The following is a 57,671-nucleotide window of genomic DNA, read 5'->3' as shown; positions in this document are numbered from 1 at the left end:
GATTGTTGGGGGCGACTTCGCTTTTATTCATTTCACATATCCAGATTTCTCTTATGTTCAGTTATATCCAAATCAGGATGATGTTTCTTAATCAATACGATTACGTCATTAATTAATATTTCTAATTGGTATAAAGCCGTCTTGGGATCGCCTATCAAAATATTTGTCATTCTATCATATAGATTGTCCGGCTTAATCTGCATCTGCTCAATATTGTACTGCATCCACTTATAGACAGGATGTGAAACGTACATATGATTCAGGCCAAACAAAATACCAAATAGATTCTTTTGCACGCCGCAGATAACATCATATAGCATTAGCCAATCCTGTCGTTTTAATAGGGCCATACGATTATTCCATCGACTTCCCAGCGAAAGATTTTCTAAAATCATTTGATTGGAAAGACATATTGGATACGTCGCAACTCTATCTTTCAGTGTATTAATTTTTTCTTCCCCGAAGAGACTTATTCCATCATCAATAGACGCTGCAATACACTGTTTATCAACATCCGTTTCATATCCTTCCACCACCTCGGAGATAAAGTACTCAACCGTCACGGACAAGAAACTGCTTATTTCAAACTTGATGCCGTCTTGATCCAAAAAAGCTTCGGACCACTCTTTCTCTTCATATGGATGATACGATAAAATTGTACCGTTCACTTCATTGATGGGTTCCTGGCGATCATCATCTGTCGGAGCGGATGACCACAAAATATGTAATTCAATATCTGAAAACTCGTCCTGTAAATTCTTCGATACCGAACCAGCCAAAATAATAGCTTCTATCTTTGAATTTTTCCTGTAGATCCTGGACATATCAATTGCTTTTTGAAATAAATTCATTCTAACAAACTCCCAATTCCCTTTTGCATTCTTTTATCAGGGTATTTAATGCTCTGGTAAAAGCATTGGTTTTTTCTGTTCACCTGTTTTAAAATTTCCTGTGTAAACTTTACCAGCTGCTTCAAACCTCATTTTTATTCTACATGATTAAGTAAAAACTTTCCTCAATTTTCCTGCTGTTTCAAGGAATCATTTTACTGTTACAAGCAATGAATCTCCCACTTGCCACTATAAATCTATGGTGTTATTATGTATTGGTGACTAAAAAGTTACCATAAGTAAACATCAAGTCAAGCTTGGAGGAACATAATGGCACAACGACATGAGGAACTTTTGGATGCAGCTGTTCAATTGTTTCAGCGACACGGTTTTCATGCCACTTCGGTAGCGGATATTACCAAAGCTTGTGGTATATCGAAGGGAGCTTTTTATAAACATTTCAGTTCAAAAGAAAACATGATTTTGGAACTCCTGCAGCGTTATTACGATGACATGTTCAGGGAAGCGGACCGGTTTGCGGAAGGTGTACAGCAAACACCTTTGCTTGTACTGAAGCGGAAAATTTCGATTGAACTTGAAAAATCAATTGAATACAGGTCTTTTTTTATTGCTTTAGTGACGGACTTTCCACCGTATGAGAAAGGAGAAATATCAGAATTTCTGAACCGAATCCGGCAAACACATCATCAATGGCACAGGCAGGCGTTACTGGATGCTTTCGGCCCACAGAATAAGGCATATTTAAATGATCTAACGATAATCATGGAAGGAATTATTCACAGTTATTTAATGCGCATGGTCTGGAAAGGACCTCTGTTACCGCTTGACCGACTTGGAGATTTTATAGCCGAAAATCTGAAAGTAATCGTTGATCATGGTGATGCACTATCACCGATGCTGCCGGATTTCCGTGATAACAAATCCGGCGCTTCTGTTATCAAAAGTATGGAAGATGATTTAAAGTTACTGCTATCAGAACTAAAGACTGAGTCGGCAAAAACACCTTCCACTGAAAAAGATATACAATCAATTGAATTACTGGTGGAAGAACTCGAACAGGAAACACCGCGGGAATTTTTAGTGGATGCACTGCTTGCACAGTTGTATCGCCGCTCCTATTTAAAAAAAGAACTAACAAAAATAATGACAGCTTGGGAAATATGGAAAGGAGATTTAACATGAGTGATACAGCAACTTCCTGGGATTTACCAGGAAAACAAAAAGCACTGATGATAGCCGCATTATTGACAGGCGCGTTTATGGGGATCATCAATGAAACATTACTCGCTACTGCGCTTCCAACGATTCAGCAGGCATTTGAAATTTCTCGTGGCGAAGTGCAATGGATGACAACCGCCTTCCTCATGACGAACGGGATTATGATACCTGTTTCAGCATTCCTGATTGATCGGTTTTCAACGAGAGGATTGTTTTTGACCGCAATTGGACTTTTTGGTGTCGGAACTGCTATTGCAGCTGTAGCAACCGTTTATCCGGTATTGTTGTTGGGCCGTGTTGTACAGGCGTCCGGATGCGGCATTATGCTGCCGCTCTTAATGACGGTATTGCTGGCAATTATTTCTGTTGAACGGCGCGGCACCGCGATGGGAATGATCGGAATTGTTATTGCATTCGGTCCGGCAATCGGGCCGACACTGTCAGGATGGCTATTGGAGCACTATTCATGGCGTTCATTATTTATTACGGTACTGCCGATTGTTGCAGTTACCATGATTGTTGCAGCACTATTCTTACGGAATGTAACGGAATTGCGCAAACCAAAAATTGATGTGCTATCGATTATTCTGTCTTCCATTGGCTTCGGTTCGTTCCTGTATGGATTCAGTATTGCGTCTCAGAGCGGCTGGTTAAGCCCAGTAGTACTCATCTCAACAGGAACTGGAATCGTTGTTATTGGCTTATTCGTCTGGCGCCAGCTTGTCCTGAAAACACCGATGCTTGAATTCCGTGTTTTTCAATTCCGGATATTTACCCTGGCTATTATCATTACTATGACAGTATTGATATCACTGATCGGGGCCGAAACATTGCTGCCGCTGTTTATGCAGAATGTGCTGAATTTCTCACCACTTGAGTCCGGCTTGATGCTTTTACCGGGAGCAATTGTCATCGGTATTCTGTCACCAATAACCGGGCGTCTGTTTGATAAATTTGGTGCCAAATGGTTGGCATTAATCGGACTCAGCATTGTAACAGTAACAACATTTATGTTTACAAGATTATCACTCGAAACGTCGTTCACCTACTTGACCGTTATTTATGCGATTCGTATGTTCGGTCTGTCTTTTGCCCTGATGCCAGTAATGACGTCAGCCCTGAACCAGCTTCCGCCAAAATGGTATGCGCACGGTTCAGCCATGGCTAACACATTGCAGCAAATATCTGCATCAATTGGTACGGCTATCCTGGTAACACTGGTTGCAATGGGAACGAAAAGTTTTGTACCTGATACAGCTGCTTCACCTGAGCTGATCGGTAAGCAGGCACAAGTTGTCGGATTCGAGTGGGCATTTATGGGCAGCACCGCCCTTGCCTTTATTGCGTTTGTTTTGGCACTGTTTCTGCACCCGCCAAAAAAAGAAAAGCAAATTGTCCAGCAAATTCATGGAGAAGATGCCAGTATGAGATAAAACGGAAGCATGTTGTTTGATTACGAATTATCCTTTATATTGGATTGGCCTGGCAGCCACTTCCGATATAAAGGATTTTTTCTTAAGGGACTCATTTTTTGTTAGATAATATGTTGTGCCACCCACTAATGATCAGTAATCAGTTGGGTTGACAACCAATTAAATATACAAACAAGCCGGTTCCCCTGCTAAAGGACCGGCTTGAATTGAATGGACAACATGTTTTATATGGGCACTCGCTTATCTCCATTTCCTAACTAAATACTCGGCATTTTGTTTCAGAATACCGTATGCATACTCGGAAATAAATTCCTTCTCCCGCTTTTGTTCAAGTTTTTGCAGGAAATCATCCATATGCTTAACGGCTTTATCAGTTTTTCCCCGTTTTATAAAATGCGTGACGGAACTCAATTTGGCCTGCAATGATCTGGCAGCACCAAAATTCGCAAATTCCCCGTCCTGTTCAAAGTCTGCAATCAGTACGTCCATCTCATTCAAATTATAATCCATCATCTCCCAGTTGGCAGGCTTCACATTAAAATTCGGGTCAAAAACAAATGGTGCATCTTTTCCGACACCATTGTTATACTTTTCAGCACGGTCATCGAGCCATGTATGGTCATCTGCAATACCCTAGAACGTTACATTACTGATTTTATACGCATCAGCACCTCCCATTAAGTAATTAAAAAGACCACCTCAAAAAGTAATTCAATCTTGGTTGAATATTTCTGAGATAGCCTGTTTACATAAATTAATTCCGAAATTCCACAAGTTTTTCGTTCATCGCTTTCGTCTGTCCATATACTTCCTGATAGATTTCAAATAGCTTCTTATATCTTTCTGCACGATCCCTATCCGGCGTATACGTGCTTTCTATTTTCAAAAATTCATCCGCACATTCACTTAATGAATCAAACCATCCACATCCATATGCTGCCAGCATTGTTGCTCCCATTCCCGGGCCTTGCTCACTTGAAAGTTTAATAATTTTTGCGTTAAAAATATCTGCCTGAATTTGTAGCCACACCTCGTTCTTTGCGCCGCCGCCAATCGAAACAATGGAATCAATTACTTTTCCATTATTACGGAAAATATGAATCGATTCATTCAAGGAGAAAGTAATCCCTTCAAGAACTGCCCGAACAAAGTCTTGTCGCTGGTGTGATACATCCATACCGACAAAACTTGCCCGAATCGAAGCGTCTGCATGAGGCGTTCTTTCCCCTGCCAAATAAGGCGTGAACAATAATCCGTTTGCTCCAACAGGGACTGTTCCCGCTTCAGAAACCAAATCCTCAAATGACTCATCTGCGGCAAAGACATCTTTAAACCAGCTGAGGCTATTGCCTGCTGATAGGGTAACCCCCATCGTATAAAAGGCATCGGGAGCACCATGATTAAAGTAATGGACACGTCCCTGAAAATCTTTATCATCACTTTCCTCATAGGAAAGCACAACACCTGATGTGCCAACACTGCAAAGGGTTCTTCCATCTTCCAATATTCCTGAACCAATGGCACCACAAGCATTGTCCGCTCCACCGGCAAAAATCCGGGTTGTTTCCGACAGACCAGTCGATACCGCAGTTTCAAAGCTTATTTTCCCAATCTCAGCATGGGAATCTACTAATGGCGGGCAAATAGTCGAATCAATGTCCACCAACGCACAGATCTCTTTACTCCACTCTTTTTTTCGAATATCCAACAACAACGTTCCGGCAGCATCAGAATATTCCATGTGCAATTGACCTGTCAGTTTATACCGCAAGTAATCCTTTGGTAAAATAAATTTCTTTGCTTTCCGAAACAAAGCAAGCTCATGTTCTTTCACCCATAACAGCTTTGGTAACGTGAATCCTTCCAAAGCAGGGTTTTTCGCAATTTCCAGCAATCGTTCTTCGCCAACAGCATGGTAAATCTGACGGCATTGATTAGTTGTCCGTGTATCATTCCAAAGAATCGCATTCCGCAGCACCTCATTTTCTTCATCCAGAAGAACGAGTCCGTGCATTTGTCCGGAAAAACTGATTCCTTCAATATCCTTCGGGTCACCGTTGAAATCTTGAAGCAAGTCAGTCAATCCTGCAACTGTCTGGTCCACCCATACGTGAGGATCTTGTTCACTGTATCCGCTTCTTTCCTGAATTAACGGATATTCTTTGGAAATTTCCTGTATAACGTTGCCATGTTTATTAACCAGCAAAAGCTTAACCGCACTCGTTCCCAAATCGATCCCGATTACATATTTCATAGCATTACTCCCCAGCAAAAGCTTTCAGCAAATATTGATTGATAGTTGCCTTGATTTTCTCCAGTCGACCGGATTGATGTTTGATTTCCGAAAGTCCCAATGCATGGTCCTCCAACTTATGAAAATCGGTTTTGTTTTGTACGATATCCAGTCCGACCCCTTCTGTATAGCTGCTGTAACGGTCTTCTAAAATATTTTCCAGCACACGATCATCCGTAAGTTTCTGGGCAACCTTTAACCCTACTGCAAAACTGTCCATTCCAGCAATATGTGCATGGAATAAATCGTCTGGCTCGAATGAACCTCTTCTCACCTTTGCATCAAAGTTTAAACCGCCGAGGCCAAGACCACCGTTTTTAAGAATTTCATACATTGCCAGTGTTGTAGAATGTAAATCAGTTGGAAATTCATCTGTATCCCATCCGAGCAGTGGATGACCTTGATTTGCATCAACAGAACCTAGCATATTGTTAACTCGTGCATAGCGCAGTTCATGTTCAAATGTATGACCGGCAAGCGTCGCATGGTTTGCTTCGATATTAAATTTAAAGTTATCCTGCAGATCGTATCTTTGCAGAAAAGCATATCCACTTGCCACATCAAAGTCATACTGATGTGTTGTCGGTTCTTTCGGCTTTGGTTCAATCAGAAATTGTCCATCAAAACCAATTTCTTTAGCATAATCAACCGCCATATGGAAGAACCGCCCCAGATTATCCAATTCCAGTTTCATATCGGTGTTAAGAAGTGTTTCATAACCTTCACGTCCGCCCCAGAACACATAGTTTTGTGCACCCAGCTCTTTACCAATTTCCAGTCCTTTTTTTACCTTTGCTGCAGTATATGCAAAAATATCCGCATTGTTGGAAGATGCCGCCCCGTGAATAAAGCGAGGGTGCGTAAAGTTGTTCGCCGTATTCCACAGTAATTTGGTTTTGCTGTCCTTCATGTAATCCTTCATTAACCCAACAATTGTATCCAGGTTCTGATTTGTTTCCCGTAGATTACTTCCTTCAGGTGCAATGTCTACATCATGGAAACAGAAATATGGTACATTCAGTTTTTCAAAGAATTCAAAAGCAGCCTCTAACCGTGCTTTAGCCAAATCCATCCCTGTAAATTTATCCCACGGTCGAGCCATCGTACCGGCACCAAATGGATCTGAACCATCCATCGTAAATGTATGCCAATAAGCGACTGCGAACCGAAGATGCTCCGCCGCCGTTTTGTTTCCTATTTTTTCTTCCGGATTGTAAAATTTGAACGCAAAAGGGTTAGTAGATTGTGCCCCTTTGTATTTAATTTGACCAATATCTTTAAAATATGCCATCTTAATGACCTCCTATTTTGAAAAAATATATATCCAACAACCTTATGAAAATGGTGTGAATGTGCATGTAAACCGAAATGTAACTGCTTACATAAAGAGTATAGCAACACTAACTTAGTTTGTCTATCAGATAAACTAAGTTATAATAAACTTACACAATCGTCTCCACCTTTTGAAATGATTAAACATGTTGATTAACTTATAATAATCATGGAATCATACATAATCAGAATTCAAGGAGGATCCCATGAATAATACAAGCGGTTTTATTTATAGCATAATGGAATGGGTTACAAGATTTGCATACGTAAATTTGCTATGGATCACATTTACTGTCGCTGGCGGCGTAATCTTAGGTATATTCCCCGCTACAACAGCGATGTTCGCCGTGGTCCGAAAATGGTTAACAGGAAATGCAGAGATTCCAATCTTTAAAACGTTTTGGAACTTTTTCAAAAGTGACTTTCTGAAAAGTAATTTACTCGGATTGTTTATTACAGGACTTGGTGCAATAATCGTTGTCGATTTCCTGTTTATACAGGTAAATGTAGACGATTTACTGAGATTAACGTATTTGCCGCTATATGCCTTTATGATTTTGTTTTTACTGTTTCTTTTTTATATCTTTCCAGCGTTTGTTCATTACGACCTGAAACTGGGAAAAACCATCAAAAATGCGTTTCTGATAATGTTAATTTCCCCGCTCCACAGCTTTTTGATTGTTGTATGTCTTGTATCCGTCTACTTCATTATGGAAGCACTGCCGGCACTGCCATTTATTTTTGGTGCAAGCACGTATGCATTTATTACGATGTGGCTCTGCCTAAATACATTTACAAAGATTGAAAAAAAGGCAGAAACCACCAACAGTAATAACGCTGCCAAATAGTTATGACAGTGAAAATCCTCCCCACTCTTGTCCAAGAGCTGGGGTATATTTTTCCTTATTATTCCTTTTCTCTGTACAAGAAGTAATCAAAGTCGGCATGCTTATTCTGTCCTGACGTATCCTGGCACTGCATCCCAACAAATGCACCGGTAAAAAACCCGCCGCCTTGAATGTAATCATCCGAAAGCTTATAGGAATGGAAATGAATTGGAACCTTCATCCAGTCCGCACCGTCAAACGAATAGGAATACTCGTATATATTGGTCTGAACGTCAACACGCATATAAACATAATCCACACCCTCAGGTACAACGATTTCGCTGTCCTTTAGCGGATTTTCGAAAGTGAAATTATCACACGTCATCAGTTCGAGCACTCTGCCCTTTTCTTCATGCCAGGAGATCTGTAAAGATGTCCAGTTCTGTGTATTATAATAATTCACCAGCCCTGCAGACTGCTGAAAACTGTTCGGGGCAAATGCCACCTTTGTTTCTGCCGTAAAATTAAAGTGCTGCCAGCGACGTGCCACATATGCCTGCGTGAACTTCGATGTTAACGACTCTTTTCCGTATAACCGCAGATGACCGGGATTATCCGTTAATGAAAGTGCATCCCCACCGAGCGGAATACGTAATGTCTGCAAATGAGGGTTCAATTTAGGCGCGTCAAAATCATCTTTTTCGTCGTAATCTTTTCCCCATTTCACTTCTTCAATCGCAGGCCCTTCAATTGCTGCAGCTGGCTGATTTCCGCCAACTACATACGGCCAGTCGTCTTTCCACTCCAGTCGTTGAATAGCCGTTTCTCTTCCAAGCGGACAGAACCCACGTGGATTCAATAACGGCTGCCCCTCTTTCGGCAGCGGTCTCCCGGTTAAAAAGACCAAAAACCACTCATCTGTATGTGTTTGAATGATGGAAGAATGCCCGGCTTTCTGCATTGGATTTCTCGGATATGGCCACGATGTAATCAACGGATTTTCCGGATGCACCTCATATGACCCATGCAAGTCCTTTGAACGAGCAATGGTAGCTTGGTGCTCAAACTTCGTCCCACCCTCAGCAGTCAATAAGTAATAATATCCGTTCATTTTATATAGATGTGGTGCCTCGGTCAGCTTTACATCGGTCCCTTTAAAAATCACTTCTGCCTTTCCAACAAGCTTTTGCTCATTCGGACTGTACTCCTGAAGCACGATCCCGTAAAAATTGTGGTTACCTGAACGATGATCCCAAAGCATATTGGTTATATACTTTCTCCCGTCATCATCGTGGAATAATGACGGATCAAATCCGGAACTGTTTAAATAAACCGGTTCTGACCACTCGCCATCAATCGTATCGCACGTTACAAGATAGTTATGACAGTCTTTCCAGCTCCCTTCTGTAACCTTGACATCCGTATAAATCAGCCAGAACTTACCATCACTATAGGATAGCGCTGGTGCCCAAATACCTCCGGAGTCAGGATTTCCCATCATATTCAACTGGCTCAGCCTGTTAAGTGGTCTTGCAATCAGCCGCCAGTTTTTCAGATCCTTGGAATGATATATCCCGACCCCCGGAAACCACTCAAACGTAGAAACAGCGATATAATAATCTTCCCCCGCCCGGCAGATGCTCGGATCAGGGTTGAATCCTGTCAAAATTGGATTTTGAATAGTTGACATTTATACCAATCTCCTCTCACTAGGTTTATCCTTTTACGGCGCTTGCGGAAATACCTTCCACAACCTTGTTACTGAAAAACAGGAACGCTATCAGAATCGGCACAATACTAATAACAAGCGTCGCACCAATTGCTCCCCAGTCCGTCATATATTGTCCAACAAAGTTCTGTATGCCAACTGTCAGCGTTTTAAATTTGTCCGAACTGATAAACGTATTGACAAATACAAACTCATTCCAGTTATAGATCATGTTGATAATAACGGTCGTGGACATTACCGGTGTCGTCATCGGCAAAATAATCCGGAAAAACAGCCGGTTGATCGAGCAGCCATCAATAATCGCCGCTTCCTCAATCTCACGGGGTAATGTATAGTAAAATCCGAGTAAAATCATCATCGTTATTGGCAAATTATATGTCGTATATGTAATGATTATGGACAACGGATGATCAATCAGATTAACGCTTAAAAACATTTTAAAAAGCGGAATCAATGCTGAATGAATCGGTATCATCAGACCAACCATAAACAAACCAAGCACAAATGAGCTAAGCTTCCAGCGCATGCGGGTAATAGCGAAAGTAGCCATACTTGCTAACAGGACGGTTAGAATGATAGCCACTACCGTGTACCACACACTGTTAAAAAAATAGATTCCGATGTCACTCTGCCATACTTTAATATAGTTTTCCCATTGATACTCATCTGGAAGAGAAAGCGGCGGACTTCCGAAAATCTGCCTGGTATCTTTCAACGAAAACAAGACGAGCCACACCAGCGGGAAAATTTGAAACAACCCTACAATCCCAAGACATACATAAAGAAAAAAATATCCGATTCGATTCATGTGATTTACCTCCTTTTAGTACTGGATTTCATCATCAGTTGCGGTTAATTTTCGAATAAACACGGTAACGATGAGTGTGATGATTAACAAAAGGAATCCAACTGCACTGCCATATCCGAAGTCAGACATGGAGAATGCCAGTTTATACATATAGGAAGCCATTACCTCACTCGCTCCGCTTGGTCCGCCACCAGTCATAACATAGATCAGGTCAAAATATTTTAAGGACCCGACAATAGCCAGTACGATTGTAACTTTGAATACGCCCATAATCAGTGGCAGTTTTACCTTGAATGCAATCTGGATAGGAGAAGCCCCATCGATTTTAGCGGCCTCTATCAGTGATTCAGGGATATTCTTTAAGGCAGCATAGTAAATCAAAATATAAAACCCTGCATACTGCCATAAAATCGGAATGAAAATCGCATACAGTACTATATTAGGATCCCCAAGCCATACAGGCGTTTCTTCTATCCCGATATATCCGAGCAGACTGTTTAAAATACCATTGGCTGGATTGTAAATTTTGATCCAAAGTTGTGCGATTGCTACTGAGGACAACAGCATGGGAATTAAGTAGATTTTTCTAAGCAGACTGGCACCTTTTATTTTTGAAGCTAAAATAAGCGATATAGCCAGATAGATAAGTAGACTGAGTGCCGAGAAAAGTGCCAGCAAAAAGGAATGACCTGCACTCTCCCAAAACTTTGGATCCTGCATGGCAGTAATGTAATTTTCTAATCCAATAAACGTCATTTCCCCGATTCCATCCCATTCCATTAAGCCATAATAGCCGCTTAGAAATAACGGAATATAAATTAAGATTGCAACCAACAGCAATGCAGGAAGAATGTACAATGCTATCATAAGCTTGTTGGACATAACTTTATTCAATTCTTTCACCCCCAAGTAATAATCAATAAAGCACTGAACTCACTTTCAATAGCGGAGCACCCGATCAAGCGGAATACCCCCACATTGAAATCGCTTTCTTTTTAGCCGATTAAAAAAGCTTGTCCGGGACAAAATTACTTTCAATAATTTGAAAGTTTGTAAGTTCATTTTTAGAATATCAAAACCTTTTCCGTTTGTCTAGTGGATAAACAAAGTTAATTAGAATTATCCACCAATAGGTAAACAAAAGAAAAAAAGGCCACCGAATAATCCGGCAGCCCTCAAATATAATGGCCACTTCTAATAGTTGCCAAACAATTCTATTCTCCTTCTGCAAGTGCTTCTTCCTGCAGTTCCGCAAATTTCTCAGGTGTTATTTCCTCACCAAATAATGCCTGAATAGCATCCAAATGAACTTGCGCTGCATCAGGAGGCATTTGAACATCAGCGAATAAAGTGATATTACTAGCCTTATTCAACTCGTTCAAGACATCAATATACATCTGTGGAAGATCTACAGAACTAGTATCCACTTTTGTCGCCGGAATAACACCTGCATCTGCTACTGCTTGTTGTCCCCATCTCTTAACGAAGAAAGAAACAAAGTCTTTTGCCTCCGATTTCACATCTGAATTTTGGGCTACAAACAAGCCAACTCCGGGACCGCCCACCCAGCTGTTCATGTCGCCTTTCCCGTTTACAGTCGGGAAGTTAAAAAAGCCAACGGAATCCCTGAACTCCTGTGGTACTTCTTCATTTGTAGTGTAGTTTGGAAGATCCCATGAGCCAATTAGATACATTGCCGCCTGACCATTCATAAACAGACTTTTTGCTTCCTGATCAGATAAAGCGTTGTATCCTTCATTAAATGCACCCATCTCCACCAATTTTTGAATTTCTTCGGCTGCCTTGATAAGCGCCGGATCTTCGAATGATCCTTTACGGTTAATAGCCTTTGTTATGGTCTTCGATCCTCCAATGCGATCTGCAAGGTACATATACCATAATGATCCTGTCCATCGATCTTTATTTCCCAAAGCGATTGGAGCGACATCATTTTCACGTAATGTTTTAACTACATTTTTGAATTCTGCGTATGTTTTTGGAACTTCCAAACCGTACTTATCAAAAATTGCTTTGTTATAAAAAATAGGTGCTATGTTCAATTCCAATGGAAGTCCGTATGTTTTACCGTCAAAACTGTAGGCATCCGTTGTTCCAGGGACAAACTCGTCCTTTAATCCACTTTTCAGAACATCGTTTAATGGAGCAAACAAATCTCCTTCAACATAGGGCGTCATAAATCCAGCAGCCCACGTCATTCCAACATCAGGTAGCTGGTTTGAAGAGGACAGAACCTTCAATTTCTCCTTGTATTGTTCATTGCCAAGGATTTCAAGGTCTACTTTTACTCCAGGATTCTTTTCTTCATACTGACTGACGATTTTATTTACAATCTCGTAATGGTCTTTTGAACTACCTTCAGGCCATAAGTGCATAAATTCAATCGTCTTTTGATCAGCTGACGCTTCACCGTCACCACTTTCACCATCTCCTCCCCCGCTGCCTGAACATCCAGCAAGTACAAGCAATACAGACGACAATAAAACAAACAAAATTACCGCTTTACTCCTCAATATGCTTCTCCCCCTTTTTATTGAAAACGCTTACTAGAATCCACGCTTATAGAATAGCAAATAAATCATCGTTTGTCTACCGGATGAACAAAGTTTATAATAGAAATTAATTATTCTATAATAATAAAATTGAACCCGTTTGTTTACTATGGCGAATAAGTTATAATAATAGAAAAATAAACGCTTTTATAGAATAGTTTATTCGGTGGAAAAAGGAGAAAAGGATATTATGGGATTAAATCAAACATGGAATCAATTCGTTGTTAAAAAAGGAAACAAATCCTTAGTACTTCATACAATTAAGGCCCACTCCCCCATTTCCCGCGCAAATATAGCTCACTATACTGGATTAAACAAAGGAACAGTATCTTCCTTAGTAAGTGAATTGCTTGAGGAACAGCTGATCAGTGAGTCAGGGCCAGGGCAATCAAGTGGCGGACGAAGACCTGTGATGCTTCACTTTAATGAAGTAGCCGGATTTTCGATAGGAATTGATCTGGGAGTCAATTACCTGCTTGGAACGTTAACTGATCTTCAAGGAAACATTTGCTGCGAAAAAATGCTAAATCATAATGAATTAACGTATGAAGAAATTGAAGAGAGATTATTTGAAGTTATTGACTTTCTGACCTTCTCTGCCCCTAAAAGCCCGTATGGAATTATTGGAATTGGGATCGGTGTTCCCGGAACTGTAAGTACTAGTGGTGAAGTCCTTCTGGCACCAAATCTGGAATGGAAAAATGTTGACTTAAAAACAGTAATGGAAAAAAAATATGATGTTCCAGTAACTATCGAAAACGAAGCAAATGCCGGCGCTTATGGTGAGAAGAAATTTGGAGCAGGAAAAAACTTCGATAATATCATCTATATAAGTGCTGGCATTGGTATTGGGGTTGGTCTTATCCTAAATGGAAAATTATATAAAGGGAGTAAAGGTTTTTCAGGCGAATTAGGACATATGACAATTCAGACAAATGGCCTCAAATGCCGGTGCGGTAACGAAGGATGCTGGGAATTGTATGCTTCAGAACAGGCTCTGCTGAACGCAGCAAAACACTCAGATCTTGCTGCAACTGTGGGTAATGAACTTACACTTGAAGATCTGAACAAACTGGCTGAAGACAATCATCCTGAAGCCATACGATTATTCGGGCAAATAGGCGATTATTTAGGTATTGGTGTAAACAATATTATAAATATCTTTAATCCTGATCAAATAATAATTGGAAATCGAATTGCCGCCTCAGAGAGGTGGCTGAAGGATACGTTAGGACAACGCATGAAAACACACACACTATGGTATCAGCATGATAATATTAATCTTCACTTCTCAGAACAAAATACACATTCAACTGCGCTTGGAGTCGCGGCTATATCTTCAGAAAAATTTTTGAATGTGGATGTAGAAAAAAAGGTATCTGGGGTGTAAATATAAATCAGTTATACTCCGTTACATTTCCATAAACAATATTTGAAACAGACAAAATCAAAAAATGGAATTTTATCTGGTATCTTTATTTTAACGATATTTCTTTATATAAGGTCATCTTTATTGTTGGATGTTTATTGCTCCAAAAAAATCACCAACAATAAAGTTGACTCTCATAATTTTTACAGTACTCTATAACAACAGGCCATTTTAATAAACATCCATCAGAAGGAAGCGCCCCTGCATCAGCATCCGAATTAACTGGTTCTTAAGATAACATTACTAAGTCCATCTTTTTACGACTTTTGCCCACCGCGCTCCCTTCGATTAAAATGTTCTTTTTTCGGAACGTACGTATAAAGAAAAATACTGAGTAACAGCCAAGCTCCCCCAGCCAGAATCCCGCCGATGACATCCAATGGGTAGTGAACACCTAAATAGACGCGGCTAAGACTGATAAATGCAATTAAAACAACAGCACTCGTCCAAACCCAGCGAAAAGGCTTCCCGGATGCTTTTAATTTCAGGTACAGCAAATATGCCAGAAAACCGAAAAATGCTATTGAATTCATGGAATGTCCACTTGGAAAACTTTCTGAACTGACTTGCACAAGGTGTTCTAACTCTGGTCGGGGTCTCTCGAATATCGTTTTCAGCAGCCAATTCAACTGCCGCACACCAATAAGATTAAACACCAGCAACAGCATGGTCCAATATCTTTTTTGAAATAAAAAGACGCAGATGAGAATCCCCATAATTGGAAAGGACACATATGCTGAACCGATATATGTAATCACTACAAAAACGAAATCGCCAAATGACCCTAGAAAATTGTACAAATAAGATTGTACCCACTCACCAAAGTTCAACAGCATTGTTTCCTTAAAATTAACTGCAATCATTACAAATAATAACGCTGATATAAGCACCCAGGTCAATAAAGCGATCCGCTTTTGATGAACCGTCATTATACCCCTCCTCTTTCCCTTAGTTGTATTAATTTTTTCCCTGGACAACAAATTTTAATCGTTACCATCCAACAAGTACAATAGAAAAAGCGACAGTTGATGCCCTTTAAGCACCAACTGCCACATACAATTTAGGTAGTGAAAAATTCACCCGCTCTTCTCTGCTTCATCACCCTGCCTGGCTCCCAAAATCAAATATTCCAGCTCATCTTTAGGAATTTTCCTGAATTCCGGTCCCTTAATTAAATAGAAAACGACTCCAAGAGCAATCCAGATAAACAATGCGATCAACGAAGGCACTCCCATAAATGCTGGTGACGATGGAATAAGCAGGAGTCCCAGGAATACAGCTCCAGTTAGTGCCCCTACCATGCTGAAAGCTTTTTTAAATGGTGCGGTAACAGCTGAAAAACCCTGGATCGGATTGTATGATTCACGCGACCATTTGAACAATTTATAGGCAACAACACACGTATAAATATAGGCAATTGTTACGCCAACAGAAGACATGTTAACAACCCAAGTAAGAACCTGGCGGCCAAACCAAGGCGTTATTAAACACACCACACATGTAAATACAATACCTGCATATGGTGTTTTATATTGCGAGTGCAGCTTCCCAAAAACGCTTGGTATAATTTTCGCGCGGCCCATTGCAAACAATAAACGACTGCTTGATACAAAAAATCCGTTTAGCCCTGTAAATACGCCCATACAGAGTGCAATTGCCAGGATTAGAATGCCCCAGTTTCCGAAAAGCCCGGACATGGCATCACCCGTTCCCCATTTCGGCTGGCTATCAACAAGTTCCTGCCATGGCATTGCCAACGCTGTAGCAGTAATCATCAGCACATAAATAAGACCAGCACAGATCAGTGAGAAAATAATCAGCATAAACCCTTTTTTCGGAGAAAAGTTAAATTCCTCCGCGGCTTGCGGAACATTGTCAAACCCGACAAATGCCCATGGTGCTATGGCCACAATCAGAATAATACTTGACCAGGAAGAGATATCCGGATTATACAGCGGCTGCAAATTACTAAAAGAGGTGTCTGGGTGCAGGATCGCTCCCACAAATAAAAAGAGAACACCTATAATCATAAAAATAACGAATATAAATTGTATTTTTCCTGATAGATTTGCCCCGCGCATATTCATATAAGCAAAGACAATTAATGCAACGCTAGCAATGACAACTTCAACAAAATAAACATCCCAGCCAGCCACATTGTACATGAATCCTTGTTCCGCAACAGCGGGAAAAATATATTTAAGTACTAGAGCCAAAGCAGAAGCATTTAAAGCAACAATACATGTATAGCCTAATACCAGGAACCACCCTGCTATATATGCATGATTTCGCCCAAAACCAATAAATGCATAGGCAAACTCACCACCAGAAACTGGGAAATTTTCAATAAGAAAACCATAGCTGACGGCAATAATCATCATTAACGCTGCACCAATACTGAATCCGATGATCGCACCAAGCGGTCCGGATCCCCCCATCCATACAGAAGGTTGTACAAAAGCACCCCAGCCAATCGCTGATCCTAATGCAATTGCCCAGACCCATTGCGGTTTTAATGTCTTTGCCAATTGCTCTCTTTCTTTCATAATATAAACACCCTCCATTTTAGTAATATGAAAATCACAATCCGATCCCCTTCAAAATACCCTATATTTTTAATTTCCACCTCCCATCCATATGACATCGCTTACATTAATCATCTTCACTTTTCATTAATCGTATATCTGCACGTATAAACTTCCAATAATTCATTTAACTTTTAATAATAGAAACAAAAAATGACACTTATTTAAAAGTTTTATAGACAAATTCCTGAAAAAACTCTCTGCCCAACATAGACAGAGAGTTTATAAACTGATTACTTACCCCACGAACTGTAATCAAGATGCTTGTATTTGCTCAGAAAGCGTGTCGGCATCTTCAGTGCATCTTTACGGAATGGCGGCGCCAGCTGTGTACCGTCAACATAAATATTTAATACAGCTGGTTTACGTTTTTTCAACACTTCCTCAATCACCGGGGCAATCTCTTCAGGCTTTTCTATGGTATAACCAAGCGCACCCATCGATTTGGCCACCTCGGCAAACTCAGGCGCGCTGATGTTGGAACCGACATATCGGTCATCATAATAGTCAACCTGATTTTTCTTTTCCGCGGCCCACGAGCGGTTATTGAATACACATGCGACTACCGGGATATTCTGTTCCACCGCAGTGCTGACTTCATGCAGACTCATCCCCCATGCACCATCACCGATGATAGCAAAGACAGGTGCATCCGGTTCCGCAAGCTGGGCACCAAGTGCTGCAGGATAGGCAAAGCCGGTATTGCCAAATGTCAGTGCCGCAATATGTCTACGGGTTTGAGTGAATCTTAGATAAGCATTTGCGGTGGATGAAACATTACCGATATCAGACGAAACAATGGTATTTTCCGGCAGTGCCCGGGTCATTTCCAGTAATGCACGGCGAGGATTAATCGGGTTACCATCTTCCATCGCCAAATCGACCAATTCCTTCTCCCAATCTTCTTTCAGCTTGCCGACTTGCTGCAGTTTCGCTTCATCCTTTCTGCCAGTTGGCATTTCAGACTCAAGCCGACGGTAAATCTCATCACTTGCAGCCTTGGCATCGCCAATTATCCCGACTTCAATCGGGTGTGTACGGCCAATTTGCCGCGGGTTAATATCAACTTGAATAATTTTGGCGTTCTTCGGAAAATAGTCGATATCATAACTTGGCAGCGTTCCAAACTGGGATAACCGTGTTCCAACCGCAAGCACAACATCTGCATCTTTCAACGCATGCATGGCTGCCTTTGATCCCATATACCCAATCGGACCGACACCGAGCGGGTGATCTGCCGGGAATGCATCATTGTGCATATACGCGCACGCTGCGGGAGCAGTTAAATGTTCGGCGATTTTAACAACGGAGTCCACTCCATTCGCGTCAACCGAGCCGCGACCGGAAATGATTGCGGGGTTTTTTGCATGTTTCAGTAATTTAACAGCTTTTTCAATCGATCCCGGATCACCGTATCCTCGTTTGTCCGAACGGTACTGGTCGGGCTTTAGAATATAGTCTTCCATTTCGCCATAGAAAAGATCGCGCGGGATATCAAACAAAACCGGGCCGCGTTCAGCATAGGCAATCCGGAAAGCCGTCCGTAAATTGTCAGCTACCCTGTTCACATTGGTCACCGTGACTGTTTCTTTCGTAATATCTTCAAAAATCGATACCTGGTTTGCCTCCTGAAAGCCATCCAAGCCAATCGATGCAGTTCCGGCTGAAGGTGAAATCACGACCATCGGGCTATGCGCCTGATTGGCAGCCGCAACCGACGTCACCATGTTGGTAATTCCCGGACCATTTTGCCCGACGATAACCCCCGCCTTTCCGGAAACACGTTCATAGGCATCTGCCATATGCCCGGCACTTTGTTCATGACGTACCGGAATAAAGCGGATTCCGGCTGTCGGAAACAAATCCAGCATATCCATGAAGGCGGAACCTACGATACCATAAACCTGTGTGATTTCCTCCGCGACCAATGTTTCAACGATTGCTTCACTTGGTGTCATCTTCTGCTTTTGCTTTAACCCCTGCTTCACTTCTTCTGTCTGCTTAGCCATAAATGATTCCTCCTCTTTATAATTATCATCAACTTTCATCCTCTGAAAGCTGAACCAAACGATAATCTTCATTCTTGCCAGCAATACTTTTCAACGACTTCAAAAAGAGCTCTGTAGTGGATTTGAGAACATGTCTGTTGTGATACGCGATATAAAAGTTCCGTTTCAGTCTGATATCAGTAATCTTGTACGCTTTTAACAGCCCCAGCTTTTGCTCTTTTTTAATCGCATTCCAGGAAATAAATGAGACACCCAGACCCGATTCGACCGCTGCTTTAATAGCTTCCGTGCTGCCAAGCGTCATGGCAATATTTAAATCATTATATGTGAGTCCGGCTTTTTCCATATAATAATTGACAACTGACCTTGTTCCAGAACCTTCTTCCCGGAAAATAAGCGGCGACTCTTTTATTTGATCGAGTGTAATCACCTCTATCATGCTGTTAAAATAATCCGGTGCGGCAACCAGAATCAGCTCATCTTCCAAAAAAGATTCGATCGTAATATTTGCGTCTTCTATTGGTGTCTCAATCAAACCCACATCAATAGCTTGATCCTTGATTCTGTTAACTGTCTGCCGTGAATTGGAAATGTCGACCTGTATTTGAATAAGCGGATACATTTCCTTGAATTCTTTTAAAAATTCCGGCATAACATACTCACCAATTGTTAAACTGCAGCCCATCGCCAATTCTCCGTAGATTGTATTCTCCATCTCCATGATTTCTTTTCGGGCAGAATCGTTCATCCGGACAATTTCCCTGGCGTATTTTAATAAAACTTCTGCAGTGCGGGTCATCTCCACTTTTTTAGTTGTACGCTCGAATAGCGTTGTATTTAACTCATCTTCCAGCGCCTTGATCTGGGATGTAATCGTCGGCTGGGTCACATACAGTATTTTCGCAGCTTCGGAAAAACTGTTTTTCTCAGCAACTGCAATGAATGTTTTTAAACGTTCATAATTCACATACATAACCTTCCTATCCGCCTCAATGGGCTTTCATTTATATACCGTGAATGACCGAACTGACTGTGTCGATAATAAAGTCCAAATCTTCCTCTGAGCTCGTAAGCGGCGGCGCAATAATCAGAATGTTATTCCCGCCCGGTACTGTTTGACCGTTCCTGCCTATAATTAATCCACGCTGTTTGCATTCCGCTGTAATCTGATCCAATGTCCCGTCATCCATCGGTTCTTTGGAATTTTTGTCCTTAACCATTTCCATACCCAATAAAAAGCCAACCTGCCTGATTTCACCTACATTGTTATGGTTTTTCAGGTCGTGTAATTCAATCAACTTGGAGTTGCCCAAGTCATTCACCCTGCTCACGATGGCTTCTTTTTCAATGATTTCAATGTTCTTCAGAGCAACCGCACATGCTGCAGGGTGACCGCCGTATGTCGATACATGCCGGAGATGATTATCTTCCCCATCCTCCTTAAACACCTCATAAATTTCATCTTTGACGGAGGTTGCTCCTAGCGGGAGATAGCCGCTGGTCAGCCCTTTTGCCATTGTCACGATATCCGGCTGCACACCAGCTGCATGCTTGAACCCGAACATTCTTCCTGTCCGGCCAAATCCGGATACAACTTCATCCATAATCAAAAGGACCTTGTATTTCCGGCAAATTTCCGCCACGCGCTGGATATATTTCATGGACGGAATAATAACTCCCCCGCCGGAAATGAACGGCTCCATAATCACAGCGGCCACCGTTTCTTCCCCTTCCCACTTGATCATTTCCTCCAGTTGATCAGCTGCCCGTAAATCTTTTTCCTCTACAGAGCCGGAATATAATGACCGGTAACTGTATGGCGGGGCAACATGCAGGAACCCTGGTGCTCCCGGATCATATTTAAACCGGCGATTTGCCTGTGCCGTTGCACTTAAAGCTCCCATTGTCGACCCGTGGTAGGCTCTGTATCGTGAAATAAACTTGTATTTTCCTGGATTGCCGGTTTGGATGTGGTACTGCCGGGCTATTTTGAATGCGGTTTCATTTGCTTCCGACCCACTGTTGGAAAAAAATGTCTGGTAATCCGCCCCGAGCAGTTCGCTGAGCTTATTTGCCAATTGTATTGCCGGCTGATGATTCATTGTCAAAGGAAAGTAAGAAAGTTTCTTCATTTGGTCTGCAGCCGCATCCACTATTTCCTGTCTGCCATACCCCAGATTTAAACACCATAAACCCGAAACACCGTCAAGATATTGTTTGCCATCCCCATCTGTAAACCAAGATCCCGCTCCGGAAACAGCCACCAGCGACTTTGCCTCCGAATCATACTTATGCATTGCATTCCAGAGATGCGAAGTCTGAACTGGAGCTGTATGCTCCATCTCAACCTTTGCCTTCATTTTCCTCCCCCATTTCTGTCAGATTTTTACTAGGCAATAACTGAACACTTTCCAGTCAGCCTGCGATTGCGGATATACTGGTCATTGACATCATGACGTCCGTACCAGTTGTTCAATCTATAACCAGTATATGCCACATCCCGGCCAGCATTCAATACTTTTTGTCAATTCACTCATTTCAAAAAATAAATAAGTCTTATAAGACATTTTTATAAGTAACTACACATCCTGACAGCAAAGGGAGCAGTAAGTCTAAATCAGCCGAATTTGCGCGACATGTTAATTTGAAAATTAAACATATCACTCCTGTAGAACCCTTTTTCCAGTTCGATTATATCGCCCTTTTGTCCTTTAATAATGCGTTCGGCACTGAGCACACTGGTTTGAGGCGAAATCTGCAGTGACGAGGCATCCGGTTCCGACAAAAAATCACTTCCGATTGTCTGACTGGCTTCAGCAAACCAAATCCCAAGTTCATTTTGCTCAATTTCATACAACGTGGCATCATTTAAATCATACGTGATAAGTTCCAACCCAATCTCAACCGGATAATAATGATACTCAATACCAATCGGCTGGTAATCGGCATACCGTAGCCGCTTAATAAAATACGCCTCGCGAAAACCAGTTTTTTGCTGAACATATTCCGATGGGGTCAGTCTTTTGTGTGTAATCAATTTTGCTCCCGGCTTCATCCCCATTTGTTTAATTATGTCCGTTGTACTGGTTAAATTTCCGAGCCAATCGTGGATAGGCTTAAGTCTGACAAACGTGCCTTTACCATGTCGTTTTTCAAGTACACCCTCGCGTACCAGCAAATTGATTGCTTCACGGACCGTACTTCTGCTCACGTTATAATAATCCATATAATCACGTTCGCTTGGAATTTGTCCTGTCAGTTTTCCACTTGTAACTTCTTTTTCTATTATTTTTTTTAGCTGCACATGTAATGGTATAGAAATTTCATAATCTAGTTTCACCTGTGACATATCCTCTCTTGATTATATACCTTAAGGATAGCAAAGATAGTTGTGAACAGGAAGTTTTAGGACAATTTCATAATAAAAATATATACATAAAGCGCCATTTGAATTCAGCGGTTAGTGGCTCGATCTAGTGATGGTCGTGCTCGATCGAGTAGAGAGGCCTCCCGATCGACTGAAGAGATTCCCGATCAGGTATAAGTTTGACATAAACGGACTACAAATGTAATATAATACTACACATGTAATCAAAAAAGGAGGATAAACAAAACAGCGAACAAGTATAAAAATCCAAACCGACAGAAAGAAGGTATCAATATGAGAAAAAACAATCCATTCATATCCGGGATACGTAAGATAACGCTTTTCATGGGAATACTTGCCCTGACAATACTTACAGCGTGCGCAAATGCGGACAGTAAAACCGGAACAGCATCTAAATCCGACAAGGAAGATGAAACAGAGCAAACGATTAATATGGATGAAAAGTTTGCCAAACTGGAAAATGAATTTGACGCCCGAATAGGTATCTTTGCCGTCGATACAGAGACAAATCAAACCGTTGCATACCACCCGGACGAGCGCTTCGCCTATACGTCCACCTTCAAAGTTTTGGCGGCAGGAATTCTGCTGAAACAAAACGATATACAAGAACTTGAGAAGGTTATTACATACACCAAAGATGATTTAGTAACCTATTCTCCCGTTACCAAAAAGCACGTGGATACGGGAATGACATTGTTGGAAATCAGTGAAGCGGCAATCCGGAAAAGTGATAATACGGCGGGAAATCTTTTATTGGAGACACTAGGAGGTCCTGAAAAATTTGAAAATACGTTACGAAAAATCGGAGATGACGTTACCAATGCGGAACGATATGAAACGGAATTAAATGAATTTAAACCAGGAAACACACGTGATACAAGCACACCGAGAGCAATGGCTATCAATCTGAAGAAATTCGCACTCGGAGATTTGCTTCCAGACGATAAACGTAAATTGCTCAATGAATGGATGCAAGGAAATGCCACAGGAGATCCACTCATTCGCGCCGGAGCACCTGAAGGATGGAAAGTTGCGGACAAAAGCGGAGCAGGAACATACGGAACAAGAAATGACATTGCCGTTGTACGGCCACCGAACAGGCAGCCAATCATCATTGCAGTTATGACCAGACATTATACCGAGGATGCGGAATATAACGATAGGTTGGTTGCCAAGGCAGCCGAAATCACATTAAACGCTTTGAAATAAACCGGAAAAATCCGAAGATCACACATGCCTGCAGGAAATGGCATGTGTGATCCTTCATCAACGAGTTATTCACCAAATCTTTTTAGCCTTTTCCAAATTGGATAGGCTGATCAGATTTTTTTGCATAGGATTGGGGCAAATCCGGTTATGCTTTCTGATTTTAAGATTAATCTCATCCAGATCACTTTCTGTTTCAGCTGTTTGCAGCAGTGCAGCTATTTCCTTTTGCAGTTCCAACCATGGCGGTAAAAATCCGGAATCCTTTACTGTCTTTTGAAAACGTTGAAAGGTATCCATTTTCACATTTTCTTTGGGCAACGGTTTTCCTTTTCCGGGTAAGTTCTTATAGTCATCCTGATTGTCCTGCATCATATCACCAATGAAATCATTATATTTTTTATCCATACACATCGCTTCCTTTCCATTATATTTTATTATTTGTATTCTGGCATGATGCAGCAAATACCTGCCACACACACCATTGTTCATATAAAATTCATAATTGACGCAGCAGTTAAATTGAGTTATTTTGAGTAAATACCATCGGGTTAAGGAGATGAAAAAATGTCTACCCTCCACCTGGCAGTATACTTTGTCCTATCATCAATCATGGTCATCGCAATCATGCTGATTCAAAAGTTTTTTAAAAAACAATTATCACCCAAATGGAAATACAATCTATGGTTTCTTTTATTGGTTACATTAACGATCCCCTTCATTCCTATACATTTATTGGATGTTGGGAGTAATTTCACATGGAGCATAGAGCAACCGAGCAACCCGGCCCCTGCCAACAACGTAACCGGTAATACCGGATCGGAAAATGGAAGTTGGATGCACGATTTTTCAGCATCCGTTAACCGAATGGATCTGACATTTTTGAATCAAATTCTGACTATTGTATGGCTTATTGGTATGCTTGTTATGTTTGTATTAACAGTTCACGCATACATGAAACTGCATCGAATAAAGTCCTCCATCACCCTTGTAAAAAATCAGGAGATTCTGCAGCTATTCGATCAGTGCAAACAGCACCTGAATGTATCACGGCAGCTAGTGTTGGCAGAATCATCGCTTGTCAAATCCCCGTTGACATTCGGGATTTTCAAAACCTATATAATCCTGCCGACGGATGCAGAATCGTGGTTGTCCATGGATGAACTGAAATATATCCTGCTGCATGAATTACATCACTATAAATCAAAAGATAGTGCAATGAATTACCTGGTTATCCTTTTTCAGATTTTTTATTGGTACAACCCAATTATCTGGATGGCATTCAGGAAAATGAGGTTGGACCGTGAAATTGCCTGTGACAACGCCGTCCTGAAAACATTACATCAGAACGAACATAAAGCATACGGAAACACGATTATTCATGTTGCAGCTGAGTCCTATCTCCCAGGGTATTTCACAATGGTCAACCAATTCAATGATTCCAAAAAGCAATTAAAAGAGCGGATTGAAAGCATTGCAGCCTATACACCTGAAACAAAGCTGGTAAAACTGAAAAGCATCATGATTTTTATACTTTTGACAGGAGTTGTCGTGGGTCAGATACCAATTGTTTCGGCAATGCCGTATGGTGATGACCGGATTGAGTTTAACAATAAGCGGACAGTGTATGAGGATTTAAGCAGCTATTTCAACGAATATGACGGCAGCTTTGTGCTGTACGACTTGCAGCAGAGACAATACACTATCTATAATAAAGATAAAAGCACATTAAGGGTCTCACCAAACTCCACATACAAAATATACAGCGCATTATTCGCATTGGAGTCAAAGGTCATCACACAAAAAAATACCGCTATGAAGTGGAAAGGAAAAACATATCCGTATTCCGCCTGGAACCAGAATCATAGCTTATTTACCGCGATGGAAAATTCAGTAACGTGGTACTTTCAGCGGCTGGACAAAAAAGTTCAGATGGAAAACATAAAAACGTATCTTGAAAAAATAAACTACGGAAATCAGAATGTCTCCGGTGGAATGGAAGACTATTGGCTGGAGTCTTCATTGAAAATTTCACCAATCGAACAGGTGCAAAAACTCAAGGACTTTTATACGAACGAATTTGAATTTAACAGGAAAAACGTTACATTAGTAAAAGAAGCCATCAAATTGGAGACGAAAGACAATGCAACTTTATATGGCAAAACCGGCACAGGAACAATTAACGAAAACAATGTGAACGGCTGGTTCATCGGGTATATCGAAACCAGCAACAATACGTATTTCTTTGCCACCAATATCGAAAACGATACGCATGCAAATGGCAGCATAGCTGCGGAAATTACTAAATCCATTCTGCAGGACAAAGGGATCTATTAAACAGTAAAGGCAGGGATTCATGTGTCGAAAAAAATACCCACTATTTCAGAATCGGAATGGGCAGTCTTAAAAGTGTTATGGACGAAAGCGCCGCAAACTGCGAATGAAATCATTGCCTCTTTGCAAACCCAAACGAACTGGAAGCCGAAAACCGTCCGTACCCTGTTAGATCGGCTTACCAAAAAAGAGGTTGTTGGTGTCGATAAGGATCAGCGAGTCTATACATTCTATCCTTTGTACACTCACAACGAATGCCAGCGTGCCAAAACAGAATCCTTCATCAAACGATTCTATGACGGCACATTAAAATCAATGCTGGTCCAATTTATTCAGGATGAGGATTTGTCAGAAGATGATATTAAAGAGCTAAAGACTATTTTGGATAAAAAGAAAAGGAAAAACTGATATTCCCACTGCCTTAAGCAGTGGGTTTTGACTACATACCCCTTTTCCTGCCCTAAAACACACCGTTATTTTCAATCCACCCTCTTTTTTAAGAAAATAAACCAGCAACATAATCACCCACTTCCGTAAACTCACTTGTCAATAATGAAGCCGAGAGATGACAGTTAAAAAAGAATAACTATCAAAGATGAATATCCACATGGCAAGTAACAAACCTTATAGATGTACTTAAATAACTGATTAGAGGATAGGTGATTGGATGGATGAAAAGTCATCAAGAAACCATAAGCCGGTTGACAAAAACAGCAAAAATGAACAACTGGAGCAGTACCGCGTAAAAAACACTGGGGAGCCAATGACGACAAATCAAGGGAAAAAAATATCAAATGATGATGATCAGTTAACAGTCGGGGAACGCGGGCCTGCCTTACGTGAGGACTATGAATTCTTCGAAAAAATGACACGTTTTGTTAAGGAAGAGATACCGGAAAGAGTGGTTCATGCAAGAGGTTTTGGGGCCCATGGAGAATTTGAATGTTATGAATCAATGAAGGAATATACAAAAGCCGGATTTTTGCAGGAACCCGGAAAAAAGACTCCTGTATTTGTCCGGTTCTCTACAGTGCAAGGGAGTAAAGGATCTAAGGATACTGCAAGGGATATGCGTTGCTGGGGAACGAAATTTTATACCGAAGAAGGGAATTACGATCTGACAACAATTGATATGCCCGTTAAAATAATTCAAGATTCAATGAAATTTCCGGACGCATTACATGCATTTTTTCCCGAACCACGTACGGGAACCCCGCAAGCCTCCAGCGCACATGACAATTTTTGGGATTATGTAGCCAATAATCCGGATTCACTCCATCAGGTGCTGTGGATCATGTCTGATCGGGGCTTACCAAGAAGTTATCGAATGATAGAATCGTTTTCGATTAACACGTATCTATTTGTGAATGATCAAGGGAAAGCAACCTTTGTGAGATTTACTTGGAAGCCTGTCCTGGGTGTCCATTCCCTGCTTCAAGATGAGGCGCAGAAAATCGGCGGGATCGATCCGGATTTCCACAGACGGGACCTTTGGCAGGCGATTGAACGCGGTGCTTATCCTGAATATGAGCTTGGTGTTCAGCTGATTGCGAAAGAAGATGAATTTAAATTCGATTTTGATATCCTTGATTCTTCCAAGTTTTGGCCGGAAGAAATCGTCCCTTTTCATCCTATCGGTAAGATGACGCTGAATAGAAATGTTGATAATGAATTTGCAGAATTGGAACAAGTCGCATTTAATCCCGCAAATGTCGTTCCAGGAATTGACTTTTCCAATGACCCGGTTCTACAGGGAAGATTAATTGCTTATCAAAGTGCACAATACCATCGGCTTGGAGCAAATTTTCAAGATATACCGATCAATCAACCGGTCTGCCCGTTTCATAATAATAACCGTCGGGGTGCTATGAGGTATCGAATCGATGTTGATCAGGGCGGCTATCATAGAAATTCACTGGCTAATAATACACCATACACAACACCTCCGGAAGAAGGCGGGTATGAGCATTATCCGGAGAAAGTCGAAGGACGCAAAATACGGGCTCGAAGTGATTCGTTCAACGATTACTTTACGCAGCCGAGAATATTCTGGAATAGTGCGTCACCTGTTGAAAAGCAGCATTTGATTAAAGCGCTCAGCTATCAGATTGGAAGAGTAAAAAGCGAATCTGTTCGTCAGCAAAGCGTCAATTTACTCATCAACGTGGATAAGGAAATGGCTTCCATCGTAGCCGATAGTGCAGGGGTCGAACAGCCAAGTGGAACCCATGTACAAGTTTCAACAAGTTTCCCATCCCTTAGCCAAGCCAACACCCCTTTTTCGGCATCTACACAAAAAGTAGGAATACTGATTGGTGACGGTTTTAACGATGAAGAGGTAACCAATACACTTGACACATTGAACCAAAACGGAGTCTTTGTTGACATTATCAGCGAAAAGCTTGGCACAGTCACTGGTACAAATGGCACAACACTTAAAGTTGATTATACATTTATTACAACAAGTCCATATCTGCTAGACTCCATTTACATTGTTGGTGGAAGTTCCAATAATCAGGCAGCATTTAATTCCAACGTTACGTATTTCGTCCAAGTAGCATATAAACACTATAAACCAATTGGGGTTGCCTCAACCGGACAGTCTTTTATACAGCCATCAGACGAAAAAAATTTACTCGGTGTTGTATCATCCGCAAATAATCCAAATTTCGGGCAGGATTTTGTCTCTGCAATTGCTCAGCAACGCTTTTGGGAAAGACAATAATATCATTTTTATTACATGTTTCAGACAGGTGTGTTTATGCCTGTCTGTTATATTTCAATTATCATTTACTCATCCCTAATCACGCTTAACTAATAACAACTGACCCAGGCACTTAGTTCGCCCGGGTCAGCCACGCATTATCAGCTTACTCATTGTCTTCATTAGGATTCGTCAAAAAATGAACAACTGTATAAATTGCAGTTGTCTTATTATCAGTTACGCATACATCACATAGAAAAGCGAATGAAAATACTTCACCATTACAAAAATCCGGACAAGGATCTGGATCATCTGTTGAAGTATAACTAATAACATCATTGACACAAGTCGTTCCAGTACATGAAAATGGTAAACGATTAACCGCAGAGCAGTTTTGTGCGCCATTATTAAAGAACGTGTCTAATTCAAAGCTAAAATAATAATTAAGATAACCTATTGCCTTTACCTCATTAACCGTAACCCCATCCACATCTCCGCATGGAGTGGAAGCTGACACCTGTGTAGGTGTAACACAACATTCAAGGAAAAAAGGATCATTCAAAACACCAACAATAAATGGCGGGTAATCGTCTCCTCCCCCTCCCAGAATAGAATTTGCAGGAAAGTCCAAAACACACTGATCAAAAATGATAGGAGAACAGTTAGCTTGTTGTACTTCCTGAAGATTATCTAATAATCCCTCCAGCTGTTCAAGCTGGCTGTGGTCACCCGATTCCTTGGTTTTTGCAATTACATCTGAAAGTTGTGCCTTGACATCCTGTATCTTTTTTTCATTAGCTTTTTCCCGGTTGACACCACGTTTTGATGTCTGATGATTTGACTTATACATATAATCACCTCCAATCTCTTAGTCTCTATCAAGGTATTCAGCAGCAGAAATTATTGCCTGGACAAGTGCATCATCTTATTTAAATTTTACCTTCATTTGATGAACCGAACTAAGTTTCACTTATGCACATAAAAATCCCTTTGGACATTTAAGTTCCAAAGGGGCTAAATCTTTTATTCCTATTTATACTCGCCGATAATCCCCACTACATCCTCCACCAGTGACATGTCAACTGCCTTTTCAAGGTCTACTTCCCCTTGAATACCGCCGTTTTCCTTATACATTTTGTATTGTCGTTTGATATCTTCCACAAACATGCGACCGTTCGGATTCAGACCGGTTACAGAAACTTTTTTCCATAACTCCGGATCTTTCAATGCTGTATGCTGCGTCATAATCTTAATAATCTCTTCTTCGTCGCCTTCACCTTTCACAAACACATCGTTATAGTCGCGGATACCTTTTAAATACGCCGCCATGAACCGTAAAGCAACTTCGCGGTTTTCGCCAACGAATTTCGGTGATCCCAGAACCATTGCAATTTGCGCCTTTGGAGCAAAGTCAGCCGCCACATCCCCAAACTTTACATGTACACCACTCTCAATTCCCTTAGTCAGCAAAGGTTCGATTTGCAGGGCTGCATGAATTTGCTTATTTGCCATAGCGGCCAGCATGTTCCCGAAATTAGACATTAGAGTAAATTGTACATCATCCCTAGTTAACCCGGCGTGCTCCAACATGCGCTGAAAAATATAATCATCCACCGCATTTTTAGTTGAAATGGCTACCTTTTTACCTTTTAAGTCACTGTAATCCGTAATTTCATCCTGCAAATCTTCTCGGAGAACAAATGAGAAATACGATTTGCCTTTAATATTATGTCCTTTATCCGCAATCATCCGGACATCAATGCCCTGGGCAATCGAATTGAAAAAAGATGCGGAAGAAATTCCCCCGGCCACATCAATCTTCCCTGCCGCCAACGCTGGCAACATTTGGTCGCTGTTACCGAATTTAACGAATTCCACATTGACATTGTATTCTTTAAAATAACCGCGTTCTTTTGCAATATAAAATCCTGCACCTGATGCAGATCCATCCTCGGCAATTTTTACCGTTGCCGTTTCATCAAGTGGCTCAAGTGTTCCGTCTGCACCCGCTTCACCAGCAGACCCATCCTGCTCATTACCGTTTGTCTGATCTGTTGTACCCTGATCTTTCTGCGGATCATCATTGGACTGATTCGCACATCCTGCCAAGGCGAGCATGACGAGCAGAATAAAGATTCCAATTAATGTAAATCCTTTGCCTTTCATAGTTAATCATCCCTTCTCTTTCAATTTACGATCATGTTGTACCTCTCGTTGCAAATGCTGCCATATATCAATAAACTGCTCTGCTGTATCCGGATTTGACCGGACATCCTCAATCTTTCGCGGACGCGGTAAATCAATCTGTTTCTCCCGTACAATCTGACCTGGCTGTGCACTCATTAATAATACTTTATCGCTTAATAAAAGCGCCTCATCAATACTATGTGTAATAAACAATACGGTTTTTTTCGTTTCTCCCCAGATGCTGAGCAATTCTTCCTGCAGAATAAATTTATTTTGTTCATCCAACGCAGCAAACGGTTCATCCATCAACAGAATTTCCGGATCGTTGGCAAATGCACGCGCGATACTTACCCGTTGTTTCATTCCTCCAGAAAGCTCTTTCGGGTACAGTTTGCCATACTGCTTCAAGCCAACCTTCTTCAAATAATAGTCTGTTTTCTCTTTTACCATTTTTTTTGGAACGTGACGCATCTTTAATCCAAAGGCAACATTCTCCTCGACCGTCTGCCACGGAATTACCCCTCGTTCCTGAAATACCATCGACTGAAGCGGTTTGGAATTGTCGGATTGATGAATTTTAAATGTACCAGTACTCGGTTTTTCCAGGTCAGCCAAAATTCGCAGCAATGTCGTTTTCCCGCAGCCGCTGGGACCAAGCAAGCAAACAAATTCACCGTCTGCAATATGAAGATTGACATCTTTCAGTGCTGTTACACTTTCATTTTTTTTATAAAAAACCTTCGTTAACTCATTGATTGCAATTTTGCTTTGTTGTGCCATGGTCCATTACACCTCCTTACAAAAGAATCAGCTATTTCCACGGAAGTAATTTACTTTGCAGTCCTCGCAGCAATAAGGAAAAGAAGTAGCCAAAAAAGGAAATAAGCACCAAACCTACATACATTTCCGTTAATAAGAAGGCCTTGTAATTCACCCAAATGAGATAACCAATCCCGCTGTTTGCCGCAACCATTTCTGCTGCCACGATTGTTAACAGGGCAATCGCCTGCCCCATTTGAATTCCTTCCAGCATGACCGGCAAGGATCCGGGCAACGCAATTTTAAAGAAAAAATCTTTCGGACTTGCCCCGTAATTTTTGGCAACATCAATATAAATTCGATCAATATTCGTGACACCCGCAGCAGTGTTAATAACCACCGGGAAGAAAACACTGATTGCGATAATCAACATTTTCGAAAACTCGCCAATCCCAAAGACGATTAAAATAATCGGCAGCATCGCCAGTGTCGGAATCGGCATTAACGCCATCACCAGCGGCGAGAAGAAATGCCGAATCGGTGAATACATTCCCATTAGCAGGCCAAGAATGATTGCCGGGATTACGCCCAATAAAAACCCGGAAAAAATGCGGAATAAACTGATTTTTAGGTGGACGAACAATTCGCCGCTCGCTCCCATCGCTGCCAATGTCGTTAATATTTCAGAAGGTGGAGGGAAAAAGCGTGGGTCAATAATACTCGTTTGTGACAAAATTTCCCATAAAATCAAAATAAATATCGGGGATGAGATGGTTAATAAGCTTTTCAGCCTCTGTTTCCGTTGTCGTTTCTGCCATTCAGCACGTTCCAATTGCACAGCCGCTTGATTGTTTTCCATATCCTCGCCACCTTTCATGGACTATACTATGCATTCGCCCAGAAAATGTGAGAAAAGACATGCTGCATGTGGGTCTTCTCCTTTCCATAGCCATGATCCTGGCGGGCAGGGTATGTAAATTCATGCATTTTCGTATGTTTTTCGCACGTTTGCTGGGTGACTTCGCACGTTTGAGAAGAAGTTTGCACGTTTAAGAGGAAGTTCGCACATTTGCTAGTCGACTTCGCACGTTTGAGTTAAAGTGAGGTTTGCTCATTTTTGACATACTGATAAAAATACGGTAAATTATGTTATGTACGAACATTAATTATGGATTATAAATAAATATTCGTATTTAGGGGTGTTATTAATGGAAAATGTATTTGATTATGAAGATATACAACTAATTCCCGCAAAATGTATAGTGAATAGCCGATCAGAATGTGATACGTTAGTAACTCTCGGCGGTTATACATTTAAACTGCCGGTAGTACCTGCAAACATGCAAACGATTATCGATGAAAAAATTGCGCTTTATTTAGCGGAAAATAATTACTTTTATATCATGCATCGTTTTGACCCGAACACGCGAATGGATTTTGTAAAGGATATGAAAAAACGTGGACTGATAGCATCAATCAGTGTCGGAGTAAAACCGGAAGAGTATCAATTTGTTCAACAGCTGGCCGATGCGAATCTTACGCCGGAATTCATTACCATCGATATCGCCCACGGGCATTCGGATGCAGTCATTAACATGATCAAGCATATTAAAGGGCACTTGCCGCAAAGCTTTGTGATTGCCGGAAACGTTGGCACACCGGAAGCAGTCAGAGAACTGGAAAACGCCGGAGCAGACGCAACAAAAGTAGGCATTGGACCAGGAAAAGTATGTATAACCAAACTTAAAACCGGATTTGGAACCGGTGGCTGGCAGCTTGCTGCACTGCGCTGGTGTGCAAAAGCAGCAAGCAAGCCAATCATCGCTGACGGCGGCATTCGTACACATGGTGATATTGCCAAATCGATCCGATTCGGCGCATCCATGGTTATGATTGGCTCCCTGTTTGCTGGTCATGAAGAATCACCTGGAGTAACCGTTGAAAAAGATGGAAAATTAGTAAAAGAGTACTTTGGATCAGCCTCAGAATTTCAGAAAGGCGAAAAGAAAAATGTGGAAGGCAAAAAAATGTACGTGGAGCATAAAGGACCGCTTCAGGATACACTGACCGAAATGAAGCAAGATCTGCAATCAGCTATTTCCTATGCGGGCGGCAAGAAACTGGAAGCAATCCGGAATGTGGATTATGCGATTGTAAAGAACTCTATCTTTAATGGGGATAAGGTATTTTAAATTAAAAAGCTAGTATCTTAGATTCAATCCAAGATACTAGCTTATAATTTATTTCAATTCTTTTTTCCGAAACTTGGCGAATGCCTCATAAACAATTGGCACAATAACCAGTGTTAATAATGTGGAACTTGCCAGACCACCAATCACTGTAACGCCAAGCCCTTTCGAAATCAGCCCTCCACCTTCAAGACCGATTGCCAATGGAATAAGTGCTCCAATTGTGGCAAGGGCGGTCATTAATATAGGACGTAGGCGGGTCGAACCAGCTTCCAGTAGTGCTTCCCGTACAGAAAAGCCTTCTTTTTCATTATGAATCACGCGGTCAATCAACACAATTGCGTTCGTTACGACAATACCTATGAGCATCAAGGCGCCTATCATCGCCGATACGCTCAATGGCTCACCGGAAATCCACAGTGCGACAAGGCCGCCAATAATGGTAAATGGCAGGGAGAACAGAATTGCCAGTGGTGCTAATGCACCGCCAAATGTCACAACAAGTACGAAGTAAACAATCGCTATTGCCGCAAGCATTGCTAAGCCCAACTGTGTAAATGATTCATTAATCTGTTCTGTTACACCGCCAAATTCCACATTCACACTGTTTGGCAGTTTCGTATCATCTATCGCATCTTTCAGCTCAGCAGATACGGCTGCTACATCATCCGTTTTCACTTCCGCACTGAGCGACGCATACATCTGACCATCTCTTCGCGTAATGGTGTCTGGTGCTTTTCCTTTTTTGACATCCATCACTTCACCCACTTCAACCTTGGATCCGAGTGGTGTTTGAATCGTTGTATTTGTCAGATCATCAATACCTTCATACGTTTTCTCTTCTGTTTTAACGTACACATTAATATCCTCACCGTTATGCTCAACCGTTGTGAGTACTGGTGCTGAACCTGTACTGCGTAAATTCATACCGACCTGTGCTGCTGTCAGCCCATATTGACTCAGCTTTTCCTGGTTCGCAACCAGAGTAAATTGATCATACGCTTCTGACAAACTTGACTCAACTTTTTTCAGGTCTGAATTATCTTTCATATTGGACAGGATTTTATCTGAAGCGCTTTGGATTTCCTCCATGTTATCACCATAGACAAACAGCTCTAATCCACCGCCAGTACTAGCAAAGTCGATTGTTCCCCATTCACCATTTTTGGTGTTTTCATTCAATGTCTGGATAACTTCTGTCGTTTCCTGACTGATTCCTTCAAAGTCTTCGTCATACTCAACAAAGAATAGCGCTGAATTTTCTCCCCCCATTCCCATTGGGCCACCGCCACCCATTGAAAATTGAAAGGTTGTTACGCCTTCACGTTCACTGAAAAACTCCTCCGCATCAAGTGCTGTTTCTTTTGCTTCTTCTTTCGTTTGGCCGGGTTCCGGGCTGTACGTAGCCATCATCATTTTCTGTGCATCCTGCGGGAGAAAGCTGACGCCGATTACCGGCACAAGGAACAAGCTTCCAACCAGTACTGCTGTCGCGCCGCCAAAAGTAATGATTTTATGGTTTAATGTCCAATCCAGGACACCTTTATAAAATCTGGACAGACTGCTTTTCTTTCGGTGGCTTGTTTGCTTATCCGAAACGTCTTTTTTATACAGTTTTTTTCTGAATAAAGAGTGTGCCAGCATTGGAACAATCGTCACGGCGACAATTAATGAAGCTGACAGCGCAAAGACAACTGCTAGTGCAAATGGCATGAACATCTCACCAACTTGCCCGCTTACCAAGCCAAGTGGTAAAAATACTGCAATCGTAACAATAGTTGAAGATGCAATTGGAATAAACATCTGCCGGGTTGCTTCACGAATCAAATCCTTTCCGCGAAGCTCTTCATCCGTTAATTGCATACGCCTGTAAATGTTTTCAATGACTACAATCGAATCATCAATCACCCGTCCAATCGCAACCGTTAAAGCACCTAACGTCATAATATTTAATGTTATATCCATCTGATGCAGCAGGAACACCGCCATCAGCAGAGATAACGGAATGGATACAATTGAAATCAGTGTTGTTTTCATACTTCTTAAAAACAGCAAAATAATGACAACGGCAAAGAGCGCACCGAACAATGCCTTACTCAGCATTGTATTGACGGATTCCTCAATCGGCTCACCCTGGTCAAAGGTATTTATGACAGAAATTCCAAGTTCCTCTTCAAAAGAAGCAATCTCATCTTTGACCCGATTGACGACTTCAACCGTATTGGCATCGGATGCTTTAACGATTTGAATGCCGATTGATTCTTCTCCATTTGTTTTGGAAATAGATTCAACTTCACCGACAACCTTAATATCTGCAAGATCACGCAGTTGTACGGTCGGAATATTCGCCTGGGCCTGGTTCTGTTGGGCAGTCTCTGAACCAGCACTTCCCATTTGGCCTTGCTGTGCAGGAGATTGCTGAGCCATTTCGCCCTGTTGCGCTGACTGACCAGCCGCGGCCGGTACAGCTGGAATCTCCAAATTCTTTAGATCATCAACCGTTGTTATGTTTCCATCGATGACGACATTCTTTACTTCACCATCGAAATTCGTTAAACCAAGTGGGAAAGAAACATTTGATCCTTCAATCAGTTTTTTAATTTTCTCTGGTGATAAACCGTACTTAGCCATTTCTTCATTATCAAAATCAATGGTTACTTTTTGCACCTGCTGTCCGGTAATCTGAACATCAGAGACACCTTCCAAACCTTCCAGTACCGGAACAACGTCGTCTTCTGCAACTGTAGTCAGGTTGGAAAGGGAACGGTCTTCATCCGTAATGCTTAGGGCAATAACCGGAAATGCATTCATGCTTATCCGCGAAACGTTCGGCTCTTCTGCCCCTTCCGGCAGTTGTAAATCGGATAAAGCACTTTCTACCTTGGTGGCTGCCTTATCCATATTGGTATCAAAATTAAATTGAATTTGAACAGAAGAAGCATTTGCTAATGAAGTAGAGCTCACAAGTTCTACTCCTTTAAGGTTTTGCACCCTCTGTTCAATCGGTTCGGTTACTTCATTGGCAACCTCATCCGGGGCTGCTCCTGGATAAGTCGTCATGACCGAAACGTTCGGCATCGTAATATCAGGCATTGTTTCCTGATTCATTTTAAAACCGGAATACAATCCCGCGACAACTACCATGACAGTTAATATCCAAATAGCAAATTTATTGTTCAGCGAGAAATTAATGATTTTCTTCAAAAAGTACACTCCTTCATTGCTGGAAAATATATGACTGACTGGTCAGAACACAACTAAATATAAATCAAATCCGACAAATATGCAAGGAGTATCTGCCATATAAGTTGTTACGTTTTTTTGTACGAAGTATTACTTGCTATCCAATAATGCTTCTGCTATTATAATTGCAGAAACAGTATGGTCAAAATAAATATGACTGATTGGTCAGAAATACACTAAAGGTCGGGAAACAATATGAATGAAAAAAAGAAAAAAATCATTGAAACTTCCTTTGAGTTGTTTGCGCGCAAAGGCTTTTATGCAACATCCATTCAGGAAATCGCTGATAAAAGCAACCTATCCAAGGGCGCTTTCTATTTGCACTTCCAATCAAAGGATGAGCTGCTGCTTGAACTGTTTAAGTACTATTACGATTTAATACAGGAAAATGTCCAAAATGCTGTCGACGAAAAGCGAAGTGCAAAAGAGAATTTTGTTAAACAAGTGGAGGTACAATTCCGTGAAATATTAAGACACAAAAGTTTTATTATCACGCAATTAAAAGAGCAGGCCATTACATTAAACCAAGAACTGTTTGAGTTTGTCCGATTAATGGAGTATGAAACACACAACTGGTATAAACAAACCCTTATTTCCATTTACGGTGAGAGAATTAAACCATATGTCGCTGATCTTGTGAATATCATCGAGGGAATCAAAAACCGTTATTTTCAAGTTCTGATCCGAAGTGATATGGAGGTGGATATCGATGAGCTTGCCTCTTTTATTGTGGAACAATTTGACACGATAGCTGCTAATCTGTTGTCGAACAATACACCGCCTATTCTTACGGAAGAGAAATTGCAGCCTATCTTTTCCGATATAAAATTACCCGAAAAAATGATTAAAAAAGAAGTAATCAATACTTTGCTGGAAATGCAAAAATTGTTAAACGATCTGAAACTGGATGATAAAGAAATTAATGAACTTCAAGGTGTAATTGATTTCATGATTTCAGAAATGAAAAAACCCGATACGAAAGAATTTGTCATCCAAGGACTTCTGGCTAATTTCAAGGGAATCGAGGAGTTCGATCACTACCGTCAGTTAATATCCGAAAAGCTTCAAGTCAGGTTGTTGTGAATGTTTCAAGTGCCTGTCATCCGAACCAATTTGGAGTAGTGTCGAGTGACTGACATTAGTAAACTTGGCTGTCACCAGGCCTTTATTTCTGGTGACAGCGCACCTCACACAACAGCACTACACTATCTGAACAAATTCAATAGTCTATCCCAAAATCCTTTTTCCGCTTCCTCTTTTGGTTGATCTTCCTGTTTGTCTTCCTCTTTTTTGATGCTTTCTGTTTTGATGACAAACTGTACGTTCTTAACCTTATTATTTTTTGATGAAACATATGAAACGGGATCAAAATCTGATTTATCGTACTTATTCATCATTTGATCGATTTCAGATTGCATTTGATCAGGCAAATCATCCGTTGATTCAGCTAATTCTCCGGTGCCTTTATGAAGTTCATTCACACCATTTTCCAGTTCATTTGTTCCATTGGTCAGTTCCGTCACACCACTATGCAGCTTGCTATAGGATGATGATAATTCCGCTACACCGTTCGTATAATCGCTCAAACCGGAATGAAACGTATTATAATTGGATGACAATTTACTTAATCCCTGCTGTAATTTTTTCATCGACTCATCCAGCTTAGTATTGTTTAAACTTTGGCCCAGTTTATCAGCCATGGTTTGGATATTCGTCTGAATCTTTTGCAGTGAACTTATAACGCCTTCAAGTGTTGGATTCACCGCTTTAAAGGCTTTTTTTACTTTGGAATACGTACCTTTTGCTGTCTGAGCCTTTTGATAGGTTTCAATCAGTTTATTAACAACTTCAGGGTCCGCATTGCTCTTTTTTAGTTTCTGTATTTCTTTTTTAGAAATATCATAGGCCGGAACCGCACCGATGGATTGATCCAATGTGGTAAAGGCTTTTGCATAATTTGCTTTTAAACTGGATAACCCCTCTTCTGTTTTTTTCAGTCCATTCGCGATTGCAGTAAGACCATTTTGCAATTCCTTGAATTTACCTATGTTCATCCCATTGGAACTGCTTCCCAATGACTGACTGATATTTTCGAGCGCTTCACCAATTTCCTTTGAACCCGCTATCAGTTTGGATGATTGATCAGCAAGTTTATTGATTCCTTTTTTATACGACGCAGAACCTTCCTGCAATCTGACCGCACCATCATTTAATTCAGCGATTCCTTCATTCAGTTTACCAACCGCTTTATTAATTTGCGCTGTAGCATCTGACAAAGACTTCATATCATTTTTCATGTTACCGGCATTTGGCTTATCAATCGACATGGAAGGCGGCATGGCATTTATTTTAATACTTTCCATTTCCAAATCATTGACATCAGCTTTCACAACAAAATTTTCTTCTTTTCCGGGCATAACAGTAAAGGTAACTTGTTTATTCTTCCCTGCACTTGCAATCATGCCGTTTTTCGTTTTGATATTTTGAAAAATATCCGTATTTAAAGGAACTGAAATTTGCAGCATATAATTTTTGAAAAAAGTGGAACGAGCCTTTTCGTTCGCTTTCGTTTCGATATGAATCTCAAGCTGCCCATCTTTTCCTAACAGTTTTTCTGGCGGCAATTTTTTACCGTTTAATGTATAGGAAACATTGATATCCCAAGGTAAGGATTGACCCTCTAAATTTCCCTGATAATAAAACTGGTCTCCTGTTGCATTAAACGTAACCTTGTTGTCGTTTTGTTCAATATCCGTTAAATTGGTTAGATTTTCAATACTGGTATAAGATCCATAGTCAACCATTTTCCCAGGTTTATCCACCGTGAAATTATTGACTACATACATTGCTTCCTGATCACCAGTCGCATCCAATGTGGCATACACGACTTCATTTTTCTCGGAATACGACCCTTTATTTTGTGAATCTTTCTTCTCTGATGAAGAATCACCTGCTGCAGATGATGCAGAAAGCGGCTGTATCACAAGCAGACCTACCATCAATACTGCGATTAATCGTTTAAACCTCATCATGAGTCCCCTTTCCCTTATAAAAGTTTGCTTTTAACGTTGTTTTTTCAATTACTCGATCAAATAGGACCAACATAGCCGGCAGAACGAATACAACCATTAGAAATGCAAGCAATGCCCCCCTGCCCAATAGTAAGCCAATCGACGACACTATCGGATTTGATGATGTGAGCGATAAAATAAATCCGACACTTGATAAAATCGAAGCGGAGATAAATATCGCAAAAACTTTATCATCAATCGTTTTCTTAATCGCCTTCATGGCAGGCATTTCCTGACGCAGCTTCGTATAATATTCTGTGAAAAGAATACCGTAATCGACTGTTGCGGCCAGCTGTACCGTACTGATAATCAGATATCCGACATATACCAGTGACTGATTCGCAAAGTATGGGACCGATAAGTTCAACCATACAGCCGATTGAATCGTCAGTAATAAGACAACAGGTATGGAGATCGATCGGAATGTGACGAAAAGAACGATGGCAATCGTAATAACCGTCAGTAAATTCACAACTGTGTTGTCTTCTTCAACGATGTTTTTTATATCATACAGCGTCACACTTTCACCGAGCAGGTGAACCTGATTATAATACGATTCAGCTGTATCCCGAACATCCTCAATTAACGAAAAGGCTTTTTCACCCTCTGAACCAGTCTCAGTGTTCAGTGTGATTCGCGTGTAATTTTCTGAATAAAATGGCTCTGTCGCCGCTTCTTCCAAATAGCCAGGCGGAATGGCGGAACCGACAGTACTCACGTATGAAATGACACTCGACACATTAGGAAGTTCCTTCAAATGTTGGACGAGCTCTTCTTCCTTCGCCATATCCCCTTTCGGAACAAGCAGAACCATCGGGGTGTTTTGCCCAAACTCCTCTTGAATAGCAGCTGCATCTGCACCAGCCCGCGTTGATTCCGGGTGTTCACCAGTACCGTAAATAAAAGTTGTTTGGCTTTGGGCTAAAAATGCCGGAACGATCAGGACCAGGACTAACAGTAAACTTGGAATCCTGAACTTCATTACCCATTTGCCGATATTTTTAAAGTTCGGCACTAATGGTTTGTGCTGCGTCCGATCAATCCACTTGTAAAACATCAGCGTTAAAGCAGGTAAGAAGACGATGACACTGATAAAGCTTAGCGCAATTCCTTTTACAAGGTTAACGCCTAAATCAGCACCAATTCCAAAATCCATAAATGTCAGTGCGATAAAACCGAAAAACGTTGTCGATGCACTGGCCGCAATTGCCGGAAACGATTGTTTAATAGCTAACCGCATCGCTTCTTTCGGATCTGAAACTTGTTTGCGATAATCCTGAAAACTATGCAGTAAAAAGATAGCATAATCCAACGATACGGCCAGCTGCAGAATCGGTGCCACCGACTGTGTAACGTACGATATTTCACCGATGAAAATATTCGTTCCTAAATTAATGACAACTGAAATTCCAATCGCTGTTAAGAAGAATACCGGTTCCACCCAGGAATTCGTCGATAGTACTAAAATGATGATAATGATTGGAATTAATAACAACGCTGCATTTAATGACTCCTGACCAGCCATTTTTTGTGATACCGCTGTATCTACTGCCTCTCCTGAAATAGCGTTTTCCTCACCAATCAAATTATAAATTTGATCCGTCGTTTCAACTTCAGCGCCATCACGAATCGTTATCGAAAATAAAGCAATATCATCTGTATAATACGTTTCCACCGTATTTTGATCAGCCATTTCAATTGGCTTTTTTAAATCAATCACATCATCCAGCCAAGTTACTCCGGTTACCCCTTCAATTGCTTTCAGTTTTTCTTTGTATGCTAAAGCCTCAGTAATCGATACATCACGAACCATAACACGCGCATTCGCAATCGGCGTATCAAATTCCTTTTCCATTAAATCCATGGCCTGCATTGATGGTGCATCATCCGGCAAATAATCAACCATATTGTAGTTCACGGAAACCGCAAATTGCGCAACCGTACTAATCAGCGCGATTATGACAAATGTTAGAACAATCGATTTTTTATGTTTAATGATTCTTGCTGACGGGTCAATAAGGCGTCATCCTCTCTTGCAATCTAACCTTTACACACCTTATTATTGTAATAGACACTGTGTTGGATATTCAACAGACAGTTTTATAGAATCCGTCAGCTTTTCAACACTTTATTGGATTGTGTTGGATTTTCGCAAAAACATCACAAAAAGGGGCTTATCAAATTGAGTGAGAAGTTGGATCGACGTAAAAAATACACACGCAACGTACTGAAGGAAAGTCTCATTACATTACTGGCGGAAAAGCCTATTTCCGCTATTACGGTAAAAGAAGTCTGTGAATTGGCAGATATTAATCGCTCCACCTTTTACACACATTATGCAGATCACTATGATCTGCTTGGTAAAATCGAAGACGAAATCACCGAGGATATGAATAAATACCTGAGCAGTTACAGCTTTACCATCGAAGAAGAGTCACTAAAAATGACGCAAAAATTAATGGAATACATTACAAATAACAAATTTATGTTTCAAACATTACTGATGAAAAATGGAGACCCAACGTTTGAACAACGGCTGATGAACATCGCTCAACGTTTTATGATGAATAATTGGAGGCCTGTCAATCATTTAGATGAGGTAAACTCGCGATACTTAAGTACGTTCGTTGTGAGTGGAGCGATAAACATCATTAAAGATTGGATTGAGAACGACATGGATCAATCCCCTAAAGAAATGGCTGTCATGATTAATAATTTTACGAACTATGGATTGTCTTATTTGGATTAAAGTGATTGCCTCGGCAAAGTTACACCAACGAAATCGGCAACAGAATAAAAATAATCCACCTGATCGCTCAATGGCGGATTATTTTTATCACTATAATCACCCAAATCTTTATGGAATCTCCTATCTAAGAACCTGCTCCACCAGCCGTGCCTGTAGAATTATTACGTTTCATAATCATATTGACGCCCATAACAACCGCTATTAATTCTTCCTTTGATAACTTAGTCGATTGACTGTTCAATTCATATGCAGGTGACTGAAAAAAGCCACTTACTTTTCTGAATGCAGCAACGGGATTTCCATTCTGATCAAAAATATCGAATTCCTTAGAAAATGCCTCTGATTTAATTTCATATTCTCCATGATGATAAGAATGATAGACAAATTTCTTAGCAAAAAAAGCAAAACGCTGCTTCAATTTGCCAATCTCCTGCTCACAATAGTCAATTACGTTCCACCCTCTTGACAGAAAGCGGAAGGAACCCTTCGCGACAATATTACCTTGCACATCTAGAATATCAACACTTGAGGAAAAAGCACTCTTCAGGTCAATTGAACCGATTTTCTCCTGATCACCATTAAATATTTCTGTAGTTCCTGCTGAAAAGAAATTATCTGTAAAGTAAATGGATTCTCCCATCAAATCCTCCTTGTTTACTAGTGCCGTTACTTTATCTTACGAAACACGAATTGTTTGTGTTTCAAAATCACCCTTTCAATTTTGCACTGCAACTTTCAAATCTTTAATGGAAATGTCCCAGCTACACGAAAAAAGCTGCCGGTTAATTAATAATACCAGCAGCACATCTATCATCATGCTATAAAATTTAAAGCGAAAATACCAACACAATTCCAATCGTAACAGGCACAATCCAGCACATGAGGAATCTCCATGCTTTGAACCACCCAAGCGCAAGACTGTTATTAGATAACAAAAACAGTCTGGAACTCATTGTCGAGCAGTTATCACTCTTCTATATAAAAGCATTGTATGGGATTGGCAATGATTGAAAAAGCGCGGGAACAATTGCACCCTGCGCTTTTGCTTAATCCCCTCTATCCTCGTATTTAGCAGAAATTAACCCCAGGAGTCCGCCTAACACTGCTCCACCCAAAACTTCCAGTGGCTGATGCCCGAGGAGTTCCTTCAATTGCTTGTCCCTTGCTACAAATTCAAAGCTCGGAAATTCTCCGGAAAGATCGGCAAATTTATCTTCCAGATCATTGACGAGCTGCGCAATTTCACCGGTGTGTCGGCGAACCCCTTGTGCATCATACATGACAATCACACCGAAAATGGCTGCCAATGCCGTTTCCGTATGCCGTGACCCTTTATTTGCCGCAATATAAGCGGCAAGTGCTGAAACACCCGCTGAATGCGAACTTGGCATCCCGCCTGTTGTAACTGCTTGTTTTATATCCCACTTTCCTGTCAGTCGCTTATGTGTGTATACTTTAAGGGCCTGAGCTATCCCAATTGAAGATAACGCCGTTATAACTCCTCGATTCATTTTGTCCATTATATAAAACCTCCCGTGCAGAATATTCTATAGTTTGGTTACCCCAAATTGGAAGTTATTATGCGAATATCTCCCTCTCATTAACCTGTCGGGATTCGATGTGAACGATAATAATTTCAGCTTTTCTTTAGAAAAGGCCTTATACTCCACATATTCCTTTAGTATAACGTCTCCCCACTATCATTCCCTATACGATTTTAATACTTCTTCAAACATATTCCAGAACTTGTCCTTGTTTAACTGATAGGCAAAGTTGACATTCGGTTCCCGTCTGGTGACTCCCTGTATATCGATACACGTCATGCCATACGTAAATTCACCCCTGGTTTCAATATCCACCCGTACATGTTTAAAATCAAAAATAGTTGGATCGATTAAATATGCCACTGTACAGGCATCATGAATCGGTCCGCCCTCCAGTCCAAAAACATCCTGATTTGATTTAATAAAAAACTTCAATAAATCCACAACAAAATGCGAAACAGGATTTTTAATTCCAGATAGTTCGTCAATTGTTTTCTGTGTTGCCAACGCCTGGTGTGTCACATCCAGACCAAACATTGTAATGGGCACACCACTTTCAAAGACTACTTTAGCCGCTTCGGCATCGACGTAGATGTTAAATTCAGCAGCCGGGGTCCAGTTGCCGAATGTGCCGCCACCCATTAACACGATTTCTTTAATTTTCGGGATGATGTCCGGTACGCGAATCATCGCTAGGGCAATATTTGTTAATGGACCGGTTGGAACTAACGTTATATCGCCATCCGACTTCATCACTTTATCAATAATTAAATCAACTGCATGCTGACGAACGGCCTTTTTACTTGGTTCATCCGGAAGTTTTGGGCCTTCCAAACCTGTTTCCCCATGGATTTCCTCAGCAATTTCCATCTTGTGAAGCAATGGTTTCGTGGAGCCTTGAGCTACAGGTACATCGGTTAATCCTGCAATGTCACAAATCCTAAGCGCATTTAACGTATTTTTTTCAACATCGACATTTCCTGCAACAGTTGTAATTGCTTCTATTTTGAGAGGGCTTATCTTTGAAGCTGCCAGGATAATAGCTATCGCATCATCGTGTCCCGGGTCACAGTCCAAGATTACGTTTGTTTGATTTTCCATTACATTTCCACCTTCATTTACCCATATGCTGTCTTTTTAATTTGCCCATTCATTTTTTGCATTTTTCATATAAATTCCCGGGAATACAGTAAATCATTCTTCATCATCAGGCGCTTTTTCAAATAACGCTTCCGGAATCATTTCAAATCCTTCAATCATCGTATTTTCTTCCACTTCCATCATCAAATAACTTTTCCCGTCAAAGTGAACCTGACGTACGTGCCTTAAATCCTGCGGGCTGATGGAGATATTCGCAATTTTCGTTTCGATTTTAATCGATTTGGAATTATATTTCGGCACCACACTGGTTGCTTTAAATTCATATTGTTCATCATCAAGTACTGTTTTAAAAGCGGACTCCACTTTTTCCGTGTTCACATCTTCTATTCCACTACTTGTTAAAACCTGTTCAACGTCCTTGTAGTCCATTTTTGGAACATCTTCTTCTTCATTCTCTTCCACAACCCGATGAATCTCATCATATACATTCGATAGCTTGGACGTATTCATTGCCTGATCACCGGCAACTTTATTTACTATTTCTTCAAAAACCAGTTTATCCTGGGCGGCGGTCATAATTTCTTCTGCATCCAACACATCTTCCATAAAATGATAACTCGGTTCATTCTTCTTTCCTGCTGCATAAAGCACACGATTAACATCTGCTGCATTATCCGTGATGGAAGGAAACAAAAATCCTGAAATAGGAGATTTCAGATTAATAATCGGATCGACGACAATATTATACTTGAACTCTTTTTCCACATAGTCAAACAGCAATTCTTTTTTTGGATCCTGCGTTTTATTCATACTGCATAATATAAACGGATTCGAGAAAACCTTGTCCCGCTCACTTTCTTCTGACTCATCACTCATATTCTTCATCGGCTTCATATATTCCCCGTGAATAAACGTTACAACAATATCCATTTCATATTGCTTGTCTTTCAGCATCTTCTCGACAAGCTGAAGCATCTGCTGTTTCCATTCTTCGGTATCATTGCTTAACAGCCCTTTATGGAGGATAAGCTGACTGCTGTTTTCCACGTCACGCTGAAACTTTAATTCAAATAACTTTTCATCCGGTTGACCTGACAGCACTTTTTTGAAATTGTCCAGGAACAATTCCTGCTGTTCCTGTTCCAGCATGTCAAACGGCATACTCTGGTGATGGTAAATATCACTCGATTCCTTCATGATGTACACGTTAAAAATGTCATGTATTTTCAATAATTCATTATCTGGTTTAAATTGTTTTCGGATATCTGCAATATCTTTTTTATCCAACGTTGTTCCACTCCCGATTTAATAATATCAATGTGCATTTTGTGGCACACATTCTATCATTTTATCATAGAAGCGGGCTGGATTTCGTGTGGTTAATCATAGATTGTTTTTATATGAAAATCTACACAAAAAAAGCTGGGACAAAAGAGTTTTATCAAAAGAAAAATACGAATTAATTAAAAATGGTGCATATAGCCGCTCCGGAAATATACTTCGCTTTCCGCGGGCGGCTGTTGAGCCTCTTCGTGCTACGCACTTCAGAGTCTCATCTAGGCCTGTCCTCCCGCAGGAGTCTACGTATATTTCCTCCGCTATATTAGTGGATTGTTCATCTTTTTCGATAAACTTATGCGTTTTGTCCCAGTCTCTTTTTAGTCAATAGGGTTATTAGAGCACGGAAAACTGCTCGTCCTTCAAATCTGTAATAAACATATGGCCTGGTGCATGGGTAATCATAATTTCCGGCTTGCTGTTCATCGCCACTGCCTGCGGGGTCACGCCGCACGCCCAAAATACCGGTACCTCTCCTTCATTGATGGTAACTGAATCGCCGAAGTCGGGTTGATCCAGATCATGGATTCCAATTGTATCAGGACTTCCAATATGAACCGGAGAACCATGTACCGACGGGAACCTCGATGTAACCTGAACCGCCCGAACAACATCCTTTTCCTGCATAGGCCGCATGCTGACAACCAATGGACCTTCAAATTTCCCCGCCCGGATACATTTGCGATTCGTGATATACATTGGTACATTGCGTTGTTCCTCGATATTTCGAATCGGAATGTCATTGCGGATTAATGCCTGTTCAAAGGTAAAACTGCACCCGATTAAAAACCCAACCATATCATCATGCCAAAGATCCTTTATATTCGTACGTTCATCATCGAGTACGCCATTCCGGTAAATACGATATTTGGGTATATCAGTCCGTAAATCGGCTTCAGGTGCAACTGCAGCCGGTGCAAATAAACCGGGTTCCGTAACATCCAAAACCGGACAAGCCTTTGGGTTTCGATGGCAAAATAACAAAAATTCAAATGCGGATTCTTTAGGAAGTACAACAAGATTCGCCTGTGTAAATCCACTGGAAACACCGGACGTCGGCTTCACCCACTTCCCATCGCGAATCAACTGCCGCGCCTCAGCGGGACTCACATTTGCAAGTGTATTCACAAGAAGACCTCCTTATCTTTTATGGTAAAAACGTACCTATCTTTGAAACAGAGATATTTTCACTGGCCAATTTCTGATTGATATGCTGTGCAAATTCCAGCGCATGAATGCCATCACCGTGAATACAAACCGTATCCGCTTTAATGGAAATATCTGTACCTTGCTGGGACCGCACTGTTCCGTTGTTCGCCATCTCCACAACTTGACTGGAAGCAACTTCCTGATCCAATATAAGAGCATCCTTCTCACGTCTGGATGTTAACGAGCCATCTTCCTGGTATGTCCGGTCAGCAAACACTTCACTGGCTGTCGGCAACCCGATCTTTTCACCGGCTTTGACCAGTTCCCCTCCTGCCAAACCAAACAGAATCAGCTCCGGATCCAGATCATAGACCGCTTTTGCAATACTTTCCGCAACATCTTTATCTTTTGCGGCATGATTGTATAAAGCTCCATGTGCTTTCACATGCTGCATCTTTGCGCCTTCCGCTTTAACAAAACCTTGCAGCGCACCCACCTGATAAATGACCAATTCATAAATTTCTTCCGGAGATAATGCGATATACCTTCTTCCAAAACCGTTCAAATCCGGAAAACCGGGATGTGCCCCGATACCGACATCTTTATCCAATGCCATTCTTACTGTCTTCCGCATTGTGGACTGATCACCCGCGTGAAATCCGCAGGCAATATTTGCCGAGGTAATATAATCAAGGATTTCCTCGTCCCGTCCCATATTGTATACGCCGAAACTTTCCCCCATATCACAATTTATATCGATTTTCATGCATAGTCCTCCTGTTCTTTTTTCAAATGAATGCTTACCTTCAGTTGTTCAAACTCCTTTTCGCTTTCCACCAGCAATGCCTGTGCTTCGCTGTGCTGAATTTCGTTAAAATAAATTTTTTCGCCTGGTTTTAATTGTGCCATAACCGGCAAGTCCGCTGTAATTACCTGGCCGATTTTGGGATATCCGCCCGTCGTTTGCCTGTCAGCCATCAGAACAATCGGGTTTCCATCCGGCGGAACCTGAATCGTACCGAAAGATACCGCTTCAGACAATAGATCCTTCTGATTCTCCAACGCCAATTGCGGTCCATTTAACCGATAGCCCATACGGTCAGATTGGGTGGAAACACCAAAGGCTTCTGACAAATACAATGCATGGCTTTCTTTGGTGAACCATTCGGACTGCCGCCCCGGAATTGTACGTATCACTGCCCCATCGCGATAATCAGGCAAAGGATCAAGTGACACACCCCAATCCATTTCAAGAAAATGCTCAGCACCAGCTTGGTTCTGCATTTGTTCTATCCGCATTGCCGCATATTGGGATGGCGTACCGACCGCCAATGCATCCTTTTTTTGCAATGCCCGTCCATTAAACCCGCCAATTCCGGCCCGTAAATACGTGGAACGGCTGTCCATAACCGGAGGCACATCAATACCTCCTGCAGCAGCCATATATGTACGGCAGCCTGTCCGCACTGAGGAAAACTTCAATGTGCTTGCTTTTCCGATCCAGACAGCTTTATTCATCTGAACCGGTTTTCCGTCAATTTCCGGTGCCATATCCGCTCCGCAAATGGCAATCAGTGCATCTTCCTGAAATTCAAGGATCGGTCCGGCAATCGTCATTTCCAGTACTCCGGCATCCGGTGCATTATCAACAAGTAAATTGGCAAGTCTGCTGGAACTTGCATCCATTGCACCACTTACAATAACACCATATTTCTGATAACCAGTACGTCCTGAATCCTGGACTGTTGTTAACAGTCCGGACTTTATTACGTTAATACTCATGGCTTCACCCTCCCCAATTGCTGTACTGTTCTTCGGATATGGGGAAAAAGCGAATGGAATCGCCTGCCTTCAATAAGATAGGTACCTCCTCATCCGGCCGGAACAGCTTTACAGGCGTTCTTCCAATCAATTGCCATCCGCCAGGTGTTTCAATCGGATATACCCCGGTCTGACTGCCCGCGATGCCCACTGAACCAGCAGGAATGTGTAATCGAGGTGAATCTTTTCTAGGCGTAGCAATCTGCTTTGACATACCGCCGATAAACGGGAACCCCGGTGCAAATCCAATCATATACACCGTATAATCCCCATTCACATGAATATCAATTACCTCCTGCTCCGTAAGGTTATTCTCATGAGCAACCACTTCCAGATCCGGACCAAATTCTCCCCCGTAACATACCGGAATCTCGACGATATTGGATTCTGTATCGGGGTTTTCCGGAAGCCGGGAAACCATTTTTTCAATTTCACCCAGCATCATATGATATGCGTTCGTCCCGGTCGAATTCCTAAGCACTTCCATCACATTATAAAAAATAGTAATGGTCGTATAAGCCGGGATATATTCGACCATGCCGGTCAGCGGATGGTCATCCAAACAGGCGGAAACAGTCCTGATTTGCTTTTGTATTTCATCGGACATATCCTCACCGAATTCCATTACAATCGCTTTATCCCCCAGCGGTGATACTGTATATTCCATAATCCCTCTCCCTTCGACTTACAAATGCGCTGAACAATTACGTCAGCCTGTCCATATATCGGCAATTCCCTGAAGTGAGAAGTATCCTGCAATAATTGTAATTAATACTGCCACTGCACCAAAAACAATCATCCATGTCGGGTGATGATAGTCGCCGACTATTTTTTTGTTTCTTGAAGCAACAAGAATCGCACCCAATGTAAGCGGCAGAATCAGACCATTCAGCGATCCGACAAGCACCAGAATCTTCACCGGTTCTCCAACCAATACAAATATTAGTGTTGAGAAAACAATAAATCCGATAATAAAGATATTGTTATATTTTTCAACAACCGGATGAAAGGAGCGCATAAACGATACACTGGTGTATGCCGCACCGATAACCGATGTAAGTGCTGCTGAAAATAAAACAACTCCAAAAATTTTATAACCGGCATCACCCAATGCATACTGGAAAACGGATGCAGTCGGATGACTTTCAGACAACGTGTACCCTGCAGTCACCACTCCAAGAATGGCCAGGAATAAAAATACGCGCATTATCCCTGTTGTAAAAACACCCCAGTTGGCAGCTCTCCCGGCAAAACCGGCATTTTCTTTCCCTTTAATTCCAGCATCAAGCAGCCTATGCCCGCCTGCGAACGTTATATAACCGCCTACAGTACCGCCGATTAACGTAATGGCAGGCAGCAGCATTGCTCCATAATCCCCCGGGAATACGCTGTTTACAGCTGCTTCTGCGACTGGCGGGGAAGTTGTAACCATCACAATAGCAACCATTGTTAACATGACTATTCCAAGTGTCAACGCAACATAATCCATAATTTTACCTGAGTTTTTCAAACTGAATACAATTACGGCAAGAATCGCGGTAATGATTGCTCCAACCTTGGGTGAAATACCAAATAAAACGTTCATCCCCAGACCTGCCCCACCGACATTACCGATGTTAAATGCCAGGCCGCCTAAAACAATTAAAATGGCAATGAACGTTCCCAATCCGGGCAATACCATATTCGCTACATCCTGCCCTCGTTTTTTGGAAACGACCAATACGCGCCATATGTTTAACTGTGCGCCGATATCGATAATAATCGATACCAGAATCGCAAATGCAAAACTTGCTGCAAACTGGTTTGTAAAATAAGAAGTTTGCGTCAAAAATCCAGGTCCAATCGATGAGGTAGCCATCAGGAAAATAGCTCCCCAAAATACTTGCCTTTGCTTTTTCGTCATTTTTCCGGTGTTTAAATCGGATTCATCATACTCACGTTTGGACATAATCGGCCTCCATTCATCTTCATTGTATTTTTTCATATTTTATAATATTCGACAAGAATTGCCAAATCCCTTCTAAAACAAACCGATTCGTATTTACAAAAACCCGGCAGCTTCCGAATCCGAAAGAGCCGGGCAGATTATGACAGACATGATGTACATCAGGTACCAGACAACTATAATTTACTTTGTGCAAAAGCCCCATCGATATATATTTCAAAGAGTTATCACCGACTGGGATAATACTTTTCACACTCCCCGCTTATTCCCCCATAAATAAGTATGAAGCTGCGGAAGCACACGAACATTTCGTAATTCATGACTGTCCATCACCTGATCCACCAGCCAGTCATACCGATTCACCAGCCTGCGAAGAAGCTGGTCATCATCTGCATTTCCGGTATCGTCATTACCAACCTGCAAAAATATTGGGACATTTGGATATCGTAAATGAACCCTCTTTGCATACTCCAAATCAGCCAAATCAAAAATAACAATCTTTAAACTGCAAGTTCCTTTTTGTTCTTCCTGCAGTGAAGTAATCATATCATCAAGTACGAAAAAATTGGTTTTCATTCCTGAACTGGGTGGTTTAGGTGACAGGGTCAACTCGTCAATATCGGTAAACCACGGCTGCCACTTGCTACCTTGCGTTTCCAACGCGATCGTTACCCGATTCTCATGTAACAAATCAACAAAGTCTCCCAACGCGGAAAGCAATGCCGGGTTACCCCCTGAAATGGTTACATGAGCAAATCGCCCGCCAGCCTGACGATTCAGTTCTTCCCAAACCTCTTCCGGCTCCATCAGCTTGATGTTTTCTTTTTCTGAGCCGTCCCAAGTAAACTTGGAATCACACCATGAACAGGAATAATCACACCCCGCCGTCCGGACAAACATTGTTTTTTGTCCAATAACCATCCCTTCTCCCTGAATGGTTGGACCAAAAATTTCAAGAATTGGCAGCTTCATTGATCCGTTTCCCCCTTTGGCCGATAGATGCAATAACTTGTAGGTGTCTCACGTAAAAAAACCTGAAGGCAAACAGGCTGATTATCCAGATTATTCAAATAGCCTTGGATAATCTCGTAAACTTTTTCTGCCACGACTTCGGTTGTTGGGAAATAAACCTGCTGATTGGAAAAAACGGGATCCTCATTCAATGTGGTGTGATCAAACCGCTTATGAATCAAATCCTTAATCGTTTTAAAATCGGCCAGAAAACCGATTTGATTCAGTTGACCACCAGCAATCGTTATATTCACAAAATACGTATGGCCGTGAGTGTATTGGCATTTCCCTGCTGACTCATCAGCAATATAATGAGCTGCGGAAAAATGGAACTCTTTATTCAATTCATATGCATAATCATGGTCGGGAACAGGGTAAATTTGCTGCATCATTTTACCACCCCTCGACGCATTTCGTATTGCTCCAATCCGTTACTGCGGAGTTTACACGATGGACATTCTCCGCAGCCTTCCCCCTTGATTCCGTTGTAGCATGTCAGCGTATGTTCTTTCACAAATTCAAATGCACCAAGCTGATCGCTCAATTCCCACACCTCTGATTTATCCCGCCACATTAATGGTGTATGCAGGACAAACTGGTCATCCATGGACAAATTCAGTGTCACATTCAACGACTTGATAAAATTATCCCGACAATCCGGATACCCGCTGAAATCTGTTTCACTTACACCCGTAATAATATGTTTGGCACCGATTTGTTTTCCCAGAATAGCGGCAAACGATAAAAACAATAGATTCCGTCCTGGTACAAATGTTGACGGTATTTCATCGTCCGTAATTTTTATCTCTTCCCGTGTTAAGGCATTTGGTGCAAGTTGATTTAACAAATCCATATCCAGCTCATGCTGACGAACATTTAATTTGGCACAAATTTCTTTTGCACATTCCAGTTCAGCAATATGACGCTGCCCGTATTGAAATGTGACTGCCTCCACATGATCAAACTTCCTCAATGCCCAAAACAGGCATGTCGTACTATCCTGACCTCCGCTGAAAACAACTACTGCACTTTGATTTTGACTACTCATTTTCTGTCCCCTTTCTCAAATGAAAGAAAGAGATTCAAAAATACCATAAAAAAAGACAGCACTAAGAAGCCACTGTCTTGTCTCCCTAGTTTTTTATAGAGGGATGGTTTCGAACCTCTCCTGCATCATGCAGATTTCTATATTTTATTTCACCTTCTAGCTTAGCATGCCTGCAAATTCCTGTCACGTGGTCGATTGCGGAAAATCTAAAAAACGATGCAGCAGGGAATACCCATCGCATCGTTTTTTCTTTCTTCACTTCATCTTAAGAATTTCTCCATATCCTGGTTGGTCAAAAATCCTACCCCGCATCTCCACCGGAAACTTTTTTCTCACTCGCATCCACAACAACACTTGCAGCAGCATCACCTGTGACATTGACCGATGTGCGCATCATATCCAGAATACGATCAATACCACCAACCAATGCAATACCTGCAAGCGGCAGGTTAACTGCACTTAATGCCATCGTGAGCATGATGAGACCAGCCCCTGGTACACCAGCGGTTCCAATTGATGCTAAAGTACCGATCAGTACAACTGTAACCATCTGTGAAAAAGTCAAATCGATTCCAAAGTATTGGGCAACAAACATCGAACAAAGCCCGACATACAATGCTGTTCCATCCATATTGATGGTCGCGCCCAACGGCAATACGAACGTGCTTGTTTCTTTGGAGACGCCAAGGTTTTCCTGTGCACTCTTAATCGTTACCGGCAATGTACCGGAACTGCTGCTTGTACTGAAGGCAACGGCAGAAGCAGGAAAAATACCTTTAAAAAATGTAACCGGGCTCATTTTACCGAGTGATTTAACAACCAATGAATAGACTACAAACAGTTGGATAATACACCCTGTAACCATTGCCAGAATCAGCTTGATTAATGGAAGCAATACATCCAATCCATACTCCCCCACAACAGGAGCAAGCAGTCCAAATACACCGATCGGAACAATAGTCATGACCATGCCGGTTATTTTGTACATTACTTCCGCAAACCCATCAAAAAAATCTTTTACCGGTTTGGCTTTTTCCCCTACTAATGTAATAGCAATTCCAATCGCTAATGCAAAAAAGATAATTTGCAGGATATTACCTGACGCCAATGATTCAAACGGATTTGTCGGTACGATATTTAAAATAGTTTGTATAAATCCCTCTGTTTCGGTCGGTTCAGGGGCTTCTTTTCCATCCAGCGATACGTCAATTCCACTTCCGGGTGAGAAAATTTTCCCTACTATGACACCAAGCGTGATGGCGAACATACTGGTTATTAGATAAAAGGCTACTGTTTTCCCACCCAGTCTGCTGAGTTTTCGAACATCACTTGTGCTGGCAACCCCAACAACAAGTGTAGCAAGTACTAAGGGAGCAATAATGAATTTAATTAATCGCAGAAATAAATCCCCCAGCGGTTGAACAACTTGCGCTTTTTCACCGAATATGACACCGGTTACAATCGCAAGTATAAATGCAGCAATCAACTGCCAGATCAGACTTTTCTTCATAATAAACGCTCCTATCATTTATATATCTTTCAAAATCCGACGGACCTCTACTAAACTATCACAAATGAAAGGAGCGTACAATTAACTGAGGAGAAACAGGCTAATGTTCCTAGTCTGTTACAAATTTTAACAGCAGCAATTTACACATCATTCATTTTCAGCAGGCTGCTTTTGCCTTTCTAAAAACAAAGAAAGAATCAACCCCGTAATAGCAAACAGAAATGCGACGAAAAAGGCATGTTTCACACCAGTCAAATAAGTTGCCGGCTGCACGACTGCTTCAGATCCGGACCCTACCCTCGTGATGAATGAAATAATAAACGTCAGACCCAGCGATCCCCCGAATTGGCGGGCCGTATTAATCACTGCCGTCCCATGCGGTATCAGTTTATCAGGAAGCGCGTTGACTCCGGCTGTCATGATCGGCATATTAATCATAGCCACACCGCCCATGGCAATCATGAATAATACGACCGTAATGGCGAATGGTGTATTCAGACCAAGAATAAAATGAAAGCCGAACGTACTTACGTTAAGCAGTACAAAGCCAAGAATTGCGATGGTTTTACCGCCATATTTATCAAACAATTTCCCCGCAAAGAGAGACATGACAGCGAGTGTCAAAGCACCGGGCATCACAATCAACCCACCATAATAAGCAGAGAACTGCTGGGCGTTCTGCACATACATCGGCAAAATCGTCTCAATGGATATGAGTAAACTGAACGACAGGATGGAAATAAACGAAATAAGCGCAAAAACAGGGACTTTAAGCACACGCAATTCCAAAATAGGAGTTGCAAGCCGAAACTGACGTACCGCAAACAAGCCTAATGCCAAAGCTCCTGCAATCATACTGACAAGTGTTACCGGGTCAGTTAATCCATCCCCCTGTAATTTATTAAAACCGAAAAGCAAACCGCCTAAACCAATCGTTGACAACATAATAGACTGCATATCGATTTCCGTTTTTCGCTGCTCCGTGATATTGCGCATATACAAGTAAACCAAAAGCAGAATACACGCTGCAATCGGCAATGTCAGCAAAAACAGGGAACGCCACTCAAAATATTTTATTAAAACACCGGAAATCGGCGGCCCCACCGCGGGAGCAACGTTAATCACCAACCCGGCAATTCCCATCGCATAACCTCTTTTTTCCTTTGGATACAGCAGAAACAAAATTGTCTGCATTAACGGAATCATAATCCCGGAACCCATCCCTTGAATAACGCGCCCTGTTATCAGGACGGGAAAAGAAGGCGCGATTAAACAAATCAATGTTCCCACAAAAAACAAGAACATGGCACTCATCATCAAAGACCTTGTTTGAAATTTATCAATAAAATAAGCCGTTATCGGAATCAAAACGGCTATTGTTAACATATAGCTGGTTGTCAGCCATTGGACTTCTGTTGAGTTAACCGCGAACTCATCCATAATTTTAGGAAAAGCCGTTATGAGCAGAAACTGTGTCAAAACAGATAAAAAAGCAGCTGACAATGCGATTGCCACAATTAATCGCCGTTGGAAACGTGTCAGATTCAAAGCATTCATCCCGTCTCCCCTCCTCTCCCCATTTAAGCTTCCAATTAGTCTAAACACCATATTACATCCCAAACAATGTTTCGGCAATCAAACAGCAAACCGTGCTATTATCCAAGCCATGATTCTTTATACTACATTCTTCCTATTCTTAAAAACACATCTTTTGTCGGAAGGAGTAATTTCCCTCAACCACGAATTAGCCTGATAGGACGAAAAATGTCTAAAACTATCAAAGGAGGAATGCATCTTGACAAGAAAATCCTTAACTATTTTATTTCCATTAATTTTAATTCTTTCCGTATTGTTTGGCAGTCAACTAGTTGGTGAGAAATCTGCCGAGCCGAATAAAAACGAAAATCATTTGAAAACATCGGACATACCAGTAGCAGGACAAATGGGTTCAGATTTCACACCTTATTTTGGAAAGAAATATGACTTGCCTGAACAAGTTGAATGGCTGTATCCATCTCCTGATATTGAATTTAAAACGCCAGGTTTTAAGGAAGGGAAAAAGAATTTTACGACCCAACGTGAAATGATGTCGTTTTTACGCGAATTGGATTCTTCCAGTGATCTTATGAAAATGAAGACGGCGGGGAAATCCTTGGAAGGTCGTGCATTGCCCGTGCTTATTTTATCAACCAGTCATGATAATAAAGCGGAATTTAAGGATAAAACAACGGTGATGTTGGAGGGGCAGGTCCATGGTGATGAACCAACAGGAGGTGAATCTGTTCTGGTT

48 protein-coding genes and 1 riboswitch (1 of these 49 running past the window's edge) are annotated in these 57,671 nt (G+C 41.4%); of the genes, 12 read left to right on the top strand and 36 right to left on the bottom strand.

From position 1 onward, the window contains the following. Positions 1-32: 32 nt before the first annotated feature. A complete protein-coding gene (locus HUX68_RS01400; protein ID WP_174612970.1) occupies positions 33-851 on the bottom strand; it encodes a DUF4037 domain-containing protein in 819 nt (272 codons plus the stop codon). Positions 852-1,160: 309 nt separating this feature from the next. Between HUX68_RS01400 and HUX68_RS01395 the strand changes: the two genes are divergently transcribed. Beyond that, positions 1,161-2,033 (top strand): TetR/AcrR family transcriptional regulator, encoded by an 873-nt coding sequence (locus HUX68_RS01395; protein WP_174612969.1) that lies wholly within the window; start codon positions 1,161-1,163, stop codon positions 2,031-2,033. After that, positions 2,030-3,502 carry an MDR family MFS transporter gene (locus HUX68_RS01390; RefSeq protein WP_174612968.1) on the top strand — a complete coding sequence of 491 codons (1,473 nt, stop codon included), beginning with the start codon at positions 2,030-2,032 and terminating at the stop codon, positions 3,500-3,502. Before HUX68_RS01395 ends, HUX68_RS01390 begins: the two co-directional genes overlap by 4 nt. 240 nt (positions 3,503-3,742) lie before the next feature. Here HUX68_RS01390 and HUX68_RS19585 read toward each other — a convergent pair whose 3' ends face one another. The 3 genes from HUX68_RS19585 to xylA form a co-directional block, all read right to left on the bottom strand. Beyond that, a complete protein-coding gene (locus HUX68_RS19585; RefSeq protein ID WP_174612714.1) occupies positions 3,743-4,012 on the bottom strand; it encodes an FIMAH domain-containing protein in 270 nt (89 codons plus the stop codon). A 244-nt stretch (positions 4,013-4,256) separates the two neighbouring features. After that, entirely contained in the window at positions 4,257-5,756 is a 1,500-nt protein-coding gene (gene xylB / locus HUX68_RS01375) for a xylulokinase (protein WP_174612967.1), read from the bottom strand. A 4-nt stretch (positions 5,757-5,760) separates the two neighbouring features. Further along, the gene (xylA, locus tag HUX68_RS01370; protein WP_174612966.1) at positions 5,761-7,086 is read right to left on the bottom strand and encodes a xylose isomerase; all 1,326 of its coding nucleotides are present in this window, start codon (positions 7,084-7,086) and stop codon (positions 5,761-5,763) included. A gap of 247 nt (positions 7,087-7,333) precedes the next feature. Between xylA and HUX68_RS01365 the strand changes: the two genes are divergently transcribed. Further along, the gene (locus tag HUX68_RS01365) at positions 7,334-7,975 is read left to right on the top strand and encodes a YesL family protein (RefSeq protein WP_174612965.1); all 642 of its coding nucleotides are present in this window, start codon (positions 7,334-7,336) and stop codon (positions 7,973-7,975) included. 58 nt (positions 7,976-8,033) lie between these two features. Here the strand turns inward: HUX68_RS01365 and HUX68_RS01360 are convergent, their stop codons facing one another. From HUX68_RS01360 to HUX68_RS01345, 4 genes are all read right to left on the bottom strand, one after another. Next, positions 8,034-9,644, bottom strand: coding sequence for a glycoside hydrolase family 43 protein (locus HUX68_RS01360; RefSeq protein WP_174612964.1), 1,611 nt, complete (start codon positions 9,642-9,644; stop codon positions 8,034-8,036). Between the two features lie 25 nt (positions 9,645-9,669). Continuing rightward, complete coding sequence (locus tag HUX68_RS01355) at positions 9,670-10,491, bottom strand: carbohydrate ABC transporter permease (RefSeq protein ID WP_174612963.1); 822 nt, start codon at positions 10,489-10,491, stop codon at positions 9,670-9,672. Between the two features lie 15 nt (positions 10,492-10,506). Then, on the bottom strand, positions 10,507-11,385 hold the full coding sequence (locus HUX68_RS01350; RefSeq protein WP_174612962.1) for a carbohydrate ABC transporter permease: 879 nt from the start codon (positions 11,383-11,385) through the stop codon (positions 10,507-10,509). A gap of 320 nt (positions 11,386-11,705) precedes the next feature. Further along, on the bottom strand, positions 11,706-13,022 hold the full coding sequence (locus tag HUX68_RS01345) for an extracellular solute-binding protein (protein ID WP_174612961.1): 1,317 nt from the start codon (positions 13,020-13,022) through the stop codon (positions 11,706-11,708). Between the two features lie 229 nt (positions 13,023-13,251). Between HUX68_RS01345 and HUX68_RS01340 the strand changes: the two genes are divergently transcribed. Then, the gene (locus HUX68_RS01340; RefSeq protein ID WP_174612960.1) at positions 13,252-14,451 is read left to right on the top strand and encodes an ROK family transcriptional regulator; all 1,200 of its coding nucleotides are present in this window, start codon (positions 13,252-13,254) and stop codon (positions 14,449-14,451) included. A 296-nt stretch (positions 14,452-14,747) separates the two neighbouring features. Here the strand turns inward: HUX68_RS01340 and HUX68_RS01335 are convergent, their stop codons facing one another. The 6 genes from HUX68_RS01335 to HUX68_RS01310 form a co-directional block, all read right to left on the bottom strand. Then, positions 14,748-15,419 (bottom strand): phosphatase PAP2 family protein, encoded by a 672-nt coding sequence (locus tag HUX68_RS01335; RefSeq protein ID WP_174612959.1) that lies wholly within the window; start codon positions 15,417-15,419, stop codon positions 14,748-14,750. A gap of 147 nt (positions 15,420-15,566) precedes the next feature. Next, positions 15,567-17,036 carry an APC family permease gene (locus HUX68_RS01330; RefSeq protein ID WP_174612958.1) on the bottom strand — a complete coding sequence of 490 codons (1,470 nt, stop codon included), beginning with the start codon at positions 17,034-17,036 and terminating at the stop codon, positions 15,567-15,569. A gap of 272 nt (positions 17,037-17,308) precedes the next feature. After that, positions 17,309-19,084 (bottom strand): sulfoacetaldehyde acetyltransferase, encoded by a 1,776-nt coding sequence (gene xsc, locus HUX68_RS01325; protein ID WP_174612957.1) that lies wholly within the window; start codon positions 19,082-19,084, stop codon positions 17,309-17,311. A gap of 28 nt (positions 19,085-19,112) precedes the next feature. Next, positions 19,113-20,051 carry a selenium metabolism-associated LysR family transcriptional regulator gene (locus HUX68_RS01320; RefSeq protein WP_174612956.1) on the bottom strand — a complete coding sequence of 313 codons (939 nt, stop codon included), beginning with the start codon at positions 20,049-20,051 and terminating at the stop codon, positions 19,113-19,115. Positions 20,052-20,088: 37 nt separating this feature from the next. Then, positions 20,089-21,444 carry an aminotransferase gene (locus tag HUX68_RS01315; protein ID WP_174612955.1) on the bottom strand — a complete coding sequence of 452 codons (1,356 nt, stop codon included), beginning with the start codon at positions 21,442-21,444 and terminating at the stop codon, positions 20,089-20,091. Between the two features lie 257 nt (positions 21,445-21,701). Further along, a complete protein-coding gene (locus tag HUX68_RS01310; RefSeq protein WP_246206588.1) occupies positions 21,702-22,433 on the bottom strand; it encodes a GntR family transcriptional regulator in 732 nt (243 codons plus the stop codon). 312 nt (positions 22,434-22,745) lie between these two features. Between HUX68_RS01310 and bla the strand changes: the two genes are divergently transcribed. Beyond that, positions 22,746-23,681 (top strand): class A beta-lactamase, encoded by a 936-nt coding sequence (gene bla, locus HUX68_RS01305; protein ID WP_174612953.1) that lies wholly within the window; start codon positions 22,746-22,748, stop codon positions 23,679-23,681. A gap of 69 nt (positions 23,682-23,750) precedes the next feature. Here the strand turns inward: bla and HUX68_RS01300 are convergent, their stop codons facing one another. Continuing rightward, positions 23,751-24,086, bottom strand: coding sequence for a DnaJ family domain-containing protein (locus tag HUX68_RS01300; RefSeq protein WP_174612952.1), 336 nt, complete (start codon positions 24,084-24,086; stop codon positions 23,751-23,753). 159 nt (positions 24,087-24,245) lie between these two features. Here HUX68_RS01300 and HUX68_RS01295 point away from each other — a divergent pair, with 159 nt between their 5' ends. From HUX68_RS01295 to HUX68_RS01285, 3 genes are all read left to right on the top strand, one after another. After that, a complete protein-coding gene (locus HUX68_RS01295) occupies positions 24,246-26,015 on the top strand; it encodes a BlaR1 family beta-lactam sensor/signal transducer (protein ID WP_174612951.1) in 1,770 nt (589 codons plus the stop codon). Between the two features lie 21 nt (positions 26,016-26,036). Continuing rightward, positions 26,037-26,420: a penicillinase repressor BlaI gene (blaI, locus tag HUX68_RS01290; RefSeq protein ID WP_174612950.1), complete on the top strand. Its 384-nt coding sequence runs from the start codon at positions 26,037-26,039 to the stop codon at positions 26,418-26,420. 259 nt (positions 26,421-26,679) lie between these two features. Then, a complete protein-coding gene (locus HUX68_RS01285) occupies positions 26,680-28,737 on the top strand; it encodes a catalase (RefSeq protein ID WP_174612949.1) in 2,058 nt (685 codons plus the stop codon). Between the two features lie 145 nt (positions 28,738-28,882). Here HUX68_RS01285 and HUX68_RS01280 read toward each other — a convergent pair whose 3' ends face one another. The 4 genes from HUX68_RS01280 to HUX68_RS01265 all read right to left on the bottom strand — a co-directional run bounded on the left by HUX68_RS01280 (position 28,883) and on the right by HUX68_RS01265 (position 32,521). Beyond that, positions 28,883-29,566, bottom strand: coding sequence for a hypothetical protein (locus HUX68_RS01280; RefSeq protein ID WP_174612948.1), 684 nt, complete (start codon positions 29,564-29,566; stop codon positions 28,883-28,885). A gap of 179 nt (positions 29,567-29,745) precedes the next feature. After that, positions 29,746-30,882, bottom strand: a complete 1,137-nt coding sequence (locus HUX68_RS01275; RefSeq protein WP_217424786.1) for an ABC transporter substrate-binding protein — start codon at positions 30,880-30,882, stop codon at positions 29,746-29,748. Between the two features lie 6 nt (positions 30,883-30,888). Beyond that, entirely contained in the window at positions 30,889-31,683 is a 795-nt protein-coding gene (locus HUX68_RS01270; protein ID WP_174612947.1) for an ABC transporter ATP-binding protein, read from the bottom strand. Positions 31,684-31,714: 31 nt separating this feature from the next. Beyond that, complete coding sequence (locus tag HUX68_RS01265) at positions 31,715-32,521, bottom strand: ABC transporter permease (RefSeq protein WP_174612946.1); 807 nt, start codon at positions 32,519-32,521, stop codon at positions 31,715-31,717. Between the two features lie 349 nt (positions 32,522-32,870). Here HUX68_RS01265 and guaC point away from each other — a divergent pair, with 349 nt between their 5' ends. After that, positions 32,871-33,854 carry a GMP reductase gene (guaC, locus tag HUX68_RS01260; protein ID WP_174612945.1) on the top strand — a complete coding sequence of 328 codons (984 nt, stop codon included), beginning with the start codon at positions 32,871-32,873 and terminating at the stop codon, positions 33,852-33,854. A gap of 48 nt (positions 33,855-33,902) precedes the next feature. On the opposite strand, the gene HUX68_RS01255 is transcribed toward guaC, so the two are convergent. Beyond that, a complete protein-coding gene (locus HUX68_RS01255) occupies positions 33,903-37,055 on the bottom strand; it encodes an efflux RND transporter permease subunit (protein ID WP_174612944.1) in 3,153 nt (1,050 codons plus the stop codon). A gap of 234 nt (positions 37,056-37,289) precedes the next feature. On the opposite strand from HUX68_RS01255, the gene HUX68_RS01250 reads away from it, so the two are divergent. Beyond that, positions 37,290-38,177, top strand: a complete 888-nt coding sequence (locus HUX68_RS01250; RefSeq protein ID WP_174612943.1) for a TetR/AcrR family transcriptional regulator — start codon at positions 37,290-37,292, stop codon at positions 38,175-38,177. A 122-nt stretch (positions 38,178-38,299) separates the two neighbouring features. Here the strand turns inward: HUX68_RS01250 and HUX68_RS01245 are convergent, their stop codons facing one another. Both HUX68_RS01245 and HUX68_RS01240 read right to left on the bottom strand, forming a co-directional pair. Beyond that, on the bottom strand, positions 38,300-40,123 hold the full coding sequence (locus HUX68_RS01245) for a Rad50 family protein (RefSeq protein ID WP_174612942.1): 1,824 nt from the start codon (positions 40,121-40,123) through the stop codon (positions 38,300-38,302). Then, positions 40,113-42,071, bottom strand: coding sequence for an efflux RND transporter permease subunit (locus HUX68_RS01240; protein ID WP_246206736.1), 1,959 nt, complete (start codon positions 42,069-42,071; stop codon positions 40,113-40,115). Before HUX68_RS01240 ends, HUX68_RS01245 begins: the two co-directional genes overlap by 11 nt. 276 nt (positions 42,072-42,347) lie before the next feature. Here HUX68_RS01240 and HUX68_RS01235 point away from each other — a divergent pair, with 276 nt between their 5' ends. Further along, positions 42,348-42,914, top strand: coding sequence for a TetR/AcrR family transcriptional regulator (locus HUX68_RS01235; RefSeq protein ID WP_174612941.1), 567 nt, complete (start codon positions 42,348-42,350; stop codon positions 42,912-42,914). Positions 42,915-43,038: 124 nt separating this feature from the next. On the opposite strand, the gene HUX68_RS01230 is transcribed toward HUX68_RS01235, so the two are convergent. From HUX68_RS01230 to HUX68_RS01165, 14 genes are all read right to left on the bottom strand, one after another. Continuing rightward, positions 43,039-43,554, bottom strand: a complete 516-nt coding sequence (locus HUX68_RS01230) for an LURP-one-related family protein (RefSeq protein ID WP_174612940.1) — start codon at positions 43,552-43,554, stop codon at positions 43,039-43,041. Positions 43,555-43,960: 406 nt separating this feature from the next. Then, a complete protein-coding gene (locus HUX68_RS01225; RefSeq protein ID WP_174612939.1) occupies positions 43,961-44,434 on the bottom strand; it encodes a divergent PAP2 family protein in 474 nt (157 codons plus the stop codon). Positions 44,435-44,614: 180 nt separating this feature from the next. Then, a complete protein-coding gene (locus tag HUX68_RS01220; RefSeq protein WP_174612938.1) occupies positions 44,615-45,559 on the bottom strand; it encodes a nucleoside hydrolase in 945 nt (314 codons plus the stop codon). A gap of 93 nt (positions 45,560-45,652) precedes the next feature. Continuing rightward, a complete protein-coding gene (locus HUX68_RS01215) occupies positions 45,653-46,846 on the bottom strand; it encodes a DUF4317 domain-containing protein (protein WP_174612937.1) in 1,194 nt (397 codons plus the stop codon). 387 nt (positions 46,847-47,233) lie between these two features. Continuing rightward, the gene (locus HUX68_RS01210) at positions 47,234-48,025 is read right to left on the bottom strand and encodes a putative hydro-lyase (protein WP_174612936.1); all 792 of its coding nucleotides are present in this window, start codon (positions 48,023-48,025) and stop codon (positions 47,234-47,236) included. Positions 48,026-48,044: 19 nt separating this feature from the next. After that, a complete protein-coding gene (locus tag HUX68_RS01205; RefSeq protein WP_174612935.1) occupies positions 48,045-48,812 on the bottom strand; it encodes a LamB/YcsF family protein in 768 nt (255 codons plus the stop codon). After that, positions 48,809-49,828: a 5-oxoprolinase subunit C family protein gene (locus tag HUX68_RS01200; protein WP_174612934.1), complete on the bottom strand. Its 1,020-nt coding sequence runs from the start codon at positions 49,826-49,828 to the stop codon at positions 48,809-48,811. The genes HUX68_RS01205 and HUX68_RS01200 overlap by 4 nt, the downstream gene beginning before the upstream one ends. 4 nt (positions 49,829-49,832) lie before the next feature. Next, complete coding sequence (gene pxpB, locus HUX68_RS01195; RefSeq protein WP_174612933.1) at positions 49,833-50,534, bottom strand: 5-oxoprolinase subunit PxpB; 702 nt, start codon at positions 50,532-50,534, stop codon at positions 49,833-49,835. 42 nt (positions 50,535-50,576) lie between these two features. Next, complete coding sequence (locus HUX68_RS01190) at positions 50,577-51,815, bottom strand: NRAMP family divalent metal transporter (protein ID WP_174612932.1); 1,239 nt, start codon at positions 51,813-51,815, stop codon at positions 50,577-50,579. A gap of 246 nt (positions 51,816-52,061) precedes the next feature. After that, complete coding sequence (gene queE, locus HUX68_RS01185) at positions 52,062-52,784, bottom strand: 7-carboxy-7-deazaguanine synthase QueE (protein ID WP_174612931.1); 723 nt, start codon at positions 52,782-52,784, stop codon at positions 52,062-52,064. Beyond that, the gene (locus tag HUX68_RS01180; protein ID WP_174612930.1) at positions 52,781-53,215 is read right to left on the bottom strand and encodes a 6-carboxytetrahydropterin synthase; all 435 of its coding nucleotides are present in this window, start codon (positions 53,213-53,215) and stop codon (positions 52,781-52,783) included. Before HUX68_RS01180 ends, queE begins: the two co-directional genes overlap by 4 nt. Then, positions 53,212-53,871: a 7-cyano-7-deazaguanine synthase QueC gene (gene queC / locus HUX68_RS01175; RefSeq protein ID WP_174612929.1), complete on the bottom strand. Its 660-nt coding sequence runs from the start codon at positions 53,869-53,871 to the stop codon at positions 53,212-53,214. The genes HUX68_RS01180 and queC overlap by 4 nt, the downstream gene beginning before the upstream one ends. A 79-nt stretch (positions 53,872-53,950) precedes the next feature. Further along, a riboswitch (PreQ1 riboswitch) is annotated at positions 53,951-53,995 on the bottom strand. Between the two features lie 177 nt (positions 53,996-54,172). Continuing rightward, the gene (locus HUX68_RS01170) at positions 54,173-55,381 is read right to left on the bottom strand and encodes a dicarboxylate/amino acid:cation symporter (RefSeq protein ID WP_174612928.1); all 1,209 of its coding nucleotides are present in this window, start codon (positions 55,379-55,381) and stop codon (positions 54,173-54,175) included. A 147-nt stretch (positions 55,382-55,528) separates the two neighbouring features. Then, on the bottom strand, positions 55,529-56,938 hold the full coding sequence (locus HUX68_RS01165) for an MDR family MFS transporter (protein WP_174612927.1): 1,410 nt from the start codon (positions 56,936-56,938) through the stop codon (positions 55,529-55,531). A gap of 238 nt (positions 56,939-57,176) precedes the next feature. On the opposite strand from HUX68_RS01165, the gene HUX68_RS01160 reads away from it, so the two are divergent. Next, positions 57,177-57,671, top strand: partial view of a M14 family metallopeptidase gene (locus tag HUX68_RS01160; protein ID WP_174612926.1) — the 5' portion only. Its footprint extends 1,245 nt past the window's final position; the window shows 495 of its 1,740 coding nt (coding positions 1-495); the start codon lies at positions 57,177-57,179; its stop codon lies off the right edge, out of view.

Origin of the sequence: Virgibacillus ihumii, assembly GCF_902726655.1 — a bacterium.
In the GTDB taxonomy this organism is placed as follows: Bacteria; Bacillota; Bacilli; order Bacillales; family Amphibacillaceae; genus Lentibacillus; species Lentibacillus ihumii.
Note: the sequence above shows the minus strand (reverse complement) of the source record. Positions and strands in the feature narration are given on the sequence as shown.

Bases quoted from the DNA above. Each gene is read 5' to 3' on its own strand.
- HUX68_RS01400 (WP_174612970.1), bottom strand. From the start codon at position 851: ATGAATTTATTTCAAAAAGCAATTGATATGTCCAGGATCTACAGGAAA.
- HUX68_RS01395 (WP_174612969.1), top strand. From the start codon at position 1,161: ATGGCACAACGACATGAGGAACTTTTGGATGCAGCTGTTCAATTGTTT.
- HUX68_RS01390 (WP_174612968.1), top strand. From the start codon at position 2,030: ATGAGTGATACAGCAACTTCCTGGGATTTACCAGGAAAACAAAAAGCA.
- HUX68_RS19585 (WP_174612714.1), bottom strand. From the start codon at position 4,012: ATGGATTATAATTTGAATGAGATGGACGTACTGATTGCAGACTTTGAA.
- xylB (WP_174612967.1), bottom strand. From the start codon at position 5,756: ATGAAATATGTAATCGGGATCGATTTGGGAACGAGTGCGGTTAAGCTT.
- xylA (WP_174612966.1), bottom strand. From the start codon at position 7,086: ATGGCATATTTTAAAGATATTGGTCAAATTAAATACAAAGGGGCACAA.
- HUX68_RS01365 (WP_174612965.1), top strand. From the start codon at position 7,334: ATGAATAATACAAGCGGTTTTATTTATAGCATAATGGAATGGGTTACA.
- HUX68_RS01360 (WP_174612964.1), bottom strand. From the start codon at position 9,644: ATGTCAACTATTCAAAATCCAATTTTGACAGGATTCAACCCTGATCCG.
- HUX68_RS01355 (WP_174612963.1), bottom strand. From the start codon at position 10,491: ATGAATCGAATCGGATATTTTTTTCTTTATGTATGTCTTGGGATTGTA.
- HUX68_RS01340 (WP_174612960.1), top strand. From the start codon at position 13,252: ATGGGATTAAATCAAACATGGAATCAATTCGTTGTTAAAAAAGGAAAC.
- HUX68_RS01335 (WP_174612959.1), bottom strand. From the start codon at position 15,419: ATGACGGTTCATCAAAAGCGGATCGCTTTATTGACCTGGGTGCTTATA.
- HUX68_RS01330 (WP_174612958.1), bottom strand. From the start codon at position 17,036: ATGAAAGAAAGAGAGCAATTGGCAAAGACATTAAAACCGCAATGGGTC.
- xsc (WP_174612957.1), bottom strand. From the start codon at position 19,084: ATGGCTAAGCAGACAGAAGAAGTGAAGCAGGGGTTAAAGCAAAAGCAG.
- HUX68_RS01315 (WP_174612955.1), bottom strand. From the start codon at position 21,444: ATGAAGGCAAAGGTTGAGATGGAGCATACAGCTCCAGTTCAGACTTCG.
- HUX68_RS01310 (WP_246206588.1), bottom strand. From the start codon at position 22,433: ATGTCACAGGTGAAACTAGATTATGAAATTTCTATACCATTACATGTG.
- bla (WP_174612953.1), top strand. From the start codon at position 22,746: ATGAGAAAAAACAATCCATTCATATCCGGGATACGTAAGATAACGCTT.
- HUX68_RS01300 (WP_174612952.1), bottom strand. From the start codon at position 24,086: ATGGATAAAAAATATAATGATTTCATTGGTGATATGATGCAGGACAAT.
- HUX68_RS01295 (WP_174612951.1), top strand. From the start codon at position 24,246: ATGTCTACCCTCCACCTGGCAGTATACTTTGTCCTATCATCAATCATG.
- HUX68_RS01285 (WP_174612949.1), top strand. From the start codon at position 26,680: ATGGATGAAAAGTCATCAAGAAACCATAAGCCGGTTGACAAAAACAGC.
- HUX68_RS01280 (WP_174612948.1), bottom strand. From the start codon at position 29,566: ATGTATAAGTCAAATCATCAGACATCAAAACGTGGTGTCAACCGGGAA.
- HUX68_RS01275 (WP_217424786.1), bottom strand. From the start codon at position 30,882: ATGAAAGGCAAAGGATTTACATTAATTGGAATCTTTATTCTGCTCGTC.
- HUX68_RS01270 (WP_174612947.1), bottom strand. From the start codon at position 31,683: ATGGCACAACAAAGCAAAATTGCAATCAATGAGTTAACGAAGGTTTTT.
- HUX68_RS01265 (WP_174612946.1), bottom strand. From the start codon at position 32,521: ATGGAAAACAATCAAGCGGCTGTGCAATTGGAACGTGCTGAATGGCAG.
- guaC (WP_174612945.1), top strand. From the start codon at position 32,871: ATGGAAAATGTATTTGATTATGAAGATATACAACTAATTCCCGCAAAA.
- HUX68_RS01250 (WP_174612943.1), top strand. From the start codon at position 37,290: ATGAATGAAAAAAAGAAAAAAATCATTGAAACTTCCTTTGAGTTGTTT.
- HUX68_RS01245 (WP_174612942.1), bottom strand. From the start codon at position 40,123: ATGAGGTTTAAACGATTAATCGCAGTATTGATGGTAGGTCTGCTTGTG.
- HUX68_RS01240 (WP_246206736.1), bottom strand. From the start codon at position 42,071: ATGGTTGATTATTTGCCGGATGATGCACCATCAATGCAGGCCATGGAT.
- HUX68_RS01230 (WP_174612940.1), bottom strand. From the start codon at position 43,554: ATGGGAGAATCCATTTACTTTACAGATAATTTCTTTTCAGCAGGAACT.
- HUX68_RS01225 (WP_174612939.1), bottom strand. From the start codon at position 44,434: ATGGACAAAATGAATCGAGGAGTTATAACGGCGTTATCTTCAATTGGG.
- HUX68_RS01220 (WP_174612938.1), bottom strand. From the start codon at position 45,559: ATGGAAAATCAAACAAACGTAATCTTGGACTGTGACCCGGGACACGAT.
- HUX68_RS01205 (WP_174612935.1), bottom strand. From the start codon at position 48,812: ATGAAAATCGATATAAATTGTGATATGGGGGAAAGTTTCGGCGTATAC.
- HUX68_RS01200 (WP_174612934.1), bottom strand. From the start codon at position 49,828: ATGAGTATTAACGTAATAAAGTCCGGACTGTTAACAACAGTCCAGGAT.
- pxpB (WP_174612933.1), bottom strand. From the start codon at position 50,534: ATGGAATATACAGTATCACCGCTGGGGGATAAAGCGATTGTAATGGAA.
- HUX68_RS01190 (WP_174612932.1), bottom strand. From the start codon at position 51,815: ATGTCCAAACGTGAGTATGATGAATCCGATTTAAACACCGGAAAAATG.
- queE (WP_174612931.1), bottom strand. From the start codon at position 52,784: ATGAAGCTGCCAATTCTTGAAATTTTTGGTCCAACCATTCAGGGAGAA.
- HUX68_RS01180 (WP_174612930.1), bottom strand. From the start codon at position 53,215: ATGATGCAGCAAATTTACCCTGTTCCCGACCATGATTATGCATATGAA.
- queC (WP_174612929.1), bottom strand. From the start codon at position 53,871: ATGAGTAGTCAAAATCAAAGTGCAGTAGTTGTTTTCAGCGGAGGTCAG.
- HUX68_RS01170 (WP_174612928.1), bottom strand. From the start codon at position 55,381: ATGAAGAAAAGTCTGATCTGGCAGTTGATTGCTGCATTTATACTTGCG.
- HUX68_RS01165 (WP_174612927.1), bottom strand. From the start codon at position 56,938: ATGAATGCTTTGAATCTGACACGTTTCCAACGGCGATTAATTGTGGCA.